At 60.7% G+C, this 57,671-nt stretch carries 45 protein-coding genes (2 of these 45 cut by a window edge); 10 read left to right on the forward strand and 35 right to left on the reverse strand.

Features of this window, described 5'->3' with window-relative positions; all coding sequences use genetic code 11:
• The 8 genes from N8H71_RS06010 to N8H71_RS06045 all read right to left on the reverse strand — a co-directional run.
• Positions 1–271 carry the start of a DUF799 domain-containing protein gene (locus N8H71_RS06010; protein WP_262193279.1) on the reverse strand. The gene continues 389 nt to the left of window position 1, outside the view, so the window shows 271 of its 660 coding nt (coding positions 1–271); it begins with the start codon at positions 269–271; its stop codon lies beyond the left edge, outside the window.
• On the reverse strand, positions 268–636 hold the full coding sequence (locus tag N8H71_RS06015; protein ID WP_085683919.1) for a DUF4810 domain-containing protein: 369 nt from the start codon (positions 634–636) through the stop codon (positions 268–270). The genes N8H71_RS06010 and N8H71_RS06015 overlap by 4 nt, the downstream gene beginning before the upstream one ends.
• A 29-nt stretch (positions 637–665) precedes the next feature.
• On the reverse strand, positions 666–1,352 hold the full coding sequence (locus N8H71_RS06020; RefSeq protein ID WP_162803870.1) for a CsgG/HfaB family protein: 687 nt from the start codon (positions 1,350–1,352) through the stop codon (positions 666–668).
• A gap of 255 nt (positions 1,353–1,607) precedes the next feature.
• Positions 1,608–4,706, reverse strand: a complete 3,099-nt coding sequence (locus N8H71_RS06025; protein WP_262193280.1) for an error-prone DNA polymerase — start codon at positions 4,704–4,706, stop codon at positions 1,608–1,610.
• Positions 4,682–6,097, reverse strand: a complete 1,416-nt coding sequence (locus N8H71_RS06030; protein ID WP_039768872.1) for a Y-family DNA polymerase — start codon at positions 6,095–6,097, stop codon at positions 4,682–4,684. The genes N8H71_RS06025 and N8H71_RS06030 overlap by 25 nt, the downstream gene beginning before the upstream one ends.
• A 7-nt stretch (positions 6,098–6,104) precedes the next feature.
• The gene (imuA, locus tag N8H71_RS06035; protein ID WP_262193281.1) at positions 6,105–6,722 is read right to left on the reverse strand and encodes a translesion DNA synthesis-associated protein ImuA; all 618 of its coding nucleotides are present in this window, start codon (positions 6,720–6,722) and stop codon (positions 6,105–6,107) included.
• Positions 6,722–7,339, reverse strand: a complete 618-nt coding sequence (gene lexA / locus N8H71_RS06040; protein ID WP_039768874.1) for a transcriptional repressor LexA — start codon at positions 7,337–7,339, stop codon at positions 6,722–6,724. Before lexA ends, imuA begins: the two co-directional genes overlap by 1 nt.
• 38 nt (positions 7,340–7,377) lie before the next feature.
• Positions 7,378–8,295: a LysR family transcriptional regulator gene (locus tag N8H71_RS06045; protein ID WP_085745456.1), complete on the reverse strand. Its 918-nt coding sequence runs from the start codon at positions 8,293–8,295 to the stop codon at positions 7,378–7,380.
• Between the two features lie 103 nt (positions 8,296–8,398).
• Here N8H71_RS06045 and N8H71_RS06050 point away from each other — a divergent pair, with 103 nt between their 5' ends.
• The 3 genes from N8H71_RS06050 to N8H71_RS06060 all read left to right on the forward strand — a co-directional run bounded on the left by N8H71_RS06050 (position 8,399) and on the right by N8H71_RS06060 (position 12,929).
• Complete coding sequence (locus tag N8H71_RS06050; protein WP_262193282.1) at positions 8,399–10,153, forward strand: amidohydrolase; 1,755 nt, start codon at positions 8,399–8,401, stop codon at positions 10,151–10,153.
• A gap of 151 nt (positions 10,154–10,304) precedes the next feature.
• The gene (locus tag N8H71_RS06055; RefSeq protein WP_262193283.1) at positions 10,305–11,042 is read left to right on the forward strand and encodes a TorF family putative porin; all 738 of its coding nucleotides are present in this window, start codon (positions 10,305–10,307) and stop codon (positions 11,040–11,042) included.
• A 228-nt stretch (positions 11,043–11,270) separates the two neighbouring features.
• The gene (locus N8H71_RS06060; RefSeq protein ID WP_262193284.1) at positions 11,271–12,929 is read left to right on the forward strand and encodes a phosphoethanolamine transferase; all 1,659 of its coding nucleotides are present in this window, start codon (positions 11,271–11,273) and stop codon (positions 12,927–12,929) included.
• A gap of 68 nt (positions 12,930–12,997) precedes the next feature.
• On the opposite strand, the gene N8H71_RS06065 is transcribed toward N8H71_RS06060, so the two are convergent.
• From N8H71_RS06065 to N8H71_RS06115, 11 genes are all read right to left on the reverse strand, one after another.
• A complete protein-coding gene (locus tag N8H71_RS06065) occupies positions 12,998–13,276 on the reverse strand; it encodes a DUF971 domain-containing protein (protein ID WP_085683929.1) in 279 nt (92 codons plus the stop codon).
• Positions 13,273–14,235 carry a HEAT repeat domain-containing protein gene (locus N8H71_RS06070; protein WP_262193285.1) on the reverse strand — a complete coding sequence of 321 codons (963 nt, stop codon included), beginning with the start codon at positions 14,233–14,235 and terminating at the stop codon, positions 13,273–13,275. The genes N8H71_RS06065 and N8H71_RS06070 overlap by 4 nt, the downstream gene beginning before the upstream one ends.
• Positions 14,232–15,080: an ABC transporter ATP-binding protein gene (locus N8H71_RS06075; RefSeq protein WP_262193286.1), complete on the reverse strand. Its 849-nt coding sequence runs from the start codon at positions 15,078–15,080 to the stop codon at positions 14,232–14,234. The genes N8H71_RS06070 and N8H71_RS06075 overlap by 4 nt, the downstream gene beginning before the upstream one ends.
• A complete protein-coding gene (locus N8H71_RS06080; protein WP_431768303.1) occupies positions 15,080–15,862 on the reverse strand; it encodes an ABC transporter permease in 783 nt (260 codons plus the stop codon). The genes N8H71_RS06075 and N8H71_RS06080 overlap by 1 nt, the downstream gene beginning before the upstream one ends.
• Positions 15,863–15,997: 135 nt before the next feature.
• Positions 15,998–17,401, reverse strand: coding sequence for an ABC transporter substrate-binding protein (locus N8H71_RS06085; RefSeq protein ID WP_262193288.1), 1,404 nt, complete (start codon positions 17,399–17,401; stop codon positions 15,998–16,000).
• 237 nt (positions 17,402–17,638) lie between these two features.
• Positions 17,639–17,884, reverse strand: coding sequence for a 4Fe-4S dicluster domain-containing protein (locus N8H71_RS06090; RefSeq protein WP_007959413.1), 246 nt, complete (start codon positions 17,882–17,884; stop codon positions 17,639–17,641).
• A gap of 25 nt (positions 17,885–17,909) precedes the next feature.
• Positions 17,910–19,640, reverse strand: a complete 1,731-nt coding sequence (locus N8H71_RS06095) for a fumarate reductase/succinate dehydrogenase flavoprotein subunit (RefSeq protein ID WP_262193289.1) — start codon at positions 19,638–19,640, stop codon at positions 17,910–17,912.
• Positions 19,637–20,404, reverse strand: a complete 768-nt coding sequence (locus N8H71_RS06100; RefSeq protein ID WP_262193290.1) for a GntR family transcriptional regulator — start codon at positions 20,402–20,404, stop codon at positions 19,637–19,639. The genes N8H71_RS06095 and N8H71_RS06100 overlap by 4 nt, the downstream gene beginning before the upstream one ends.
• 218 nt (positions 20,405–20,622) lie before the next feature.
• On the reverse strand, positions 20,623–21,591 hold the full coding sequence (locus tag N8H71_RS06105) for a Gfo/Idh/MocA family protein (RefSeq protein ID WP_262193291.1): 969 nt from the start codon (positions 21,589–21,591) through the stop codon (positions 20,623–20,625).
• Positions 21,592–21,600: 9 nt separating this feature from the next.
• Positions 21,601–22,488, reverse strand: coding sequence for a Dyp-type peroxidase (locus N8H71_RS06110; RefSeq protein ID WP_262193292.1), 888 nt, complete (start codon positions 22,486–22,488; stop codon positions 21,601–21,603).
• A gap of 56 nt (positions 22,489–22,544) precedes the next feature.
• Complete coding sequence (locus N8H71_RS06115; RefSeq protein WP_262193293.1) at positions 22,545–23,579, reverse strand: AraC family transcriptional regulator; 1,035 nt, start codon at positions 23,577–23,579, stop codon at positions 22,545–22,547.
• Between the two features lie 211 nt (positions 23,580–23,790).
• On the opposite strand from N8H71_RS06115, the gene N8H71_RS06120 reads away from it, so the two are divergent.
• The 3 genes from N8H71_RS06120 (at position 23,791) to N8H71_RS06130 (ending at position 25,460) form a co-directional block, all read left to right on the forward strand.
• Entirely contained in the window at positions 23,791–24,738 is a 948-nt protein-coding gene (locus N8H71_RS06120; protein ID WP_262193294.1) for a SphA family protein, read from the forward strand.
• A 253-nt stretch (positions 24,739–24,991) separates the two neighbouring features.
• Positions 24,992–25,186 carry a type II toxin-antitoxin system RelB family antitoxin gene (gene relB / locus N8H71_RS06125; protein WP_262193295.1) on the forward strand — a complete coding sequence of 65 codons (195 nt, stop codon included), beginning with the start codon at positions 24,992–24,994 and terminating at the stop codon, positions 25,184–25,186.
• A 46-nt stretch (positions 25,187–25,232) separates the two neighbouring features.
• Positions 25,233–25,460 (forward strand): type II toxin-antitoxin system RelE/ParE family toxin, encoded by a 228-nt coding sequence (locus N8H71_RS06130; protein WP_262193487.1) that lies wholly within the window; start codon positions 25,233–25,235, stop codon positions 25,458–25,460.
• Positions 25,461–25,508: 48 nt separating this feature from the next.
• Here the strand turns inward: N8H71_RS06130 and N8H71_RS06135 are convergent, their stop codons facing one another.
• The 9 genes from N8H71_RS06135 to gspG all read right to left on the reverse strand — a co-directional run bounded on the left by N8H71_RS06135 (position 25,509) and on the right by gspG (position 48,054).
• Complete coding sequence (locus N8H71_RS06135; RefSeq protein ID WP_262193296.1) at positions 25,509–38,009, reverse strand: filamentous hemagglutinin family protein; 12,501 nt, start codon at positions 38,007–38,009, stop codon at positions 25,509–25,511.
• Between the two features lie 198 nt (positions 38,010–38,207).
• Positions 38,208–39,317: a substrate-binding domain-containing protein gene (locus tag N8H71_RS06140; protein WP_085683943.1), complete on the reverse strand. Its 1,110-nt coding sequence runs from the start codon at positions 39,315–39,317 to the stop codon at positions 38,208–38,210.
• Between the two features lie 498 nt (positions 39,318–39,815).
• Positions 39,816–41,027 carry a type II secretion system inner membrane protein GspF gene (gspF, locus tag N8H71_RS06145; RefSeq protein WP_262193297.1) on the reverse strand — a complete coding sequence of 404 codons (1,212 nt, stop codon included), beginning with the start codon at positions 41,025–41,027 and terminating at the stop codon, positions 39,816–39,818.
• Positions 41,027–42,433 carry a type II secretion system ATPase GspE gene (gene gspE, locus N8H71_RS06150; protein ID WP_262193298.1) on the reverse strand — a complete coding sequence of 469 codons (1,407 nt, stop codon included), beginning with the start codon at positions 42,431–42,433 and terminating at the stop codon, positions 41,027–41,029. Before gspE ends, gspF begins: the two co-directional genes overlap by 1 nt.
• Before the next feature lie 166 nt (positions 42,434–42,599).
• Positions 42,600–44,957: a type II secretion system secretin GspD gene (gene gspD, locus N8H71_RS06155; RefSeq protein WP_262193299.1), complete on the reverse strand. Its 2,358-nt coding sequence runs from the start codon at positions 44,955–44,957 to the stop codon at positions 42,600–42,602.
• Positions 44,954–45,499: a type II secretion system protein M gene (locus tag N8H71_RS06160; RefSeq protein WP_262193300.1), complete on the reverse strand. Its 546-nt coding sequence runs from the start codon at positions 45,497–45,499 to the stop codon at positions 44,954–44,956. The genes gspD and N8H71_RS06160 overlap by 4 nt, the downstream gene beginning before the upstream one ends.
• Positions 45,492–46,637, reverse strand: coding sequence for a type II secretion system protein GspL (gene gspL, locus N8H71_RS06165; RefSeq protein ID WP_262193301.1), 1,146 nt, complete (start codon positions 46,635–46,637; stop codon positions 45,492–45,494). Before gspL ends, N8H71_RS06160 begins: the two co-directional genes overlap by 8 nt.
• Positions 46,634–47,587 (reverse strand): type II secretion system minor pseudopilin GspK, encoded by a 954-nt coding sequence (gspK, locus tag N8H71_RS06170; protein ID WP_262193302.1) that lies wholly within the window; start codon positions 47,585–47,587, stop codon positions 46,634–46,636. Before gspK ends, gspL begins: the two co-directional genes overlap by 4 nt.
• Before the next feature lie 8 nt (positions 47,588–47,595).
• Positions 47,596–48,054, reverse strand: coding sequence for a type II secretion system major pseudopilin GspG (gene gspG / locus N8H71_RS06175; protein WP_007959380.1), 459 nt, complete (start codon positions 48,052–48,054; stop codon positions 47,596–47,598).
• 146 nt (positions 48,055–48,200) lie between these two features.
• Here gspG and gspI point away from each other — a divergent pair, with 146 nt between their 5' ends.
• Both gspI and N8H71_RS06185 read left to right on the forward strand, forming a co-directional pair.
• The gene (gene gspI, locus N8H71_RS06180) at positions 48,201–48,581 is read left to right on the forward strand and encodes a type II secretion system minor pseudopilin GspI (protein ID WP_262193303.1); all 381 of its coding nucleotides are present in this window, start codon (positions 48,201–48,203) and stop codon (positions 48,579–48,581) included.
• A 605-nt stretch (positions 48,582–49,186) separates the two neighbouring features.
• A complete protein-coding gene (locus N8H71_RS06185) occupies positions 49,187–49,549 on the forward strand; it encodes a DUF6124 family protein (protein WP_262193304.1) in 363 nt (120 codons plus the stop codon).
• Between the two features lie 82 nt (positions 49,550–49,631).
• Here N8H71_RS06185 and N8H71_RS06190 read toward each other — a convergent pair whose 3' ends face one another.
• The 6 genes from N8H71_RS06190 to N8H71_RS06215 all read right to left on the reverse strand — a co-directional run bounded on the left by N8H71_RS06190 (position 49,632) and on the right by N8H71_RS06215 (position 56,269).
• Positions 49,632–49,919, reverse strand: a complete 288-nt coding sequence (locus tag N8H71_RS06190) for a hypothetical protein (protein WP_262193305.1) — start codon at positions 49,917–49,919, stop codon at positions 49,632–49,634.
• Between the two features lie 91 nt (positions 49,920–50,010).
• Positions 50,011–50,874: a response regulator gene (locus tag N8H71_RS06195; protein ID WP_262193306.1), complete on the reverse strand. Its 864-nt coding sequence runs from the start codon at positions 50,872–50,874 to the stop codon at positions 50,011–50,013.
• Positions 50,874–51,122 (reverse strand): ATP-binding protein, encoded by a 249-nt coding sequence (locus N8H71_RS06200; protein WP_262193307.1) that lies wholly within the window; start codon positions 51,120–51,122, stop codon positions 50,874–50,876. The genes N8H71_RS06195 and N8H71_RS06200 overlap by 1 nt, the downstream gene beginning before the upstream one ends.
• A gap of 17 nt (positions 51,123–51,139) precedes the next feature.
• Positions 51,140–53,935, reverse strand: a complete 2,796-nt coding sequence (locus N8H71_RS06205) for a putative dsRNA-binding protein (protein ID WP_262193308.1) — start codon at positions 53,933–53,935, stop codon at positions 51,140–51,142.
• 166 nt (positions 53,936–54,101) lie between these two features.
• Complete coding sequence (locus N8H71_RS06210) at positions 54,102–55,517, reverse strand: hypothetical protein (protein WP_262193309.1); 1,416 nt, start codon at positions 55,515–55,517, stop codon at positions 54,102–54,104.
• A gap of 320 nt (positions 55,518–55,837) precedes the next feature.
• The gene (locus N8H71_RS06215) at positions 55,838–56,269 is read right to left on the reverse strand and encodes a type II secretion system protein N (protein ID WP_262193310.1); all 432 of its coding nucleotides are present in this window, start codon (positions 56,267–56,269) and stop codon (positions 55,838–55,840) included.
• Between the two features lie 133 nt (positions 56,270–56,402).
• On the opposite strand from N8H71_RS06215, the gene gspH reads away from it, so the two are divergent.
• Both gspH and N8H71_RS06225 read left to right on the forward strand, forming a co-directional pair.
• The gene (gene gspH, locus N8H71_RS06220; protein ID WP_011334577.1) at positions 56,403–56,855 is read left to right on the forward strand and encodes a type II secretion system minor pseudopilin GspH; all 453 of its coding nucleotides are present in this window, start codon (positions 56,403–56,405) and stop codon (positions 56,853–56,855) included.
• Positions 56,852–57,460 (forward strand): prepilin-type N-terminal cleavage/methylation domain-containing protein, encoded by a 609-nt coding sequence (locus tag N8H71_RS06225; RefSeq protein ID WP_085746260.1) that lies wholly within the window; start codon positions 56,852–56,854, stop codon positions 57,458–57,460. Before gspH ends, N8H71_RS06225 begins: the two co-directional genes overlap by 4 nt.
• Before the next feature lie 141 nt (positions 57,461–57,601).
• Here N8H71_RS06225 and N8H71_RS06230 read toward each other — a convergent pair whose 3' ends face one another.
• Positions 57,602–57,671: the 3' portion of a FecR family protein gene (locus N8H71_RS06230; RefSeq protein WP_262193311.1), read on the reverse strand. 869 nt of this gene lie beyond the right edge of the window; 70 of the gene's 939 nt are visible here — the last part of the coding sequence; the start codon falls outside the window, past its right edge; it ends in the stop codon at positions 57,602–57,604.

Here is a 57,671-nt window from a genome sequence, read left to right on the forward strand (position 1 = left end):
GCGTGGTCAGGCCGTTCTGGCGGAACGTCTCGTCGACCAACGTGATCGGCAGCACGTAATAACCGGCTTCGGCCAGCGGGAACGTCACTTGCGACAACAGGCTGTAGGACGCCTTGACGTCCGGCGAGGTGTTCAGCGGCGGCAGCACCAGAATGGATTTCGGCCGTGCTTGCTTGTACGCCGAATAGTCCACGGTCTTCGGTGCAACACAGCCACCGAGAACGGTCAGCGCCAGGCCTGCGGCCAGCAGTTTCAAGGCACGCGAGATCATTTGGCGTCTCCGGTCTTGGCGTTCTTGAGCAGAAAATCCATATAGGTGCCGGACTCGGGGAACAGAGTCTTCTCGGTGCGCAATTGCTGCACCATCTGATCATCCTTGCCCATGCTCAGGTACAGCAAACCGAGGTGGGCGTGGTAACCCGGCGGAACGGGCTTGCCACTGGCGCGGATCTTTTGCAGATCGGCTTCCAGCGCTTCGGCCTGGGCTTCTTTCGGCGTTTCGCTTTTGAAGTATTCGTAGACTTGTGGCTGGTAGCCTTCCCACTGATACAGGGTTTGCGGGCTGCTGCAACCGGCCAGCGAGGCGCAGGCAGCCAGCATCAGGGCCATCAATGGCCGAGACAGTGTCAGATTCATGGTGTGTTGCTCCTTGCGATGGGCGTCTATCAGTTGCCCGGTTTCCAGGCGCCGGCGTTCATGCCATCGACCAGACGATTGATCGCCTCGCGCATGGCCAGATCGAGGACTTTGCCGTTGAGGGTGGAGTCGTAGGCAGCAGTGCCACCGAAGCCGATGATTTCGCGGTTGGACAAGGCGTATTCGCCGGCGCCCTGGGTCGAATACACCACTTCGGACGTGCTGATGTTGACGATGTTCAGGTTGACCTTGGCGTAGGCGACCTGGGTCTTGCCACGGCCGAGAATGCCGAACAGTTGATGATCGCCGGTTTCTTTGCGGCCGAACTCGGTGACGTCACCGGTGACCACGTAATCGGCGCCTTTCAGGCGCTGGGCCTGGCCCTTGATCGCCGCTTCCTGCTGGATTTCACCCATGTTGTCGCGGTCGAGCACGGAGAAACGGTTGGTCTGCTGCAGGTGAGTGATCAGGATGGTCTTGGCCTGGCCACCGAGACGGTCGACGCCGTCGGAGAAGATCCCGCGCATGTAGCTCGAACGGTTGTCGAACTTGCCCACGGCCATCGGAATGCGGACACCGGACCAGGCCTGGGAGGCGCTCTCCACCTTGGCCACCGGCAGTGCGCGGGAGCTTTCCGTGGCGCAACCGGAAAGCGAGCCGGCCAGGGTGCCGAGGACGGCAATCGCAATGCCCGAGACCAACATCCGGGAGATCATTCTCACTGTGCATTCCTTCTGAAAAATGATGTGTCCCGGCACGGCAAAAATCGTGGGGGATCGGGAAAGGGCCGGCATTATGCCAAAGTGCCATCAGTGAGAACAGGTTTTTTTGACGCCAGTGAATTGGCTAAATGTCAGACTCAAAATCCTGTGGGAGCGAGCTTGCTCGCGATAGCGATGCATCAGACGAAATAATTATCGGCTGACTGGACGCCATCGCGAGCAGGCTCGCTCCCACAGGTTCAGAGGTTGTCAGTGGAAATCGCGGCTTTGCACCCGAATTCCGTTGAGCAACGGACTGAGGTCACTCAAGCGTCCGGCGATCAAATGCCGCACCTCGCCCTCCCGCTCCCAACGGCCATCGACCTTGAGCAATTGCGAGCCGACCAACACCTGACGCTGACGCTCGGCCAGATCGCGCCAGACCACCACGTTGACGTTGCCGAACTCGTCTTCCAGGGTCACGAAGGTCACGCCACTGGCGGTGCCCGGCCGCTGGCGCCCGGTTACCAGCCCCGCCACGCTGACCGGCCGGCCATGCTCGACCTCCAGCAACTCCCGGGAACTGCGACAGCGCCGCGCCCGCAACTCGTCGCGCAACAACGTCAGCGGGTGCGGCCCCAGCGTGGTGCCCAGCGTTGCGTAGTCGGTGAACAGGTCTTCGCTGACACTCGGCGTCGGCAGCAACACATCCGGCTCTTCCTGACTCGGCAACCCGGCAAACAACCCGAGCTGTTTCTGCACCCCGGCCACTTCCCAGCGTGCCCGATGGCGATGGCCCGCCAAGCCGCGCAGCGCGCCGGCATCCGCCAACAGCGCCTGGGCCCGACTGTCGAGCCCGGCCCGTTCGCCCAGATCGGCGACATCGGCAAACGCGCCCCTCGCCCGAGCGTTTTCAATGCTCCGCGCATCCTCTTCGCGAAAACCCTTGATCATCCGCAGGCCCATGCGGATCGCCGGTTGCTCGCCGGCAATCGGCTCCAGGCTGCAATCCCAGTCACTGGCCCGTACGTCCACCGGGCGGATCTGCAAATGATGCCGACGCGCGTCCTGAAGAATCTGATCCGGGCTGTAGAACCCCATCGGCCAACTGTTGATCAGCGCACAGGCGAACGCCGCCGGTTCGTGGCACTTGAGCCAGCAACTGGCATAGGTCAGCAAGGCAAAACTGGCAGCGTGGGACTCGGGGAAACCGTAACTGCCGAAGCCCTTGATCTGCTCGAAGATCTGCGCGGCGAATTCCGGGCTGTAGCCGTTTTTCTTCATGCCGGCGGCCAGCCGTTCCTTGTGCGGTTCCAGGCCTCCGTGGCGTTTCCACGCGGCCATGGAGCGACGCAACTGATCGGCTTCGCCGGGGCTGTAGTCGGCGGCGACAATCGCGATCTGCATCACCTGTTCCTGAAACAGCGGCACGCCGAGGGTGCGCTTGAGCACCACTTCCAGCTCCGGCGACGGATAGGTTTCCTCTTCTTCCTTGTTCCGCCGGCGCAAATACGGATGGACCATCCCGCCCTGAATCGGCCCGGGCCGGACGATGGCCACCTCGATCACCAGATCGTAGAAGGTTTGCGGGCGCAGGCGCGGCAGCATCGACATCTGCGCCCGGGATTCGATCTGGAACACGCCGATGGTGTCGGCGCGGCTGATCATGTCGTAGGTCGGGCGATCGTCAGGCGGGATCGTGGCCAGGCTCAGTTTTTGATTGCGATGACGGCGCAGCAGGTCGAAACAGCGGCGGATCGCGCTGAGCATGCCGAGGGCGAGGATATCCACCTTGAGCAGCCCGACCGCGTCGAGATCGTCCTTGTCCCACTGGATGATCGTGCGGTCGGCCATGGCGGCGTTCTCCACCGGCACCAGCGTGTCCAGCGGCTGCTCGGAAATCACGAAACCACCGGGGTGCTGCGACAGGTGTCGGGGGAAGCCGATCAGTTGCCCGGTCAGGCTCAGCACCCGGTGCAGCAACGGACTTTCGGGGTCGAAACCGCCTTCGCGCAGGCGTTCCACGGGCGGGGTTTCATCGCTCCAGTGGCCGCAGCAGTCGGCCAGCGCATTGATCTGGTCCGGCGGCAAGCCCAGCGCCTTGGCCACATCGCGGATCGCGCCGGAGGCGTGGTAAGTGCTGACCACCGCCGTCAGCGCCGCACGACGGCGGCCATAACGACGAAACACGTATTGCAGGACTTCTTCCCGGCGTTCGTGCTCGAAATCCACGTCGATGTCCGGTGGTTCGTTGCGCTCCCTCGACATGAAACGCTCGAACAGCAGCGTGGTGCGGTCCGGGTCGATCTCGGTGATGCCCAAGGCAAAACACACCGCCGAGTTGGCCGCTGAACCCCGGCCCTGGCAGAGGATCTTCTGCTCACGGGCGAAGCGCACCACGTCGTGCACGGTGAGGAAGTAGCTTTCGTAGCCGAGTTCGGCGATCAGCTCCAGCTCATCGTCGATCTGCTTGAGCACCTTGGGTTGTGCGCCTTTCGGCCAGCGCCAGGCGATGCCTTGTTCGGTCAGGTGGCGCAGCCAGGAACTGGCGTCGTGTTCCTCGGGCACCAGCTCTTTGGGGTATTGATATCGCAATTGGTCAAGGTCGAACGTACAGCGCCGGGCCAGCGTCACCGACTCGTCCAGCAAGGTTTGCGGATATAGCTCGTTCAACACATCGAGGCTGCGCAAATGCCGCTCGCCATTGGGGTGCAGACGCAACCCGGCCTCGGCCACCGGGACGTGATGGCGGATCGCGGTCATGGTGTCCTGCAAGGCCCGGCGGCCACGGGCGTGCATGTGCACATCGCCACTGGCCACGGCTGGAATCTGCAGTTCATCCGCCAGACTCAGCAGTGCGGCCAGCCGTTGCTGATCGTTCTGCCCGCGATGCAACTGCACCGCCAGCCACAGGCGCTCGCCGAAGATCTGTTTCAGCCAGCGGCCCTCTTCCACACCATCGACCGCATCCGACACCCACAGCACCAGCAATCCCGGCAACGGCTCGCTGAAATCCTCGCGCAGTATTTGATACTGGCCTTTCTGGGTGCGCCGCCGAGCCTGGGTAATCAAGCCGCACAGCGCCTGATAACCCTCGATGTTCTCGACCAGCAACACCAGTTTCGGGCCGTTCTCAATGCGGATTTCGCTGCCGATGATCAGCGGCAGCTCCACGGATTTGGCTGCCTGCCAGGCACGGACGATCCCGGCCAGGGTGCATTCATCGGTGATCGCCAGCGCCTGATAACCGTGTTTTTTCGCCCGCTGGAACAGCTCCAGCGCACTCGAAGCACCACGCTGGAAACTGAAATTCGACAGGCAGTGCAGCTCGGCATAACCCTGGTTCACGCGAACCAGCCCTGCAGCCACAACGGACCGCCCTCGCCCACTGCCCGGTACGCCCAGCCTTGCTGGCCGGCGCGGTTCTGGATCAGGTAATAGTCGCGGCGCACGTCGTCACCGTCCCACCAACCGGACTCGATGCGTTCCGGGCCCATGAGGATGCGCGCCGAACCTTCGGGCACGGACTGCGGTTCACCCAACAACCAGCCCGGACGCTGCACGCCCGGCAATGCAGGGCAACGCTGTTTGTCATCGGCGTTCTGCCACGCGCACTCCGGGCGGTGATCGGCCTGAAAGCGCAGGCCCTGCACCGCCTCATCGCCCAGCCGCGCGCGCAGGCGTTCGCGCAGTTGCTCCCAGGGCAAGGTCTGTTGCGGACGATCGTCGAACAGTTCCTGAAACTGCGGCACGAAACTCGGCAGATCCTCGGCGCGCAGACGAAAACCGCGCACCGGGGCTTCGACCTGCACCTGCTCCAGTCGGCCACGGGCCAGCTCGAACAGCATCGCCGGATCGCGCTCGGCGCTGAGCAGGCCGACCTTGATCAGTGTGTCCGGCAGCCCCGCATGTTCCAGATGCAGATCGAAGCGCTGTACGCCGCTGTCGCGGCCGCACAAAAACGCCGCCAGATCGGACGTCAGGCGGCGCAAAGGGAACAGCAGCGCCTGATGGGACTGCACGTCGAAATTGAGTTCGATCCGCACATCAAAACGATCCGGCGGCAGGTAGAACGCCAGCGCCAGCGGCCGTGCGCCGAACAGCGTGTCCAGGTGCTTGAGCATCGGTGCCTCGAAACGCCGGGCCAGGGCCTGACGCGGCAGGTTCTGCACCTGATGAAGGTTGCGCAGGCCCATGCGCGACAACGCCGTGGCCACGCTCGGCTCAAGGCCGATGCGGTCGACCGGCAATTGCCCGAGGTGATGGCGCAGGGCTTCACCGTCGGGCACCACCAATCCGTCGTAGGCGTTGGCCAACACCCGCGCCGCCACCGGGTTCGGCGCGGCGACGATGCGGTGACGAAAGCCAAGCTCGGTCAGCTCCGTGCGCAAGCGTGCCTCGAACTGCGCCCAGGAACCGAACAGCCCAAGGCTCGATTCGATCTCGAACACCACGGTGCGCGGATAATGCACGCTGACCTGGGCGCTGAAACGATAGGCCCAGGCGGCGAGAAACTGCTGCCAGTGCTCGACCTCGGCCGAATCGTAATCGACGGTGGCAAAACCTTTGCTCATGGCCTGCGCGGCGGTCATCGACTGCCCCGGTCGCAAGCCCAGTGCCCGCGCCGCCGGGTTGACCGCTTGCAGCACCCGGCGCTGGGCCGGGCCGCTGAGCAGCGCCAAGGGTTGCTCGGGATCGGGGCGCTGACGCAGCACGGCGTCGAGGGCCAATTGCGGGAACAGAATGCAAACCCAGCGCATGGCGGCCTCAATGCCCCACGGTGAAGGCAATCGGTGCGCTGCGCACCAGTCCGCCCCGGCACTTGAGCACGCGCAATTGCGCCGGACGGGCATCGATGGCAATGCGCAGCGCGGCCGGCGACGGGTTGACCGCTTCGCTCAACGGGCGCCACGCAAACGCCAGGGTCTGGCCGGTTTCCGCCGCCACCTGCAAACGGCGCAAGGCGCGGTCATCGGCCTTCTGCGGCCAGCACAGCACTGCGCCGCAACTACCCGAACGCAGGCATTGTTCCGCCGCCCACAAGGCATCGCGCTCGCTGGCCTGGATCACCGACAACTGGCGCAGATCGACCCCGGCATTGGCCCACGCCTGCGGGTACGGCACAAACGGCGGCGCCACCAGCACGATGCGTTCGCCCGCCGCCGACAGCCGCGCCAGGGTCGGCCACACCAGTTGCAGTTCTCCGACACCGGGCCCGGCCAGCAGGATTTCGCTCAGCGCCGCTTCCGGCCAGCCACCACTGGGCAACGCCGCATCCAGCGCCGCGTGCCCGGTGGGTTGCGGGCTGGCTGCCGGTGGCGCAGGCCGGCCCTTCCAGACCTGGCCGCCATTGAACAGCGTATCCAGCGCAACGACGGCCCCCATTAGCCCTGCCTCACCAGACCGCAGAACACCCCTTCGATGGCCAGGTCCTGATCGGCCCGCACCACAATCGGCTGATACGCCGGGTTGCGCGGCAACAGGCGAACCTCATCGCCGATCCGTTCGAAGCGTTTGATGGTGACCTCGCCGTCGAGTCGCGCCACCACGATCTGGCCGTTGAGCGCTTCGGGGTTGCGGCGTACGCCGACCAGATCGCCGTCGAGAATCCCGTCCTCGATCATCGAATCGCCCTGCACCCGCAACATGTAGTCGGGCGTGCGGGAGAACAGCGCAGGATCGAGCATCAACCGATTGTGCAGGTCGGCATCGGCGCCGATGGGCGCACCGGCAGCCACCCGGCCGAGTACGGGCACTTCGAGCAGTTCGGGCCGCGCCGGCTGCCCGAGCAGGCGAATGCCCCGGGCCTGATGCGGATTGACCTCGATAAACCCGGCTTCGGTGAGCGCCAGCACATGCTTGCGCGCCACGCTGCGGGAGGCAAAACCAAAAGCCTCGCTGATTTCAGCGAGGCTTGGGGGCTGACCGTGTTCGGCGATGCGTTCGCGGATAAAGGTCAGGATGGCGGTACGGCGGGGAGTCAGAGTCGTCATGGAGTACATTTGTACTCCTGTGGGAATTTCCTGACAAGCACCGCCAGTCAGCTCAAACCACGCTCCGCCAGAAACCCTGCGATGTAGTCGATAAACGCCACAACCTTGGCCGTCGCCCGCCGATGACTCGGGTACACCGCCAGAATATGTGGCCCGAAGCTGTCCGGGTCGATCTCGTAATCAGCCATGACCCGCACCAGTCGCCCGTCGGCGATGTACGGGGCGGCGCTCCACAGCGGTGTGTGCAGCAAGCCCCGCCCGGCCAGGGCGCTGGCCAGCAGCAAATCGTAATTGTCACTGCGCAACAGCGGCGCCGCCGGTTGCGCCAGGCTCAAACGCTGACCGTCGCGCTCGGCCCACCAGAATTCGCGGCTGAGCAACGGATGCCGGTACAGCAGCCATTCATGCTGATCGAGGGTTTGCGGCGTCACCGGCAAGCCCTTGCGCGCCAGGTATTCGGGACTGCCGCACAGTGCCAGGCGATTGCTGCCGACCACTCGCGCGATCAGCCCCGGTAAATCATCGTGCCCTTCGCGCAACGCCAGGTCGTAGCCGCTTTCCAGCAGATTGACGAATTCGTCGCACAAATCCACCTGCAGGCTGATCTGCGGGTATTGCTGCAAAAAGCCGTCACACACCTGATCGAGAAACGCCCGCCCGTAGGCCAGCGGTGCGGTGATTTTCAGGCTGCCGCGCAGGCCGTGCTGCAACTGCTCGATTTCCTCGCTGGCTTCGTCCAGCCGTTGCAACACCTGGCGTGCGGTTTCCAGATACAGCCGGCCGATTTCGGTCAGCAGAATCCGCCGCGTGCTGCGTTCAAACAATCGCGCGCCGAGCTCGGATTCCAGATGATTGACCGCCTTGGTCAGCGCCGACGGGGTCTTGCCCAGTTGCTCGGCAGCGCGGCTGAAGCTGCCGAGTTGCGCGGTGACCACGAACATTTTCAGTGCACCCAGCTTGTCCATGCTTTTTCCATTCAGGCAAAAACGTTTTTCGTGAGGGAGGCGTTCTATCGGGCATTAGCAGCCACTAATCTGGCCATCAGACGCAATAACAAGGAAATGTTCAATGAAAAGATTCATCCCGCATTTCACAAAAAATCTGCTGATCGCCGCTATGAGTTTTGCCTCGATGGAAGCCATGGCCGCCACCGATCTGGTGCTGCTCAACGGCAAGATTTTCACCGCCGACCGCGCTCAACCGAAGGTTCAGGCGCTGGCCGTGGAGAACGGCAAGGTGCTGAAAGTCGGCACGGATGCGCAGATCAAGGCCTTGATCGAGCCCGGCACCCAGGTGATCGACCTCAAAGGCCAAGCGCTGATGCCCGGCCTGATCGACAGCCATTCCCACGCGATTTTCGGCGGGCTGGAAATGGTCTCGGCCAACATGGAAGACGAGGTGGTCGAACTCGACGAACTGGAAAAACGCCTGCGCGGCTGGCGCGACGACGGCAAGGCCCGGCATGGCGACGTATTGAGCGTGGCCGGCATGAGTTCGGCGTACTGGGCCAAGGCTGAAGCGCTGGGCAAAATCTTCAATAACGGCGAATGGGCCGACGTGCCGGTGGTGTTCACCGGCAGCGATCACCACACGGCGTGGGCCAACAACGTGATGCTCAAGCGTGCGGGCATCGACGCCGCGCTGCTGAAAACCCTGCCGGATGCGGAAAAAGACACCATCGGCAAACTGGCCAGCGGTGAACCGAACGGCTTTGTGGTCGACGCCGGCTGGGATCGGGTCGCCTCGAAAATGCCGGTGCCGAGCCCCGCCGACATGCTCAAGGCTGCGCAATCGGCGGTGCGTTTCAACAACAGCCTCGGCATCACCGCGTGGATGGACCCCGCCGCCAACGCCGCACCGGGCGAGCCGGTGTTCGCCCTCAAGCCCACCGAGAAAACCGTCGGCGTATTGCCGGCCTATAAAGCTCTGTCGGACAGCGGCGGCATGACCGCCCACGTCGCCGCGCTGCTGGTGGCCAACCCGAAAAGCGTCCCGGCCGATCTCGACACCCTCGACAAGGTTCGCCAGCAGTTCCAGGGCATCCCCAATCTGACGCTGCCGGGCATAAAAATCTTCGCCGACGGCGTAATCGAATACCCGGCCCAGAGCGCGGCGATGATCGATCCCTACAGCAACTCGCACAAACAGGGCGAGTTGCTGATCGATCCGCAGTACTTCGGCGAACTGGTCAGCGCCATCGACCAGCGCGGCTGGCTGGTGCACATCCACGCCATCGGCGACCGCGCGGTGCGCGAATCGCTGAACGGCATCGCCCAGGCGCGCAAGGACCGGCAGAGCGGCGTAACGCACTCGATCACCCACCTGCAAATGGTCAACCCGAAGGAGTTCGCCCGCTTCAAGCCACTGAACGTGATTGCCTCGATGCAACTGCTGTGGGCCAGTGCCGACGATTACACCACCGACATGATCAAGCCTTACGTCAGCGCCCTAGCCTTCCGCTATCAATACCCGGCGCATTCGCTGCTCAAGCAAGGCGCGACGATTGCCGGCGCCAGCGACTGGCCGGTGTCCTCGCCGAACCCGTGGAACGCCATGGCCCAGGCCATCACCCGCACCGGGCCGCTGGGCGTGCTCAACGCCGACGAACGCCTGGACCGCGAAACCATGTTCTACGCCTACACCGCCAACGCCGCGCGGACCATCGGCCTGGAACAACAGATCGGCTCGCTGAGCCCCGGCAAGCAGGCCGATTTCATCGTGCTCGATCGCGACGTGTTCAGCGTCGATGACAAAGCCCTGCATGACACCCGGGTGCTGCAAACCTGGTTCGCCGGCCGTCAGGTCTATACCGCCGCCCAATGACAACAACTGTTCCCCTGTGGGAGCGAGCTTGCTCGCGATAGCGGTATGACCATTAAAAATGATGTCGACTGATACACCGCTATCGCGAGCAAGCTCGCTCCCACAAGTTTTCTCTTTCTGCCCCATAACAACCACAACAACGGGACTTCACATGAAAGCCTTGCCCCTGTTCGCCCTCACTTCCTTGAGCCTGCTGCCTTTGAGCAGCCACGCAATCCCCCTGAACGACGATTTTGCGGTGCTGGTCGACCTGACCCTGGCCAGCGACTACCGCACTCGCGGCATCTCCCAGACCCAGAACGACCCGGCGGTGCAGGCCGGTCTGACCCTGGCCCACAGCAGCGGCCTGTACCTCGGCGCGTGGAGCTCGAACGTCGATTTCGGCGGTGGCCTGAAAACCCGTCAGGAAGTCGATTACTACGCTGGCTGGCTGTGGCAAGCCACCGAGGCCGTAAGCCTGGATCTGGGCTACATCAAATACGCGTATCCCAAGGAGAGCCAGTTCAACCAGAGCGAGGTGTACTCGATTCTCAGCGCTTACGGCGTGAAACTCGCGGCCTACTACTCCAGCGACGCGCCGGGCATCGACAGTAAACAGAGTTCGCTCTACAGCTACATCGGCTATGAAACCGGATTGCCGTTCGATTCCGGGTTGAAGCTGCGCTACGGCAACATGGACTTCAAGGACCCGCATATGTATTCGGCGTCCGGTCACAGCGAGGAGTCCTACCGGGAGTGGGAAGTCAAACTGACCCACAACCTGGCCGGCGTGGTGCTGGGCCTGAGCTATATCGACACCGACCTCTCGCAGAGCCAGTGCCTGAGCAGTTGGGGCTTCAAGGACGTGTGCACGGCGACGGTCGTCGCCAGCGTCAGCAAATCGTTCTGACCCAACGTGAGCCCGCCCTGTGGGAGCCAGCCTGCTGGCGATTGCGATCTGACATTCAATTCATATATCGCCTGACTCACTGCTATCGCCAGCAGGCTGGCTCCCTCAGTTTTATTTCTCTCGGCTGGAAATTTGTTACCGGATGTTTACGGAATTTTTACCAATGCTCTTCTACAGTTACGCGCGTAACCGAATGTGTTTTCGACTGACGTAGAGGAAAGTATCGAAATGGCTTTGGGCAAAGGACTGCGTTTACCGTCCATCACTCCGACCCGCCTGGTGCTGCTGTTTTCGCTGGCACTGGTGGCGCTGTACAACCTGGCGACCTGGAAAGCGCTGGGAACGCTGATTACCTTGCAAGGCGCGCACAAACTGGCGTTTTTCGCGTCCTTCGGGCTGTTTCTCTGGGCGGCGATCACGCTGCTGCTGACCCTGATCTCGTTTCGCTGGACGCTGAAACCGGCGCTGACGCTGGTGGCCCTGCTCTCGGCCTGCGCGGCGTATTTCATGAACGAGTACGGAATCACCATCGACACGGTGATGATCCAGAACGTGTTCGAAACCAATCCCGGGGAAGCCACGGCACTGTTCAGCGGCAAATTGCTGGCTTACATGCTGTTGCTCGGCGTGTTGCCGGCCGTGCTGATCTGGCGCTGGCCGGTGGTTTATCGGCCATTCTTTCGGGGCTTGCTGAACAAGGTGCTGGTGATCGCGGCTTGTGTGCTGGTGATCGGCGCTTCGGTGGGCGCGTTCTATTCGACCTACGCGCCGATCTTTCGCGAGGAAGACAAACTCACCCACTTCATCAACCCGACCAACTACATCTACGCGATCAGCAAATACACCAAGCAGCGGCTGGGGATCAAAAAGCATTTCGTGGTGCAGGCCATCGGCGAAGACGCCGTGATGAGCGCCAAGGCAGCCGGTCGCGAGAAGAAATCGCTGATGGTGTTCGTGGTCGGCGAAACCGCCCGGGCCGACCATTTCTCGCTCAACGGTTATGAGCGCGAGACCAACCCCGAGCTGAGCAAACTCGACATCCTCAACTTCACCCAGGTGCATTCCTGCGGCACTTCGACGGCAGTGTCGGTGCCGTGCATGTTCTCGATGTTCCCGCGCGAGGACTACAGCGACAAGAAAGGCAAAACCTACGAAGGCCTGCTGGACATCCTGCAACGGGCCGGCGTGCAAGTGTTGTGGCTGGACAACAACAGCGACTGCAAGGGCACCTGCCTGCGCGTACCGAACCGCGACATCGAAAAGACCCAGCCGGGCCCGTTCTGCGACGGCAACAACTGCCTCGACGAAGCGCTTTTGGCCGACTTGCAAGGCTACATCGACAGCCTCAAGGGCAACGCGATCATCGTCCTGCACGCCGACGGCAGCCACGGCCCGGAATACTACGAGCGCTATCCGAAGGACATGGAGCGCTTCAAACCGATCTGCCACACCAATCAACTGGGCAGTTGCAGCCGTGACGAACTGGTCAACGTCTACGACAACACGATCCTCTACACCGACCATTTCCTGGCCAAGGTGATCGAGCTGCTCAAGCGCAATCAGGATCACCTCGATACGTCGATGCTGTACGTGTCCGACCATGGCGAATCGCTGGGCGAGAACGGCCTGTACCTGCACGCCGCGCCCTATGCGCTGGCGCCGGAAGCGCAGACCCATGTGCCGATGGTGATGTGGTTCGGCAACAATACCCTGGCGCAACTCGGCATCGACCGTGGCTGCCTGCAAGGCAAAACCAGCCAGCCGGATATGAGCCACGACAACTTGTTCCACTCGGTGCTCGGGTTGTTCGAGGTCAGGACGTCGCTGTATCAGCCGGGGCTGGATATATTCCATGGCTGTCGGCCTTCCATGACGGCCTCGCAGTAGCCCACCAGATACCACAAGCCACTGTGGGAGCCAGCAGGCTGGCTCCCACTTTTGGTTTTGTGGCGAATTCAGGAGGTGAGCTGCGCCAGGTATTGCCACGGGTAAATCCCGCGCTGGTGACCATCGCTGAACACCAGTTGCAGGCCGTATCCCTGAGCGTTCAATTCGATGACCCGCACTCGCGGGTCAACCATTGGCGGCGAGCCCCGCAGGCGAAACGCCCGGCATTGCGAACACGGGCATTGGCGGCGCAGTTCGGCATGGTCGAGCAGTTGCTCGCGGCCATCCGGCCAGCTCAGCCGCAACCGGTGTTCAGTTTGGGAATTGCCGACCGACAGCGGATTCATTGCAACTGACTCAAGGCAATCCGCACCGCTTTGCGTACTTCCGGGTCGCCGTCATCCTGCGCGGCCTGCAACGCCGCCACCGCCCCGCGATCGTTCAGTTCGCCGAGAGCCAACGCAGCTTCCTTGCGCAGGTTGCTGATGCGATGGCCGAGGGTGTCGATCAGGGCGTCGAGGGCTGCGACGTACTTGAGGCGCCCAAGGCTGCGGGTGGCGCGTAGGCGAACCTGCCAGTAGTCGTCGGCCAAGGCTTCGATCAGCGCCGGACCCGCGTCGGTGTGGCCGACCTTGCCGAGGGTGGTCGCGGCTTCTTCGCGCACTTGCCAGGCGTGGTCCTGCAAGGCCTGACGCAAGGCGGGCAGCACCTCGGCGTCACTTGCCAGGCCCAGGGCGCCGGTGGCGGCGCGGCGTACTTCGGTGTCCGGGTCATCACTCGCCAAGCGGGCCAGGGCTGGCAACGCGTCGAGTTGCTTGAGCCAGCCAAGCACGCCGACGGCTTCGCGACGGACACTGGCGTCGGCATCGTTCAGCGCCTGAATCGCGGCCGGCGCAGCGCCGGGGAAGCGCAACTCGCGCAAGGCCCGGAACGCGGCAATCCGCACGCCGGTTTCGGCATGGCTGGTCCACGGCAGAATCACCCTGCCCGCCGCTTCGGTCTTGAGCAGGCTCAGGCTCTGCGCCGCTGCGGCTTGCACCGCCGGCGACGGATCGGTCAGCGCTTGGCACAGCGCTTCTACCACCGGTTCGTCTTCCCAGGCTTCCAACAGGCGCGCCGCTTCGGCACGCACTTCTTCGGCGGGGTCTTCGGCCAGCCGCTCAACCAGCCAGAGCAAGCCGTCCGGCTCTTCGAGGTCGGCCAGATCGATCAGGGCAATCCGTCGGACACCAGCGTCATCGGCGGTCAGGCGGGGTTGCAGGGCGAGAATGTCTTCGTTATCGGTCACAGCAAAAAATGAAGTCATAGGGCAAATCTCGGCAAGGCGTTTTCAGGAGGCAGGCCGAGCGGGTTGAGGCGCGGCAGCGGTCGGTCGTTGTCGTGGCGCAGCAGGTCGAGACAGTGGCGCTTGAGGCGCGAGAATTCGTGGCTGGTCACCAGTTCGGTGGTGCGTGGCCGGGGGAAATCCAGACGCAGGTCTTCGATGATTCGCCCCGGCCGTGCGCTCATCACCAGCAAGCGGTCGGCGAGGAATAGCGCTTCATCGATGTCATGGGTGACGAACACCACGGTGGTGCGAATCCGCGTCCAGATGTCCAGCAGCAGTTCCTGCATGTTCAGGCGGGTCAGCGCATCCAGTGCGCCGAAGGGTTCGTCCATCAGCAACAGCCGTGGCCGGTTGACCAGCACCCGGGCGATCTCCACCCGTTGCTGCATGCCGCCGGAAAGTTGATCAGGCCAGCGTTCGGCGAAACCTTCGAGGCCGACCAGTTTGAGGATGTCGTCGGCGGCGCGATGGCGCTCGGCCTTGCCGATGCCGCGCATTTTCAGGCCGAAGGCAACGTTGTCGCGCACCGTGCGCCACGGGAACAGCGTGTGATGCTGGAACACCATGCCGCGTTGCGGTGACGGGCCGGACACTTCGGCACCATCGACTTTCAACTGCCCGCCATGGGGTTGCAGATGCCCGGCCAATGCGCCGAGCAAGGTCGATTTGCCGCAACCGGACGGGCCGAGAATGCACACGAACTGGCCGGGTTCGATCTGGCAATCCAGCCCCTGCACCGCTTCGAACGCTTGCCGGCCCTCGCCGAGGACGATGGATAACTGGCAGATGTCGATCCGCCCTTCCGGGGTTTGCATCACGCTCATCAGGCTTTTCCTCGTGGTCGGTGCCAGGGCGTGAACAGCCCGCCCAGGCGTTTGATCAGCAGGCTGCTGCCCATGCCCAACACGCCGATCAGCAACATGCCGACCACGATGTCGGCGTAGTTCTGGATCGTGTAGGACTCCCAGGTGTAGTAACCGATGCCGAACTGGCCGGAGATCATTTCGGCGGTCACCAGGCAGAACCACGAGGTGCCCATACCGATGGCGAGGCCGGTGATGATGCTCGGTGCGGCCCCTGGCAGGATCACTTCCAGCAGGATCGCCCGGCGCCCTGCCCCGAGGCTTTTGGCTGAGGCAATCAGGCGCGGGTCGACGCCTTCGACGCCGTGCACGGTGTTGAGCAGGATCGGGAACAGCGCGCCGGTGAAGGTGATGAACACCATCGACAGTTCGGAGGATGGGAACATCAGGATGGCCAGCGGAATCCAGGCGACGGCGGGGATTGGGCGCAGGACCTCCAGCGGTGGCAGCAGCAGGTCTTCGGCCCACTTTGAGCGGCCGATGGCAAGGCCCAGGGCGATGCCGATCACCAGTGCGGCAAGATAGCCGGCGAAGACCCGGCCGAGGCTGGCGGTCAGGTGCTGGAGGAGCTTGCCGGAGTCACCGAGGCCGAGGGCGGCTTCGATCACGGCCAGCGGCGTCGGGACGTTGGCGAAGGTAACGAGGCCGAGGTTCCAGTGGTGGCTGGCGGCGAGTTGCCAGAAGAGCAGGCAGAGCAGCAGTGAGACGGCTCGGGGGATCCAGCGTCGATAGGGTCTGAACACAATAATTCCTCTCACCCCGACTCTATGTGGGAGCGAGCTTGCTCGCGATTCGGATAGGTCATGCACAGTTGCACCGGCTGACCGGACGCCTTCGCGAGCAAGCTCGCTCCCACAGTTGACCGAGTTGTTATCGGGTTAACGACTGGCCACGGCCTGCGCGGTTGCATCGGTGAAATCGAAGACTTTGCCGCCTTGGGCCGAAGCGTATTGCTGCGCCTGCCCCTTCAACAAAAACGCACTGAGGCGTCCCTTCGCATCACTGGCAAACCACGCCTGCTCCGCCAGCAACTTGATCCCGCTGTCACTCGCCTGCGCATACACCGCCCGGATGTTCTTGCCTTCCGATTTCAGGCCGGCCAGCGCCGTGAACGCCTCTTCAGCCGAGGCATAGCGCCGGACCTTGTCCTCACCGCGCACCCAGATTTCTGCGACATGGCTGAAATCCGAGATAGCCTTTCCGGTCGCCGCATCGACCGACTTCAACGGCGTCTGCGCGTAATTGGCCAGTTGCGCCGTGTAATCCAGATTCGAAGCCTTGAACGCCGCACGAATGTACTGATCGTCAATAAAGGAATTCAGATCGAGCCCGCGATCGGCCTTCTTCAGCAGCTTCAGCGTGTCGATGGCCGTGCCGACAGCCTGGCGGTATTCAGGTTTCCAGCTCAGGTCACGGGTCTGTACACCGAGCGGGCCGTGGAACAGGTAATTGACCTCGGCATCGACACCGGTGACCTTGGCGATCAGCTCGCTGTATTTCTCCGGTTCGGCGGCCAGCAGTTGATTGGCTTCGATGCTCGCGCGCAGGTAAGCGACGACGATTTCCGGGTACTTTTTCGCATAGGCCTGATCCACCAGCGCACCGTGGAAAGTCGGCGCATTGGCCTGGGCGCCGTCGTAGATCTTGCGGGCGAAGCCACGGCTCGGGAACAGTTCGGCGAACGGTACAAAGTCGGCGTGAGCGTCGATCTTGCCGGCCTGCAACGCCGAGCCTGCAACCTCCGGCGGCTGGGCGATGATGTTCACGTCTTTGAGCGGATCCCAGCCCTGCTCCGCCACGGCGCGCAGCAACATGCCGTGGGCAGTGGACGCGAACGGTACGGAAATGGTCTTGCCCTTGAGCTCGCTCAGCGACTGCACGCCGGACGCGCTCGGCACCACGATGCCGTTGCCGCTGCCCTTGATGCTGCCCGACAACACGCTGATGAACAGGCTGTGTTTGCCGGCGGTTTCGAACGCCACGCCGTTGAACGCGCCGGGGAAATCGGCCATGGCGCCGAAGTCGAGTTTGCCGGCGACCATCTCGTTGGTCAGCGGTGCGCCGCTGGTGAAGTTCTTCCACTGCACATCGTACTTGGCGTCCTTGTAGGCGCCGTCGTGAGGCAGGTATTTGTCGAGCAGGCCCAGTTCGCGAATCAACAGGCCGCCGGCGGCGCAGTTGATGGTGGTGTCCTGGGTGCCGATGGCAATGCGGATGGTTTCGGCCGAAGCCGACAAGGTGAACGAGGCCAGTACCAGACCGGCGATTGCTGCACGCAACATGGTTGAATCCCCTCGAATCATTTATAGGATGTTCGTCTCCGCCGCGATCAGGGCGCGGTGGGAAACGAGGGGTGTTTGGTAAATCCAGCGTCCGGGGTTTACGGATGGCTTTTGTGTTGTCTGTGCGGGCCTCTTCGCGAGCAAGCTCGCTCCCACATGATCTTCGGTGTACTCATTATTTGCGGCTGGCCTCTATCCACTGTGGGAGCGAGCTTGCTCGCGAAAGCGGACTACCGGTCAACGCAGTAAATATGGAATTTCGACTTTCACGGCACCGGTCGGGCAGTCCTTTTCGCAAGGCATGCAGTACCAGCATTCGTCGAACGCCATATAAGCCTTTTGCGTGGCCGGGTTGATCGCCAGCAGGTCCATCGGGCAGACGTCGACGCACACGGTGCAGCCCTTTTCGGCGATGCATTTGTCCTCGTCCACGGTGACGGGGGCATTGGAGCGGAAGAAAATTTCCTGGGCTTGATAGGCCATGGTTCGGACTCTCTCTAGTGATGCCTCAAGCGGCGAAAGCTTTGAGCCGCAAACGGTCGTAGGCCTGCATTTCCTCGGCATCAAGGGGGATGATGTAAGGCTCGACGGCTTTCTTGAAACTGGTCATGCGCCCGTCCTCGCCTTTCTTCAGGTGGCAGTGGCAGAACCATTCGCGGTCGTCCCGTTGCGGGTGATCGACGCGATAGTGGTACAGGCCCCAGCGGCTTTCGGCGCGGAACAACGAGGCGCGGGCAGCCATCTCGGCGCAGTCGCGAATCACGCTGGTTTCCATGGCGCGCATCAGTTCGTGGGCGTTGTTGGCCTTCATCTCGTCGAGATCGCGCTCGATGTCGCTGAAGCGTTGCAAGCCGATTTCCATTTTTTTGGTCACTTTCGGCGGTTGCAGGTAATCGTTGACGAAGCGTCGCAGCTTGTACTCGACCTGAGCTGGTGGCAGACCGTGCTCGCGATCCAGCGGTGCGTAGACCCGGGCCTTTTCCTTTTCGATCTGTTCGACATCCAGCGCGGAGAACTCGCGCCCGGCGACAAATTCCGCCGCGTTATTACCCGCGAACCAGCCGTAGGTGAACGCGCCGAGCATGTAGTTATGCGGCACGGCCGCCATGTCACCGGCCGAGTACAAACCTTTCACCGACGTTTCGGCGCGCTCGTTGACCCACACCCCGGACGCCGAGTGGCCGCTGCAAAAACCGATTTCCGAGATGTGCATCTCGACCATTTGCGTGCGGTAATCGGTGCCGCGATTGGCGTGGAACTGGCCGCGACTCGGGCGCTCGTTGCTGTGCAGGATTTCCTCGATGTTCTGGATGGTTTCCTCGGCCAGGTGATCGAGTTTGAGGAACACCGGGCCGTTGCCGCTTTCGAGTTCCTGGTGGAACTCCCACATCATCTGCCCGCTCCAGTAGTCGCACTCGATAAAGCGTTCGCCCTTGTTGTTGGCGGTGTAGCCACCGAGCGGGCCGGTAACGTAAGCGCAGGCCGGGCCGTTGTAATCCTTGATCAGCGGGTTGATCTGGAAGCACTCGAGGTTCGCCAGCTCCGCACCGGCGTGATACGCCATTGCGTAACCGTCGCCGGCATTGGTCGGGTTTTCGTAGGTGCCCATCAGGTAACCCGAGGACGGCAGACCGAGTCGCCCCGCAGCGCCGCAGGCAAGAATCACTGCCTTGGCCTTGATCACATGGAAGTCGGCAGTGCGGCAGTCAAACCCCATCACACCGTTGACGGCGCCCTCCTCGTCTGTCAGCAAACGGGTGCAGACCAGTCGGTTGGTGATGCTCACTCGCGCGCGCTTCAATTGGCGATACAGGACTTTCTTGATGTCGTGCCCTTCCGGCATCGGCAACACGTAAGCGCCCATGTGGTGGACTTTCTTCACCGCGTAATCGCCGGTTTCGTCCTTCTCGAACTTCACGCCCCAGCGATCGAGTTGTTCGATGGTTTCGAAACTGTGCGTCGCATAGGCGTATACCGCCGCCTGATTAACGATGCCGTCGTTGGCGATGGTGATTTCCTTGGTGTACTGCTCGGGTGTCGAGTGGCCGGGAATGATCGCGTTGTTCAGGCCGTCCATGCCCATGCTGATCGCGCCGCTGCGCTTGACGTTGGCCTTGTCGACCAGCAGCACGCGCAGTTCCTTGTTCTTTTCCTTGGCCTTGATCGCGGCCATCGGGCCGGCGGTGCCGCCGCCGATCACGACGATGTCGTATTCCTGTTCGAGTGTCGTTCGACTCATGCTTGTTCCCCTTTTTGCCGGTCGATCCGCAGGCGGTACTGGAACGCATCGCCACGGTAGTAAAGGTGTTCGAAGTCCAGCGGCTGGCCGTGAGCGTCGTGGGTCAGACGCTCGATGCGCATGATCGGCGAGCCGGCCTCGACGTTCAGCGCCTGGGTCAAGTCGCTGTCGGCCAGCACCGCGTCGATGGCCAGATCGGCGTGGCCGAGGGCGATGCCGCAGTCGTTTTCGAGGATCAGGAAGATGTCGCGGGTCACCAGATCAGCCTTCTCCAATCGTTCGCCGACGGCTTTGGGCAGGTAGGTGATTTCCAGCGAAATCGGCTCGCGGTTGATCAGGCGTACACGCTTGATCTGCGCGACGATTTCGCCTTCGGCGACCTGCAAACGCTCGGCGACCAGTTTGTCGGCGGCGATGAATTTGAAGCTGCGCAGGCGGTTGATCACCTCGTAGCCACGGCCGGTCATCGACTCAGCGAGGCCTTGCAGGGTGCTGACGTTTTGAAAGGTTTTGGGTTTGGCGACGAAGGTGCCTTTGCCGTGGATCTTGAAGATCAGCCCTTCTTTCTGCAGATCGCCCAAGGCCTGGCGCACGGTGATGCGGCTGACCTTGAACAGCGTGCCGAGCTCGCTTTCGGACGGCATCTGGCTGTCTTGCGGGTATTCGCCGTCGAGAATGCGGGCGCGCAGCACGTCGCGCAGTTGGGTGTGCAGCGGGACACTTGATAAGGAGAGCGGGCCAAGAGAGAGAACGTTATCGGTCATCACGGGATCACTTGTTATAACGAGTTATGACGTGATCTTAGAGACGTTATGACAAGCTTGAGAAATACCGAATGAGCATAAGGTTAGATGCGCAACACCATCCCTTGTGGGAGCGAGCTTGCTCGCGATAGAGGTGTATCAGTCACAAAAGTTATTGACTGACAGGACGCTATCGCGAGCAAGCTCGCTCCCACAGGGGGACGGTGTGGTCTGGGGAATTATTGGCGTTTGAGGATCTGATCCATGACCCAGTCGGTCTTCAGGGCTTCGGCGGCGATTGCAGGGTGCCGGGACTGACCGCGAATCTGCGCGTTCATGCCCAGAACGTGGTGCCACTGGATGTGTTCGTGATGGGGGATTTCCAGGCTGATGTGCTCATCGGCATGCAGCTCGACCGGATGCTCATCGAACACCGAAAAACCGATCCGCCCTTTACTGCCGATGATCTCGACCCGATCCTCGCGCCGGTCCGCGACAAAGCTCCAGCAGCCCATGCCCAACGCGCCCGAATCGAATCGCCAACTGGCGCTGACCGCATCCTCCGCCGCGTACAACCTGGCCTGACGCGCCGTGAAGCCGGCGACTTCAACGATGTCGCCGAGCAAGTACTGGAACAGGTCAAAACCATGGCTGGCCAGATCCGCGAAGTACCCGCCCCCGGCCACCGACGGATCGGTGCGCCAGTTTGCGCTGCCGTCCAGATCCTTGGGGGAAGGCGCCTTGGTCAGCGTCCAGCTCAGGTGCCGCACCTCACCGATGCGGCCCTGCTCCAGCCATTGTCGAACCTGCTGGAAGCGCGGCAGCGAACGCCGGTAATAGGAGACGAACAAGTGCAGACCGGCATCGGCAAACACTTGCTGCATCTCGCGGCTTTGCCCGGCGTTGAGGGCCATGGGTTTTTCCACGCAGCAATGCTTGCCGGCGGCGGCGACTTTCAGGCTGTAGGCGTGATGGCTGTCAGGTGGCGTGGCGATGTACACCGCGTCCACCTCGGGGTCGTTGATCAGGGCATCGACGTCGGTGTACGTCCGGGCGATGCCGTGGCGCGCGGCGTAATCGGTCACGGCTTCGAGGCGGCGCCCCATCACTGCGACCAACGCCGAGCCGGGCGCCTTGTAGAAGGCCGGCCCGCTCTTGCGTTCAGCGACACTGCCGCAACCGATCATGCCCCAACGCACCACGTTCATTCGTGTGCCTCAGCCGATGCGCAGTGCGCGCAGGTCGAGGTGACCGTTTTGCAGCGGCGGGCACCAGTAGTAGCCGCCAGTGATCGGCCGGCTGATGCGGTACAGACCGTCGGTGATGCCGTCTTCCAGACCGCTCATGCGGCGCAGTTGCGCTTCGAAGGCGTCGAGGGAGAAACCGAACGCGAGGAACATCAGGCCGGCGCGGTCGCCTTCAATCCACGGCATCGAACGGCGCACGACGAAGGCTTCCGGGGCGAAGCTCTCCTGGGCGGTACGTTTGACGTGGGCGGACACCGGGGCGTCGTCGATCTCTTCGTTGTCGCTCAGGCGACGGCCCATGATGTTGTCCTTGTCCTCGGCAGACAGCGCATGGAAACCCTTGAGGTCGTGCTGCCATTGCTGGATCGCGGCAAAGCTGCCACCGACCAGACCTTCGGCGCCTTCACTTTGCAGTGCGGCGGCGACGGCGGCTTTGTCATGCGGGTTTTCGGTGCCGTCTTCATAACCGGTGAGGTCATGTACGTTCTTGTGGCGGAAGGCTTCCTGCATCTGCACCAGACGCAATGCCGGGGCCAGTGCAGACTCAAGCGCAGTGCTGCGGTTGAGCAGATCGCCACGGTCGACGCCGTGCAGCCAGACCCACAGGGCGTGCTGGGTCGACGGGTTTTCCACGCCAACACCGGTCAGCGCCGGAAAGCTGCGCAGGCCGTCGATGTTCACATTCAGAGCCTTGACCAAGGATTCACCGAAACCGACTACCGCCGACTTGCCGTCCACCAGGTTCAGCAGGTTGTCGATCGCCTGCGGCAGCGCTTCAACCGACTCAAGGGCGAAAAACAGGTGACGTGCTTGCGGCGGAACTGGGGTGGCGAGGATGCCCGGCTGGTAGTAACTCATGTCGACTCCTTGGAAAGAGCGCGGAGTTTAACTGTAGCCGGAGGATTTGTGTGGGATCAGATGACGCACTCGCTGCGCCACGCACTCGGGCTCTTGCCCGTCCAACGCTTGAACGCGCGGCGAAAGCTGCGCACGTCGCTGTAACCAACCTCCTCGGTGATGCGTTCGATCGGCATGTCCGGGTTTGCCAGCAGACTCATCGTGCGGGCCTGGCGCACTTGCTCAAGCAGCGCTTCAAAAGTCAGTGAATGTTCGGTCAGGCGCCGACGCAAAGTACGGCTGCTCATGTTCAAGTCGCCAGCAATTTTTTCAATATGACTACCCCGGCTCAGGTCCCGGGCAATCGCCCGCTCCACGGCCTGAATCAGATCGAGTTTCTGGTGAACCTGAGCCGCTTCCAGCTCCAGCAACTTGACCGCCTGACGCAGCGCCAGCGAATGATGATTGGGCAGATTCACATCCAGCCACTGCACGTCGATCAGCATGCGATTGTGCAGGCACCCGAAGCGCACATCCGGCCCCAGCAGCCGCCGGTATTCATCCACGTAATCCGGCGCGGCGTGCATGAACTCCACGGCAATCGGCTTGAACGTCTCGCCCACCAGCGCCCGGCCGTAGACCAGCAGGCTGGCGAAAAACTCTTCCACCGCAAACACCTGCACCTCGGCGAATGGCAGCCGGCATTCAACGTCGACGTACACCTGATCGCCCACCACATCGACGCTGGACACCACGATCCCGCCGGAAGTGTGCTGATGCCGAACCCCGATTTCGAACGCGTCGCGCAAGGTCTTGCACAGCGACAGCACATGCCCGAGCAGCCCCAGCGTACCGAGCACGTTCTGCGCCCCGACCCACAGGCCCAGCCCCTGATTAGGCAACGCTTTAAGCGCACGCTGGATCATGGCCACGGCCTGGCGGTAGGAAATCCGCTGCGCCGGATCCTGCAAGTCTTCGAAATCAAACCCCAGACCACGGCACAGGCTTTGCGGCTCGATGCCCTTGTTGGCGGCGACTTCCGCCAGGGTTTGCAGGAGAAATGGCGACACCAGCGCCAGTTCGAAGGTGGGGTCTTGGACTTTTACGTTCATGGAGGCTGACATTCCGGATCACGCTGAATTGTTATTTTTGTAACCGGTTATGTCGAAGGAAGTTAGCACAGGGTTGGAGGGCTGTCCGCAGAAGTCCCCTTCCGTGTCCGCCAATACCCTGCCCTGTCGTGCGCCAAGGGCTTATTTCTATAGTGGCCGGGCGCCCTGCGTGCCGGCGTTGCGCCCAAACACAATAATAATGAGGACGGACATGACCCCGAACCGCGCGACATTCCCTGTGCGACTGGCGCTGAGCCTGCTCGGCTGCGCCGCGACCCTGCCGGCGCTGGCCACCGAAGCCGGCGTCGACAACATCGGCCCCGGCACCGACGGGTTCTTCATGCTGCCGCTGGAAGTCGACAGCCTTCCCGAGAACATGGTCGCCTTCAATCTTTACTACAACCACTACAAATCGACGAAGCTCAACATCAGTTCGCTGGGCGGCAAGGTGCCAAACGTCGAGATCGAATCCACGGCCGTGATCCCGCGTCTCGACTACCTGAGCCCGGTGCGAATTTTCGGCGGACGTCTGGCCGGTTACATCGCCCAGCCGTGGCTCAAGCAGGAAGTCTCGGTGTTCGGCCTGAGCGACACCCGCGAAGGCATGGGCGATACCACCATCGCGCCGATCATCCTGTGGGACATGGGCAAGAACCTGACCCTCGGCGCCGCCGTGGAAATCACCGTGCCCACCGGCGAATACAGCGTCGACCGGCTGGCCAACACCAGCAACAATTTCTACACCTACAAACCGCTGTTTTCCTTCACCTGGCTGCCGACCGAGCGCACCGAGGTGTCGATGAAGACCACCTACAGCTTCAACGAGAAGAACAAGGACACCGACTACAAGTCCGGGCAGATCTTCCACTTCGATTACTCGGCCAGCTACAAGATCACCGACGACCTGATGCTCGGCATCAACGGCTACTACCTGAAGCAGACCACCGACGACAAACAGTTCGGCCACACCGTGCAGTTCGCCGGCGAAGACGTGAACGACGGCGTGCGCGGCAAGGTCTTCGCCATCGGCCCGGCGCTGCACTTCACCTTCCTCAAGTACGCCAGCGCAGAGATTCGCTGGGCCAAAGAGTTCGATGTAGAGAACCGGCCCGAGGGAGAAATGCTGTGGGCGAAGGTGAGTATTCCGTATGCGTTCTGAGTGCATTTTGTAGGAAGACGCGCGCGGATTTGTAGGCTGGAAACCTGAAAAACTGAGAGCGGGAATAGGCCTACAGCGGCGGTCGAAATTGCCGGACAACGGTGGGAAACGTCCGGCAGATTTCAAAGGGGCGCTTGCAGATACTGGGCTTCGTTATCCCATGGTTCCTCAGGGTTCATGGGGTACATCGTCTGCCAGTGACGACAATGGGCCATTCCCCCTTAAACTGCTGAGATTGATCACGGAGATCACTATGAGCATATTGCATTCCCCGTTTTACGCTGACTTCGAATCCGAAGAAGAGGCAGAGAGCTACGATCGCTGGTTTCGCGCCAAGGTGCAGGCTGTACTGGATGACCCTCGCCCGGGCATTCCCCATAAGGAAGCCATGGTGCGGCTCGACCAACTATTAGCAGAGAGACGCAAGAATCGACGCGCTGCCGCTTGAATGGAGCGATCAAGCTCTGGACGATCTGGCTGACATTATCGATTACATTGAACAATACAACTCAAACGCTTCAACGGCTCTGCAGCACAAGGTTGGTGCAGCAACGCAAAGGCTTTCATCAATTCCCTATGGTTACCGGTCCGGTCGAGCGCCAGGCACTCGGGAAATGGTGGTCAATCCAAACTATCTGCTGGTCTACCGAGTGAACGGGCGCATCAAAATACTGACGTTAGTCCACACCCGACGACAATACCCACGAACCTCATCAACATAAAAAAAGGGCGGCCAAATGGCCGCCCGAAGCGTACTACACGAGAGTCCTTTACAACGTCAGCTGTCCCCGCTCCTCTTCGGTCAGCTGTTGTTTCGCCTGCTCATCCAGCGCCCCGGCGCCCAGCACCTGCACCGGGCTGTTGGGGTTGTAGCCCGGTGTCGGTGCGCGGCTGGCGCCGTCGCGGGTCGGGGCCAGTTGTTCGTTGCCGAAGCTCAGTACCTGCACGGTGAACACCGAAGCCTGGTTCTGGCGCGACGCAGCTTGCTGCTGACGGGCGACGTCTTCCGCCGCCTGGGTCGCCGACGACGCAGCGGAACTGGCGGAGGTGATCGCCCCGGTGTTGACCGCCGAGACCACCGGCACGCCGGTCGCCTTGCCCTGCACCGAGATGTTGGCGGCGTTGACCACCGTGAGCGCGGCGATGTTGACGTTGCCCGAGACGCGAATCCCCGCCTCGCCCGCATCGATGGTGCCCAGCGGCGCGATCAGGTCGATGTCGCCCGGTGCCACTTCGGCAATCGGGTTGAGCGTGGCGATACCGGCACCGGTACTCGGCACCGATGGCGACAGGGTCACGTTGCCCCAGGTGTCGTACACGCGTTTTGGCGGCGTATAGACCACGGTGGTTTTCGAACCGCGACCGGCGTTGATGTCGCCCTCGGCCGACCAGCCAAGGATTGAGCCACCAAACGTCGTCATGATCCGGCTCTGCCCCAGCAAAATGCTGCCCTCGGAGTAGAGCTGAATGTTGCCCGAACCCTGGGTGATGATCCCCGCCGTGGAGGGCGGCGCCGCGCCTTCGATGCCGAACACCTGGCCACCGCCGGGTGTGAGCATCTGGATATCGCCGCCGTACAGGGTTTTCACCCCTGCTCCGCCGTACAGGGTGATGTCGCCGTCATAACGGATCGGGTTGCCGGCCACATCGGTGGTCGGGAACAGCGCAGCAATGGCGTTGCGACCGCGCAAGTAGCTGCCTTTGCGTGGGCCATCGACATCGTTGTACTCAAGGCCGCCAGCACGCAGTTCGGCGAAATACACCTGACGGGCGAAGATCGCTTGCTCGGTACCCGGCAATGCGGCGAAGAACGCTTGCGCCTGCTCTTCGCTACCACTGAAACCATATCCCAGGGTCAGCCAGCGTTGCAGTTCGCCGAGGTAGTTTTTCACCACTTTGCCCGGTTGTGCGGCAAGGGACAGATTCGCGTCAGCGAGATTGTCCCGGTTCAGATAGCGGGCGATGAATCGTCCGTAATCCGCACCTTGTGCACCGATGCCGGCCTGCAACACCACGCTGGCACCGGGCCGACCATCGCCCTGCACAATCGGCCCGAGGCTGGTGATGCTCGCGCGATCTTCCATAAGGATATTGCGCCCGGCATTGACGTCGAGCAGGCCGGGGCCGGCAATGTCGAAGCTGCTGTAGAGAATGTCACGCCCCGCCGAGACCCGCGAAACATCACGCGCATCGTTATGGACAAACAGGTTGCCCGAAGAGGCAATGGTATCGGAGCTCCAGCCCAGATCCGACGGCGCAGCAGTCGGTTTGCCGAGGTCGGTGCCGGCCGCGACGATATCGCGCCCGGCCAGCATCCACACTGGCGCAGCCGCGACATACCAGGTGCGCAGTGAGTTGCTGAAGCGCAAGGTTTCACCACTGCGCACGCCGACCAGATCACCGGCCAATGCGTAGAAACGTGCCGGAGCCTGCACACCGCTGGTGCCCGAATACGTGTCGGCGCCGAACGCAAACAACGGATAACGCAGGTTCTGACTCGGTGCCACGCCATCAACGCTGTAATTGCTCAGCAGCGGCTTGCTGCTGCCGTATTGTGCATAACCGCTGAACGCCGGCGCGAACGGCGTGGCGATGGCGGCCCGGCTTGCGCCGGACTGATCGATGGCATAGCCGCCGGCGTAAATCGAGTCGCCGGCGAGCATTTCCAGTTGGCCAGCGGCTGAAGGTGCCAGCACCAGCGAATAATCCGGTGCAGCAGGAAACGCGCTGGAGACGGACACCGCTGACGTGCCGGCATAGATCGAACCCTGAGCGGCCACGGCGCGCAAGATCGACGGATAGACAAACCGCAGGTCGCTCGGCGAGCTGTTGCGATTCGTCAACGGCCCTGCCGTGCTGGTCTCGGCCAACTGGGTGCTTGGGGTCAGATTGCCCCCGGCTGAAAACAGATCGATAGCAGTGTGATCGGTCCACAGCGTGAAGCCCGCCAGCCCGCCACCGCCATGCACGACGCCAGCGGCATCGGTGAACGGCGTGCTGTTTTGCAGACGCACGCGCCCCGGGTCCGCCGCGCCACCGAGCACCAGATCGCCACGCGTGCTCAGACGCATGCCCGAGTCACCGGGGATCAAGACCAGACCACCGGAGGCAATGCCCAGGGTCGAGGTGAACGGGTCGAAGGCCCGGGTTTCGCGCGCATCCTGCAACGCCGGTGCCGCACCGTATTGCAGATTGATTGCGCCGAGCGCCCCGCCCGACAACTGCGCCGCGCCGCGCAGGTTGATCAAGGCGCCCTGCAAGTCATGGTTCGGTGAGGCGTTGCCACTGCGCCCGACGCTCGCTTGCAGCGACGGATTGAGCGAGCCACCGATGCGGATGTCCATGTCGCCACCGCCGGTCAATTGCAGGCTGCCGTCGCTGCCGACCCGTCCGGTGCTGCCGACCGCGACGATCAAGCCCTGGCTTCGCGGGTTCAACCCGCTGTCGCCCAATGGCCGAAGCATGCCGCCGTCGCCGCCGGCGCGCAGGCTGACGTTGCCGCCGCCCAGCGCACCAAAACCGGTGAAGCCGACCAGATAAGGGCCACTATCGGTGCCTTGATCCGGCAGGGGTTGGGTTGCATAGCTGCCAAAGTTGATCCACCAGGCGGTCGGCACATCGCTGTTGCCGGTGCCCTGGCGCCAGAGCCAGTTGCCCACCGAGACGCTGGCAACTTGCTCGCGAAGCTCGGCCAGGGGGTTGAGGCCTCGACGACCCACGGCGTCGCCGGACACCGAGCCGCCGGCATTGATCGTCAGGTTGCCGCCTCCCTGCGGATACCAGGCCTGATACAGGCTGTCGCTACCGCCATTGACCCATTTTTCGTAATCGGCGCCCTGGCTCCCCAGCACCGAACCGTTGTCGGTCAAGGTGCCACGGCGCAGGTTGTAGCGCGGATCGACGTCGCTCGATTGGGTGCCGGCGGTGTATACCCCGAACGGCGAATCCATGCTCAGGTTGCCGGCTGCCAACAGGTCGAGATCGCCGGTGCCGGTGCGCAACACGCTGAACATCTGCGAGTGGGTCGTGGTGCTGATCCCGCCCTTGTTCGGCGCACAGGAAAACGGGTCCGCATCACACCACCACAGGTCGGCCTCAAGCACCGGGGTGCCCGCCGGCATCCCGGCAATGTTGCCCTCAACCCAGAGGAATTTGGCCGGCGCCAGGCAGGCGCCGGGGAACACGTCACACAGATACAGCTCATCATCGCTGACCACCGTGCCTTCCGGATAACCCATCGGGTTGCCGTCGACCCAGGTCGTGTCGAGTTTTTTCTCGGTCACTTTCAAGCCGTAGTGGGTATCGGCCAGGCGCAGGTTGCCGTCGCTGGTCAGCGGTTTCAGCGCACGGCTGTCAGCGGCATCCAGATCGGAGCCGGCCACCAGACGCATCGACCACGACGTACTGCCCGCCGGCAACATGCTCGCCACGGCCCAGTTACGACCTTGTTGCGTGGTGTTGATATAACCGCGCAGCTCAATGAATGGCGTACCGTCGGCCAGCACCACGTCCGTCATCGAGGGGATCAGCGAACCGCGCAGCAGCGCCAGCGCACTGCTCAACTTGACCCCGACAATCACGTTATCCGCACCGAGCGTGCCCGGCAGCGGCACGCCTTTGGGCCAGCTCATGGCCCGCAGCGCGGTGGCAGTTTCCAGACGGGTACCGGCGCCCAGGCGACTGCCGATCGGCAAGGTCACGTTCTGTGTGAGCAGCGTGCCGGCGGCGTACAGCAAGTTGCCCGCCGAATCGTGGATGGCGGCAGGCAACACGCTGCCGGCATTCAAGGTGTACTCACCGGCCAGCACCGCCTGGGTTGGCAACAACGTGCCGCTGGCGAAGGTGGCCGCCTGGATCGGCAAGTCGTAGTTCAAGGTCGCGCCGCTCGGGAACAGCGTACCCTCGGCCAGCGTCACGCCAGTGCCCGGCACGATCAGATCGCCACCGAACGGCTGCACGCCCGGCAGCAGTTTCCAGCCGGCGTCATCCACGGTTTCCGGTGGCGGCGCGAAACCGTCGTTGATACTGCCGTAGATATCGAGGTTGCCACCGGCACGCATCACCAGACTCGCCGACTCACCGGAGCCATACGACGCAGTTTTCTGCGTGTGCGGGTTGAGGCTCGCGTAGCGATAGCGCGACAGGTCGATATCGCCTTCCACCAGCAGATCGCCGTCGGCGGTCTTGCTGGCGATTTCCACGCCCGGGCGCAGATGGAAGGCATCGCGGTAGGTCGCGTTGTTCAATCCCGCCAGTTTGCGTTGCAGCAGGTCACTGTTGCCCAGTGCCGCGTTGATGAAGGCGTCGCTGTCGCCATGAATCCGATCGAACAGCGCCTGATCGATCACCTGATACGGCCGGCCGCTCGCTGCGGGATCAACGCCGTCGCGAGCGTCCGTGTAACGGCGCACGGCGTTGAGGCCAATGGAGCGCGCGCCTTGAATGTTCAGTGCGCCATTGGCATCGATCGCAATATCACCGGCGCCCAGACGCGGCGCGTTCAGCTCCAGGGTGCCCCGTGCGCGACCATCGTTTTGTCCGGGCAGACTGCCCAACGCGGCATCGGTGCCGTGGCGCAGATCAATCCTCGCGCCGGAGGCCAGCGTCAGCACCCCGGCCCCGGAATCGAGCTCGACCATCGCCCGGTTCGGCGCATCGATGATCTTGCCGTAGCTGTCGACCCGCAGCACTCGACCGTGAGCGTCGAGCACCGAACTGCCGCCCAGGGTCAAACCGTTTTTGCCGGACAGACGAATGCTGCCGACCCGCTCGCCACTGGCGTCGATGGTGCCGGCCACGCTCAGGTGACCATTGTCCAGCGAGACATTGACCTCGCCGGCGCGCAAACCATCGCCGATCAGCAGATCGCCCTGCTTGAACTGGAAGCTGCGGCTGCCGAACACCTGGCCGTCGTTCAGGCGCTGGTTGAGTGCGGCGAATTGTTGATTCAGATCACCCCCCAGTTGCTGCGCACGAATCTCCACGCCCCCGGCCTTGTACGGCACCCAAGTGCCGCCTGCATCGTAATGACCGCTGCTGGCGCCGAGGATCCGGCCTTGCAGATCGACCACCCCGGCGCCCGCCGCCAGCGCCACTGCGCTGAGATTGCCGGCCTGATTGTTCTGCGCCGACAGGTCGATGCGCGAGCCGGCCGCCTGACGGATATTGCCGCTGTTGCTGAACAGCAACACGTCGCCGCCCCAGCTGTATTTGTTGACGTCGTTGAACGGCAAGGTGCGTCCGGCCAGATCCAGCTGCGCATTGCCGGTCAGGGACAAGTCATTCTCAGCCTTGACCACCAGTTTGCCGCTGGCCAGCGCGATCCGGCTGTCGAGGACGACATTGCGGGCATCCAGGGTCAGTTCCGCGCCCAGCGCATCGGCTGCCGCGCCGGTAGCGCTGCCGGTCAGGGTCAGGTTATTACCCGCCTTGAACGTATTGATCGACGCGGCTTCACCCGTCAGCAACGGCGTGCGCAGCGTGAGGTTGCCGCCGCTGTAGGCGTAACCCTTCACCGGGTCGTACACGCCCTGCTCCTGATACACCGCAAGACTGCCCTTGTGGTTGGCGGTGATGCGCTCGCTGGCGCTGAGGTTGACGTTGGCAAAACCTAGCGCCAAACGGTCATTCTGATCCAGACCGCTAGGCTGCGGATTCGGCCCGTAGCCGAATTCGATGCGCTGCGCCTCGATCTGCAGGGTGCCGCGTCCGGAGCCCGCGCCACCGCTGACCAATGCTCCCGGCGCCTGGGTGGCACCGTTCCAGATCAGGTTGGCGGTACGCAAGGTGGCTACGTCGTCGCTGCCGCCCTGGCCGTAGATCGCCGGGGTCGTCAGGATCAGATTCTGCAGTTTGCTCTGGCCGGTTTGCGGATCCAGCGTGTCGAGTGTGGTGGTGCCAAAGAAGTTGAACGAGTCGCGAGCGGTCAGGTTCAGCGACTCCAGGGCCGGTGCCCCGAACCGGGTGTCGCCCTGCAGCAAACGGTTGAGCACGTTCTGGCTCAGGGTCAGACCGACCGGCACGCGATTCGCCGCATCGCTCAGTGCCTGTGTATTGCCGACATTGACCGCGCCGACCGCCAGGGTCAGATGGCGGGTGCCGAAACGCACCGCCTCATCGAGTTCGAAGTGGTTGTCGGTGGCGGCGGTGATACTGCCGTTGGAATACAGGATCGCCGGGTTGCTGCACGGCGCCAGCGTGCAAGTGCCGATATGGATACTGCCGGAACCGGTACGGTCGACGGCTTTCTCTGGTGCCAGCACATTGTTCCAGCCATTGGAAACCAGCAACAGACTGGCTTGTCCCGGCTGATAGACAAAGCCGTCGGTGGAGTCGAACGAGACCTCGCCGCGCCCCAGAGTGTTGATCCCTGCCCCCGCCTCGACGGTGATGCCGCCACCGATGTTATGGGTGTGCAGCAGCACTTCCGGCGCCGAGAGGATCGCCCCCTCACGCAAGAAGATGTCGTTGCCCGAGCCGCCGCTGGTGAAGGTCACGATATTACCGCCGGCGCCGTAGTCCACGGTCGGCGCAGCGCCGATGGCCAGACGTCCGGCATTCAGCCGGTTGAGACTGTCTGCAGACAGCGAGACACCGCGAAAATCCGGTGTCGGCTCATGGCCGGCGCCCAGCACTTCGAGAATGCCCGAAGACGGATCGCGCACAACGGCCGTGCCCGTCACGCCGCCCTCGGCGGGCTTGAACAACACCTGCCCGTTGAAATCCAGGGCAATGGCATGTTCTTCGCCATGCTGCAGGTTCAGCTCGAGGGTTTTGCCGTCCATCGGTGCCAGTGCGCGTGGTACTCCCCGCCGCACCGCGTCGCTGGTGATGAACTGGCTGTAGCTGGTTTCGTTGTATTGCGAATAGCGGCGCAGTACATCGGCTGACGTCAACGTCAGCGTGCTCGGCAGACTGTCACGCACACTGGTATTGGCAATCGACATCCGGCCGCTGCTGGTCCATGAACCATTGCGCATTTGCAGCGCGCCACCCATGGCCGCCGGCGCCGCCTGGCCGTTGACCTCGACCCGGAACGCCCCAGGCAGCAAGGCAAACGTCGAAGGCAGCAAGGTATAGGTGCCGGCTGGCAAACCCGGCACGCCCGCACCGATCGTGACCTGTTGACCGATGCGCGGATCGACCGCGCCAGCCTCGGCGACCAACGGGGCATAGACACTCTGATTGCCCGGCAAGATTGCGTAGACCGGATTGCTCGCCAGGCCCGGCAGGCTGAACGTGCCGTCAGCGGCATTGCGCACCAGCGGGTTGTAGCGGGCATCGGTGGAGCCGCCACGCCCGGAGATGAAACCGGCACCGCGCAGATCGCCCCCGCCCGACAGGTCAATCACCGCGCCTTGCGCGACATCCAGATACTGCGACTGCACGGCCACCCCCGTCGTGGTGCCGACGATGCCCCTCAACAGCACCGAACTGCCGTTATAGCGGTAGTCGATGCCGTCAGTCGTGCCGCCATAAGGCATGACCAGTCCGGCGGCGCTGACTGACGTGAGACTGCCGGGCGACAACACAACCTCGCGGGTCTGCACCGACTTGCTGCTCTCACCCAGAGTGATCAGGCCGAGCGGTGCCCGCACCACCCCGCCTTGCTCAATGTGGCTGGCGGCGAGGATCAACTCGCCGAACACCGAGTAAGGCAATGCCGTCGGCGTGCCGCCCTGAGCGAAAATGCGCAAGGTGCCGTCGCCAGGATCGGTCTGCTGCTGGAAGCCGGCGCGGACCCGGGCGTGGATCCCGCTCACTGGATAAATCTGCGCGGCGCCAAGGTTCAAGTCACCCGCCGTCCACAGGTCGGCATAGGTTTGCGTGGTAGAGCCGATGAACCGCAGGTCGCCCTGACTGGCCAGCGTGACGTCGGCAAAGCTGCGGCGACCGACCTCAAGGGCCGGCGCATTGAGTTGCAGGATATTGCCCTTGGTGCCGAACGACAGGCTGTTACCGATATCCAGCAGGTTGGCGCTGGCGGTGAACTGCGCCGCCGAGATATCGGGCGTCGGCGCGTGCATGACCCGAGGCCGGATAAAGGCGCTGGAGTCGTAATACGCGCCCGGACCCAGCAACCGCAGGTAAGGCGCAGACAGATTGATTCGCGCATTACCGCTCGAACCTTCGGCCAGGGAAATCGCGCCGGCATACAGGCTCAGGCTCTGATTCAGATGCAGGTTGACGTCGCCATCGAACGAAACCAGGCCATTGCTCAGCAGCCCCAGATGATCGAAGCCGCCGGCCATCAAGGCATCGGCGCTCAGCCGGGCACTGCCGTAAGTCAGCATGGGCGCGGCTTCGCCTGGCTCAAGACCGGTCGCCAGGGTGGTCTTGCCGACACCCTGGCCGATGATGATTTCCCGTGGCCGACGAACCTCGTTGCTGGCGGTGTTGAGGCGGTACAGCGGCGTTTCCAGGGCGATGTCCAGCCGCCCGCCGCCAGCGCCGGCACCACCGGCTGCGGCACGCAGGTCGCCGTCGATGAACAGGCCGTTGTAGGAACTCAGGGAAATACGCCCGCCGTCGGTGGCAACCGTGGTCGGGCCCTGCCCGGCAATGTCCAGCACCGCCTGGGTGCCCGAAGCGTCAAGCCGCGCGCCCTGGCGCACGATCACATAAGCGTCGGCCGAAGTTGCCGTGGCTTTCTTCGAATCGATTTCACCGCCAATGATGATGCTGCCACCCTTCCCGACCTGGCCATACACCCTTCCCAAGGCATCGGCCGCCGTGGCGGCGCGCCCCGCCACATCGAGCACCGCGTGTTCACCGATCCAGATTGATCGGTTGTGCGCCTGTATCGGCGCTTCCTGCTGGCTCTGAGCCGGGTCAATGTTGCCGAACTGCTGCTGGCGAATATCGATCGTGCCGCCCCAGGCCTGCAGCGTACCGTCAACAGTGATCTGCCCTGCCCCGCGCAGGTTGATACGTTGCCCGGGATCGACGCTCAGACGTGAACCTGTGCCGAGGCTCAATGTGGCGTTGCGCGGGTCGATCAGCCCCACAAGGGTGGGACCGGCCTGCAGCGACAGGCTTGCGCCGGCACGCTGGGTCAACAGCGCTTTGGTCGGGTTCTCTTGAAACAGCGCCGGTGTCCATAGCTCCAGCGCCGTGCGCGGATCGCCGCCACTGACCTGGTTCGCGGCATCGTCGGTAAAACGATAGACCGGCGTGGTCACATCGACCTGCGTGTCACGGGCCACTTCGAGGCCGTTCAGGCCTATCACGCTGTAGGCCGAAAAACCTTTACTGAACAGGCTCGGCGCCAGTTGCAGCGTCGATTTCGCCAGCGCTTCGTCAGCCGCGCCGATCATCACTTTGTTGGCCTGCACCAACAGCGTGCCGCCGCCCGTCACGCCGTAACCGCGCAGCTCGCCATCCAGTGTGAGTTGCGAAGTGCCGGCGGCACTGTTGGCTGCCGACTCCAGCGTGACGCTGCCGCCCTTGGCGCCGCGGGTCTTGCCGCTGGCCAGAATCGCCGCGCCGGAAGACACATCGAGCAGGCTGTCGCTCTGGACATCGATATCGCCGCTGCTGCGGATCGAAATCGACCCTCCGTCCAGCCACGCCAGACTGGCCCCGTCGTCGGGGTTGCTGCGTTGATTGCTCCACAGCCCACGAGTATCGAGTTGCACGCCATGGGCCACGGTGACCCGTTCCGGATGGCCAGCGGCCGGGGTGATTCGGGTGTCGGTGACACTGCTGGCCTGCAATTGATTGAGCACGTTACCCAGGCGAATACTGCCGCCACGGGCGCTCAGGTCGGCATTGACCTGGACATCCGGCCCGTACAGGGTGATCTCGCCGCCGGCATCGACCTGCAACGCGGCGTCCAGGCTAATGCGATCCTTGGTCGCGACCTTCAACGTGCCAAGCTTGAAGCCGTTGAGTTGCCCGGCATCGAGGAACAGCTTGCCCTTGCGCGTGTCGGAGACCGCCGTCAGCAGATCCCGGTCAGCGTCCGCGAGCATCGGTTCGCCACCGATCTGCACCTGATCGAGCAAAGGATTCAGCCCGTACAGCAAGCCGCCGGCCGCCGCCACATACGCCGGGTCATAGCTGCCGACGATCAGTTGGGCCCGACGCGCCAGCGCGGTCTGGCTCTGTGCATAGCCATCCAGCGGCGCGCGCGGGGCCTGGGTCTGGCGCTCACCCTGATACACCTCGCCGAGCAACTGCCCGTCGAGCACCGCATTGGTCGTGCCGATCACCAGTTGCCCGGCATCGCGGCCGACGGTGTAGCCGGATTCCTGGCGCGATCGCGGGGCAATCAACGAGCTGTAGTAATAGTTGGTCTGGCCCCAGCGTTCGCTGCTGTCCTCATAACCTTTGTACAGGCCGGTGTAGAGCATGTCCCCCGGTGCCCGCGAGACTTCGTACAGGCGCCCGTCGGCGCCACGCAGCCAGCTCTGGCGGATCTCGCCGCTCTGCACATCGAGCGTGCCGCCAGACAGATTGATCAACGAGCCCTTCTCGGTAACCACATCGTTGCCGGCAAAACTCACCGCGCCCCCCTGGGCCATCCATTCGCCGATGCTGTGGCCCTGAGTGCCGAGATAGCCGCCGACCTCAAGCAAGCCACCGGCGGTGTACCAGCGATCCGTCGCATAGCCGTTGGTGCCTGCCGGCACATACACCAGCTCACGCACATCGACCCACACGTCATTGCTGTTGAGCGCACCTTTTTCCCGGTTGACCGACGCGTCGCGCTGCTCATTGCCCTGGACGTTGATTTTGATGTTGTTGGCTTCCATCGCGACTTTCACGCCGATGGCCCCGGACACATCGATCAGCGCCCCGTCGCGTACCAGGCTGCGTCGCCCTGCCGCCACGGCCACCTGGCCGCCGGTGGCGAGGGTGATCGAGCCGTTCTGGAACTCGACACTGCCGCCGCTTTGAATCTCGATGCGCGACTGATCGCTGCGCACCTTGTTGTTGGGGCTGACGCCAGTCAGCGCGGCTTTCTGTTGGCTGTCGAGTGCGGTCAGATCACTGCTATCGAGCATGATCGCCGTGGCACTGCCCTGCCCCAGCGTGACACTGCCGCTGGTATCGGTCGCCGGGTTGAGCAGGTGAATGGTACCGCGCGTGGCCACCGAAGTACTGGCCAGCAGCACGCCGTTCTGAACGACTTCGTGGCCGGTCAGGGTGATGTCGCCGGTGGCGGCCTGGATCAAGCCGTTGTTACTGACCTTGCCGGCACTGCTGCCGCTGTTGAAGCCGGGAATCACTTCGCTGCCGAAGGTCGTGGAAAAGCCGTTGCCCTCGGTACCCGAGCCTTTGCGGATGTAGAAGCGGTCACCGGCGCCCAGCACGGTCTGGCCCTTGGCGGTGCTGATGCTGCCGTCGTTCTGCACTTCGCTGCCGAGCAACAGTGCGTAGCCGCCGGCATCGGTGGACGTCGCGGGGCCGGCGGTCTGGATCGATGCGCCGCGCTCGACCAGCACCTTGCCGGCAGCGTCGGTGAACGTCGGCTGGCTGCCACTGCTGTCGAAATACAGGCCGCGATCACGGAACTGAATGTCGGTGATGTTCGCCGCGGCGGCCACCAGGTTGCGCACGTTGACCTGGCTGCTGCCGCTGAACACGATACCGTTGCGGTTGATCAGCATCACCGTGCCGGCGCCCTTGATCTGGCCCTGGATCTGGCTCGGGCGAGCGGCCGGATCGTTGACCCGGTTGAGCACTGCCCAATTGGCCTGCTGGGCGAATTCCACAGTGGTGTTGCGCCCGACGTTGAAGGTTTCCCAATTGAGAATCGCCTTGTCGGCGGTCTGCTCGATGCGCACGTTGGTCTTGCCGTCGGCCTGGGTCTGCTGCGGGCCTTTGGCGTTCTGCCAGCCTTGCGCGAGGCTGTTATCGACTTGCAGACCGCCGGCGCCCAGACCGTCCGGCACCACCTGCACCGAACCCAGCGCCGCTGCGCGCCCGGCCGCCTGCGCAGCCTGTTGCGCGGCAATCGCCGCGACCGTGTTGTTCAAGGTCTGTATCGAACGCTGTAGCTGCTGGTTGGCCCGTTGCTGCTGCGCCAGCGGCGGGGTCATGCCCGGCAAACCGCCGCTGCTCGGGCGGGCTGCCGCCGCTTGCTGCGCAGCGCCCTTGGCGGCGAACCAGTTCGAACTGAACGCCGTCTGCGCCTGCGCGCCGCCCGCCACCAGACACAACGCCACGGCCTGGGCCAGCGGCTTGAGCAGCCACAGCGCCGGGTCTATGGCATCACGTTTTAACGACTGAGCGCGGGTATGGCGACGGGATGGGCGAGCGAGCATCACTACGAGTCCTTTTGATTGCCGCAGGTCGGCGACAACCTGCTGTTACGACATAGGCGGTTGGCGAGGGACGCGACCGAACCGATGTCACACAAACTTCATGAATGAGGTGTAACTGCCCGCCCCGGCCATCCGTGACGAGCAAAAAAAATGGCAGCCCCGAAGGGCTGCCATTCGTGTTGCGGACTAACGCGAAGCTTACAAAGGACGACCGATAGCGTTGCACACGCTGGCGTTGTTGATGTCCAGGTTGTTACCGCTGGTGTTGGTGATGAAGTTGGCGGTGACGGCGTTTTTCCAGTTGGTCGGAACAACGCTGAAGCCGTGGTTGATGGTCGCTGCAGCGTTGCCCGGCACGCTGTAGTGAGTGGTCAGGAAGGATTTGATGTCAGCGGCCACGGTTGCATCCTTGTAGCACTGGCCGAAGATCAGGTTGGTGTAGGCAGCGATCGGGTAACCGCTGGATGGGTTGGCGACAACCGGTGCCCACTGGGCAGGGTTCGACGGAGTGGTTGGCAGTGCAACCGAAGACAGCGCGGTAGTCACGTTGGCCGGGGTCGGCTGCACGCCGTTGACGCGGGACACCACGGCGTTGCTGCTGGCGTTCACGCCGTCCGGACCGACATAACCGATGGAACCGTCAACCGCGTTCACTGCAACAGCGACGTCAGCAGTGTTGGCAACGCCGACGAAGCTCGATGGCAATGTGGTGCCGGCTGGCAGCAGCGAGTTGGCGAAGGTCGAGTTGACCGAGAACTTGGTCGAGCAGACGTTGTTCAGGTGACGGGTGAGGATTTCCGAGGTGCCGCTGGACGTGGTGCGATAAACCACACGAACCGGGGTGGCATCCGAGTTGCCCAGCAGTTGACCCCAGGTCTTGGCAGTGCCGGAGAACACGTCGCACAGCTGAGCGCTGGTCAGGTTCAGAGCGGTCTGACCGGATTTCTTGTACGGAATGGCAACCGAAGTGGCCACCGAAGGCAGTTGGATCAGCGGGCCGTACGAAGCACCGAAGTTGGTGTTGTAGGTGCTGATTTCCGAAGCGCTGAGGATCGAGTCGCTACCGGCGAAGTGAACCGAACCGGTGGTGTTGAACAGTGCCGAGTTGTTGGTCAGGAAAGCGGTCTTGCCGGTGCCGCTACCGGTACCCAGGTAGCTGAAGTTGGCTGGCAGGATGCTGTTGCTAGAGCCTTTGTACAGAGCGGCAGGCAGAGTCGCGCCACCACCGGTTACGTTGGCGGCCATGGCCTGGGCGGAAGCCAGGGCAGCGACGGTCAGGGAAGCTGCGATCAGAGTGCGCTTGAACATGAAGAATCTCCTTTTCAACGTTGGTTGTGAACACAGGTTTTCAGGGGTCTTGCATGACACTGGGAAGACTCACCGCCGACCTTCGCAAGCGGGGTCCGTGGTTAAGTCGCACTGAGAAATTCGCAGTTTCCGGTGACAGATAAAGGAAAAAACCTCGGGAGGTGCGAGGTGATTTTCGAGGGATTTTCTCGGGTGTTCTGCTGGTTATCCGGAGTGTCTACGGCAAGCTTTTCGAGGGAATCGGCCACAGCCCTTGAAGGGCCGTTGCAGATGACAGAAAGGAGAACCCGAGGATGGGGGGAATGAGGGTCGGGTGATGCTGAGGCTGCTGAAAAAAAATGAATTATCTATTGCTCTGACCGGCCTCTTCGCGAGCAAGCTCGCTCCCACAGGGGTATGAGCTGATCACAGATTCTGTATGCACCACCGACCACTGTGGGAGCGAGCTTGCTCGCGAAGAGGCCAGCACAGACAACATCAAACCAACAGACACACCCCCTACTGCACCAACTGATTGATCTCGATGATCGGCAACAGCACCGCCATCACGATCACCAGCACCACCCCGCCCATCACCACAATCATCAGCGGCTCAAGCAGCGCGGTCATACCCATCGCCCGGCGCTCGATATCGCGTGACAGGGTTTGTGCGGCGCGCTCAAGCATCGGCGGCAGCGCGCCGGTTTTCTCGCCGCTGGCGATCAAGTGAATCAGCACCGGCGGAAACACGTTCTCCACTTTCAGCGCTGCCGCCAGGTTGACGCCCTCGCGCACCTTGGCGGTGGCCTCATTGACGCTCAGGCTCAGACGATCATTCGACAAGGTCTGGCGTGCCGCTTCCAATGCTCTTAACAAAGGCACCCCGGCGCCACCGAGAATCGCCAGCGTCGAGGCAAAACGTGCGGTGTTCAGCCCCAGCACAAAGCGACCAATCAGCGGCAGCTTCAGCACCCGATGATGCCAACTCAAGCGCGCTGCCGGGTTGCGCAGATACAGGCGCCAGCTCCAGAACGCGCCAGCCATGACGCCCGCGCACAACCAGCCCCAGGCGCGGATGAAATCACTGGCATTGAGCATCGCCAACGTCAGCCCCGGCAGATCCTGCCGTGCCTGGGAAAACGCGCTGACCACCTGCGGCACCACGTAGCTGAGCAGGAAAATCACGATGCCGATCGACACCAGCCCGACCACGCCCGGATAGATGAACGCGGTGAGAATCTTGCCGCGCAGGTTGTTGCGTTCTTCGATGTAATCCGCCAGCCGCTCCATCACCTGCGCCAGATCGCCGGACTCTTCGCCCGCCGCAATCAGCGCCCGGTAGATCTCCGGAAAGTCCCGTGGTCGCGCCGCCAGCGCTTCGGCCAGGCGCATGCCGCTGCGCACGTCGGCACGTACGGCGCTGAGGGTGTGAGCGATGTGTTTTTTCTCGGCTTGTTCGACCGTGGCGCTCAACGCGGCCTCCAGTGGAAGGCTGGCGCCAAGCAGGCTCGCCAGTTGCCGAGTGGCCCACGCCAGATCGTTGTCCGAGAGTTTGGCACTGAACAATCCACCGCCGCCGTGCTGGGAGACGTTGCTTTCCTTCTCCACCGACAACGCGGTCAAACCACGCCCGCGCAGCACGCCAAACGCGGCGCCCTGGCTGTCCGCTTCCAGATGCCCGGATTCGATCTTGCCGCTGGCATCGGCGGCTTCAAAACGATAGCGATTCATCAGGCGTCCCGTGTCACACGAAGGATTTCTTCCGGCGCCGTGGCACCGCTGCGGATCCAGCGCTCGCCGTCCTCGCGCAGGCTGAACATCCCGGCCTTGCTCGCCGCCGCACGCAACGCCTGCTCCCCTGCCCCTTGGTGAATCAACGTGCGGATGTCGTCATCGATGCAGAACAATTCGTGAATACCAGTTCGCCCGCTGTAACCCGTGTTATTGCACGCCGCACAACCCACCGGGCGCCAAGTGCCGGGCGTGGCCGGGTCTTCCTGTTTGCATTGACTGCACAGCCGTCGCACCAAGCGCTGGGCCAAAACGCCCAACATCGACGACGCCAGCAGAAACGGCTCGACGCCCATGTCGATCAAGCGGTTCACCGCCGACACCGCGTCGTTGGTGTGCAACGTCGCCAGCACCAGGTGACCGGTCAACGAAGCCTGCACCGCGATCTGCGCGGTTTCGAGGTCGCGGATCTCGCCGATCATGATGATGTCCGGGTCTTGCCGCAAAATCGCGCGCAAGGCCAAAGCAAACGTCATGTCGATCTTGGCGTTGACCTGAATCTGGCTGATGCCCGGCAAGTCGTATTCCACCGGGTCTTCCACGGTAAGAATGTTGCTGGTGCTCGCATCGAGTCGCGCCAGCGCCGCATACAGACTGGTGGTCTTGCCGCTACCGGTGGGACCGGTGACCAGCACAATGCCGTGGGGCTGGCGGATCAGGTGATCGAGCTTGGCCAGCACCTGCGCGTCCATGCCCAGGGTTTCGAGATGCAGGCGCCCGGCCTGCTTGTCCAACAGACGCATCACCACCCGCTCGCCGTGGCCGGTGGGCACGGTGGAAACGCGAATGTCGATCGGTCGCCCCGCTACGCGCAACGCAATGCGGCCGTCCTGCGGCAGGCGTTTTTCGGCGATGTCGAGCTGGGCCATGATCTTGATCCGCGACACCAGCGCACCGTGCAACGCCTTGCGCGGCGAGACCACGTCGCGCAGGGTGCCGTCGACCCGGTAGCGCACCACCGAATGGGTTTCGAACGGTTCGATATGAATGTCGCTGGCCTCATCCCTCGCCGCTTGCGTGAGCAAGGCGTTGATCATGCGGATCACCGGCGCGCCGTCCTGGGTGTCGAGCAGGTCGGTGATTTCCGGCATGTCCTGCATCAAGCGGTCGAGGTCGACTTCGTTCTCCGCCGCACCGACCACCGCCGCCGCGCTGCCGGTGTCGGCATAAGCCGTGGCGAGCAGGCCGTCGAGTTCGTCATCGCGCACCCGCTCAAGCCTCGCCGCGCCGAACTGCCGCCGTACTTCGCTGATCGACCAGCCCGGCGTCGACGGGCACACCGTCAGCACGCCGTCGCGCAGCAAAATCCGCTGCGCCTTGGCCCAGGCGTAAGGCAATGCGCTCATCTCATGCCCTCCCGAGTGTCGCTCCTGACCTCTGTGGCGAGGGAGCTTGCTCCCGCTCGGGTGCGAAGCGCCCGCACACCCGGCATGCAAGGTGTGTCTGGAATAATGAGGCGGCAGTTTTTGGGTCTGCTGCGCAACCCAGCGGGAGCAAGCTCCCTCGCCACGTTCATTGGATCGGCACCGCTTTGATGGTCGCGCGCGGGCCCGTCCCCGGCAGCGACGCCGGCACGCCCTGCGCAGCGGTCGGCAATTGCGGCGCCTGCATGTCCGGCATCGCCCAACTGCGCTCCGGCTGCAGACCGCCCTGAGCGCGGCGCATGAAGTCGTAACGGTTGAGGGTGATGCTGCGGCCCGCCGCGCTGTCGCGGATGATGTACGGGCGCAGGAACACCATCAGGTTGGTCTTGGTGATCGAGCGGCGTTCGTTGCGAAACAGCGCGCCCAGCCCCGGAATGCTCGACAACCAAGGCACCGCGTCATTGCTCTGGCTGTAGCCGTCCTGCAGCAGACCGCCGAGCACCATGATCTGCCCGTCGTCGAGCAGGATGCTGGTGTCGAGCGCGCGTTTGCTGGTGACAATCCCCGCCGAATTGGCCGCTGCCGAGGCGCGTTCGTCGATGCTGCTGACTTCCTGATAGATGTCGAGCTTCACCGTGCCACCCTCGGAAATCTGCGGCCGCACGTTGAGCTTCAAACCGACCTCTTCGCGGGTCACGGTCTGGAACGGGTTGTTACTGGTGCCCCCGCCGCCGGTGACGTAGCTGCCACTGACGAACGGGATGGTCTGGCCGACGAAAATGCTCGCGGCTTCGTTGTCCAGGGTCAGCAGGTTCGGCGTCGACAGCACGTTGGTGCCGCCCTTGCTCTTCAACGCCCGGGCCAGCACTTTCAGGTCGAGAATCTTGCCGATGCCGGGGATGTCGACGGTGCCGTTGACGTAGCCGAGGTTCAGCCCTTGTGGCAATACGTCGATGCTGGTCTTGCCGTTGACGTTGATCCCCGAACCACCAAGGTTGGCGCCGCCGATCACGCCTTTGCCGCCGAGGTTGCCGGTCTGCCATTGCACGCCGAATTCGCTGGCGTCGTCCTCGCCGACTTCGACGATCAGGCTCTCGATCACCACTTGGGCGCGGCGCTGATCGAGCAGATCGATGACTTCGCGCAGGTTGCGGTACAGCGGCTCCGGCGCGGAAATCAGCAAGGTGTTGGTGGTCGCGTCCGCCTGAATGGTCACGCCGCCGGCGCTGAAGGCAACGTTCTGATCGCTGCTTTGCGCATTGCCGCTGCCACTGGTGCCGCTGCTGCCCTGAGCGTAACTGCCTCCGGTGCTGCCGCTGTTGGTTGTCGACGTGCTGCCGTTGGTTTGCGTGCCGCCCTGGCCGTTCTGCCCACCGCCCGAGTTGGTGGAACTGCCCATGTTGCTGAGCACCGAACGCGCATTGTCGCTGGTGCCGCTGTCGCTTTCGCCGGTCAACAATCCGCGCAGTGCCTGAGCCAGTTTGCCGGCCTGGGCGTTACGCAGATACACCACGTGCAGGTTGCTCGGATTGCTCTGGGCGTTATCGAGTTTGTAGATCAGGTTGCGCGCCAGCTCCGTGCGCTCGGGGCTGCCGGCGCGGATGATGATGGTGTTGGAGCGCGGGTCGCCGATCACCGCGATTTTCTGGGTTGGATCATTGCCCGGCGCGTCGAGCAGGTCGGCGACCATCGGCGCGATGTCGGCGGCGATGCCGTTCTGGATCTGCACCACGTCGGTGTCGATGGCGCTCGGGGTGTCGATGCCCTGAATCAGCTGCGCGACCCGCGTCAGGTTCTCGGCGTAGTCGGTGACGACGATGGTGTTGTTGCCCGGATAGGCGTTGATCGGGTTGTTCGGCGACACGATCGGGCGCAGCACCGGGATCAGGTTCACCGCGTTCTCGTATTGCAGGCGGAACGTGCGGGTGAGCATGCCGTTGCCGGCCGGTTTGTCGGCGCTGTAGATCGGCCCGCCGAGCAACTTGGCGTCGGCCTCCGGCACCACCTGCGCCACACCGCCGACATCCACCACGCTGAAACCCTGCATGCGCAGCGCCGCCAGCAACATGTCGTACGCCTGATACGCCGGCACCTGGCCTTCGGAGACCAGCGTCAGGTTGCCCTTGACCCGAGGATCGACCAGAAACTGCTGACCGGTGGAGCGCGACAACGCCCGCACCACCGCTTGAATATCCGCATCGACAAAATTCAGCGTCACCGGTTGATCGCCCAACGGATTGGCCGGCAACGTCGTGCCCCGCGCCGAACCGCCACTGCGGGCGCGTTCGGTGATGTTGTGCAATTGCTTTGGCGCGGGTTTGACCTGAGCCTGCGCCCGCTCGCGGTCGAGCACCGCGTCGCCACTGCGCTGGGTGTTGGCCAGCGGCCGGCCGAGTTCGCTGTCCACCAGCAGCGGCGGTTGATTCGGTGGCGTGGTGTTGCTGCACGCGCTCAATGCCATCAACAGCATCGGCAACGCCATGCGTTTGGACCCTGACCCCTTCATGAAGCTTCCTTAGCGCCCAGCGCCTGATCCATGCGTACGGTGCCCGACAGAGTGCCGGCGGTGTCATCGGTCGCGGCGTCGTCTGCACGTTGCAGACGGGCCTCGACCACTTGCAGTGAAAAATTCCGGGGTTGGCTCAGCAGCCAGTCGAGCACGGCGTCGGCCGGTGCCGCGTCAAAGGTCAACTGCCAGCCGGCGGACGCGGCCGCCAATTGGAAATGGCCGCCCAGTCCGCTGGCCTGCAAGGTTTGTTGCAGCGACTGCTCCAGGTTCTGCCCGTCGGGGCGCACGCTGACGTCGCGCAACAGCACTTCCAGCGCTTCGGCCTGGGCGCGCAATTTCGGGGTTTCGACTTGCGAGGCGGCGATCTTCTTCAGCGGCGGCTGAACCAGCGCCACCCACACAAACAGCCCCAGCAACAGCGCCGCCATGCCACCCACCATGCGTTTTTCCCGCAACGCCAATGGCTGCCAACGGTCCTGCAACTGAGCATTGAAGCGCTGCCAACCGGCGCGGTATTTCGCAAGCGATGGGCTATTCATCTTCGGCTCCGCTGCTGTCGTCGTTGTCGGTGGCAGCGGTCGCCTCGCCGGCCGGGCGCAGGACCCAGCCGTCATCATTCGGGCTGATGCTGATGCCGGCCTGGGCCAGCGTGCCTTGCCAGTCCTTGTCGTTGCCCGAACGCCGGGCCTCGGGCAGCAGACTCAATTGCAAGGCGCCGTCGACGAACTCCAGCCGCTGCACCGTCCCGGCCATGGACGGCATGCCACTGCCGGCCTGCGACACCAGCCGCGTGAAATCCTGACCCGGCGCATCCACCGCGCCCTGCTGACGAGCTGCGATTTGCTGACGCGCCTGTTGCAGCGGATTGAGGATCACCGGCAACTCGGGAAACGCCTGTTTCACCCGCTGCGCCATCTGGGCCTTGAGCTGCTGGCCCTGCCCGGCCTCGCGGGCGGCGTACAGGTTCAAACCGATCACCCACACCGCCAATGCCAGCGCACAGCAACCGAGCGCCCTGCCCCAACCGCGATGTTCGGTGCCCGGTTGCTGAAGGCCGCCGTGCAAACCCCAATTCGGCAACGGGCCGGAGCAGCGCTGCGAGTCGGCCAATATCGATTGCACCGCTTCCGGCGCGCCGTCACCGATCCAGTGCGCCGGCAGACCGGTTTCCAGCAGCCACGCTTCATCGATCATCGGCTGCACCTGCGCCGCATTCGGGCCGTGGCGCAGCAACAGATGATCGTCGTGCAGGCAGCCGACCCCGCCCGCCATCACCGGCAAACTGTAGGGCGCCGGGTACAGGCCTTTGAGGTTCAAACCGAATTGCCCGAGGTGCTGCAAATCCTTGCGTGCTACCCAGGCAATCTGCACCTGGCCGCTTTCATTGCGAGCACTGTGGGCGATGTGCATCTCGGCGCTGTCGCCGAGCATCAAGGCCTGCGCCGCACATTGCACGGCGGCAGCAGTTTTGTTCGCGGGCAGCGGCGGCAGATCGATACTCGCCAGCAGGCTGTCCGACGGGTGCAGAAAACACACCAGCGGTTGTTTCGGCAGTGCGCCGAGCCGCACGCGCTCCTGGCGAGTGACCTGCCCCTGACGATCCAGCCACGCACACTCCACTTCACTGTCGAGACTCAGCTCCGCCAGCGGCGGCAAACTCACGCGCAACTGGCTCATACGCCCACCCGCGACCAGATCACTTGTGGCAAACGATCCTGACTGCGATGCAACAACGCATCGAGGCTGACCCGCCGCTGATCCCGCCGCGACTGCCCGCGCAGCCGGAACCAGTCGCTGGTGATGCCGACCTTGACGCTGGTGATCTCCAGTTGCGGCAGTCGCAGGCGATTGACGAAATCCCCGCGATTGATAAACCAGCGCCCGGCGTCACGTTCATTGATCAACGCCTGCGCCCGCTCCAGCGACAGCCCCGGCACATAAGCCGCCAGCACTGGCGCCGTGGCCGTGTTGCCGTTGAGCCAGGTGGTCGCCGGAATCACCGTCAGGTACGGCGCGAGTTTCGCCAACACCGCATCGTTGACCCCGTCGACACTGCGCAAATCATCAAGCGTACGCAGCATCGGCAAGGTCGGCGGTTGCGGTTTGCGCGACGCGGACGGCGACGTGGCGCGCCCGCTGTCGAAGGTGTTTTTCGCCACAGGCTTGTCCACCACTTGCGCATTCAACAGGTGCGGATAAGAGCCGATCACCCGCTGACTGATGCGCCGGCTCAAGCCGCTGCTCACGCCAATCAACTCGCACAAACGCTCGAACGCCTGCACCTGCGCGTCATCGATCCGTTCGTTGGCCACCAGATTGCGCAGGTTGAACTTGCCCTGCTCGTCCTCCAGCCGCCCTTCGAAACCCTGGGTGTTCAAGCGCTGCGCCCACGGCTGATCGAGGCGGGTCAACGGATCGCGCTGCCGCGCGTCCCACAACAATTGCCGGCTGATCTCCAACCCGCCGTGCAACACCCAGCGGCCCTGCACACGCAGTTGTTCGGCTTCCAGCGCCCGGGTCGAAACGCTCTGGCGGGTCAGCATGCCGGCGGCGATCACCGCGACCACCGCCGCAATCAGCAGCGCACTGATGATCGCCATCCCCTGCTGGTTCGATTGGCTGTTCATGACCGGCCTTACAACTGCCAGGAACCGATGTCGGCATTCACGCCGTCGCCGTCAGGCTGGCCGTCGGCGCCGAGGGAAAAGATGTCGATCTCGCCGTTGGCACCGGGATTGAGGTACTGATAAGGACGACCCCACGGGTCATTCGGCAAGCGCTCCAGGTACGAGCGCCAGTTGGTATTCTTCGCATCGGCCGGCCGCTCCACCAGCACCTTCAGACCCTGACTCTGGCTCGGGTAAGTGCCGTGATCCAGGCGATACAGCTTCAGCGCCTGCATCAACCCGCCAATGTCCTGCTTCGCCGCCGTGGCCCGCGCCTGATCCGGCCGGTCGAGCACCTTGGGCACCACCATCGCCGCCAGAATCCCGAGAATCACCACCACCACCATGATCTCGATCAGCGTGAAACCCTGCTGCCCACGGGGCATCCGGCTCGGTCGATTGGGCTGTTTGAACTGCGCGATATCCATCTCGTCATTCCCTGGCTTGATTCGATTCGACGCGCAGTGTTGCAAGAAGATATGTCAGGGATGTTGAAAATCCTCGGGTGTTTTCGTCGTCAAGCCGTCAAGCACGGGCGTTAGCGTCAAGGGCTGCCTGACTGCCCGAGCCCCCGATGCGCACCCCCTCCCCGCAAGCCGGATTCACCCTGATTGAAGTGCTCGTCGCGCTGGCGATCATCGCCGTCGCCATGTCCGCCGCTGTTCGTGTGGCGGGGTTGATGACGCAGAGCAGCGGGGTTTTGCGGGATCGTTCGATTGCGATGATTGCGGCGCAGAGTCGGATGGCGGAATTGCGGTTGGAGGGAAGGTTGCCGATGGGGGTTAAGGCGATGGAGTGTGATCAGGGGCGGTTGTTGTTGCGGTGTGAGCAGGTGATTGGGGGGGCGGAGAATGGGCGGTTGTTGAAGGTGGGGGTGCAGGTGTTTGATCGTAGCCAGGAAGCGCCGCCGCTGGCTCGGCTGGAGACGTTACTCAGCCGCCCCGAAAATCCCTAGCCCTCCCGAAACGTCAGACCGCTGGTATGCAGCAGAATCGACCGAGAGATATTTCCGACAACCACCTGAAAATCTTCACCACCACGCACACACCGCGTTGAACCCATAATCAACTCAAACGCCCGCCTCCAAACCCATAATCAACTCGGTCGCCCAGGTCGATGTACAACGCCAGACACCTCGGTCGGCCCCCTCTCCCTCCGGGAGAGGGCTGGGGTGAGGGCCGCTTGTTGAACCACCCGTTTACCCCCCCCAAAAATCCCCGTTTAAAAGACACCCACCGTTACTTCCCCAAGGCTACACAACCTTGCGTCATTACCTACGACTACGCCAGAATCCGCCGGCTTGTGCGTCTAATGCGCGGGCCTTATCGTTTCCGGGTCACTGAAAAACAGTGATCGGGTTTGGTAGCCCGCACATGAGAGTTGCACAGCATCACCATTCGCGGCGTCGTTTCGTCTCGGCTTTATGGTGGTCATGCACAGGGCACCTTCGGGTGCGCCGGGTTCCTCATGTGCCGGTCTACCAACCTGAGCATGGCCGCCACCTTCGTTTGGTAGCGAAATTGGATGGCCTCCCTTTTTGAAGCATGAGGAGTTACATCTATGATCAAGCCAACACCCAACCCACCAGAAACCGACCCAGTTTCCCCCTACCAATTCCCCGATTCCCGAACCCTGAACGAAGCCGCCGAACGCGCCCTCGACCACTACCTCACCCCACAACAACGCATCATGGGCAGTCACACCAAGCACGATCCCATGTTCCTGGCCAACCCCGCCTACAACAGCGAATCCCTCCTGGCCAACGCCAGCGAATCACTGGGATCGGCCAGCGAAATGCTCAACAACTTTGCCGCCACGCTGGAGCCTGCCCATCGCAAGACTGCGATAGGGATTGCGCAGTTGGTGATGTTGAGCGAGTTGGCGGTGAATCAGGCGCTGGATCATGTTGAGGTGAAGACGTAAGCGGCTGAGCGCTGTAGATCCATAGCCGGAAAATGGCCGAGGTTGTCAGGTGTAACTGACGACCTCGGCCAAGTGAACATTTCTATTTTTTGCGGCACATCTCGACGTCATCCTGAGTCTTCAGGTCAGTGTCGATTCCCAAGCGATACCTGCAGTAATCAATAATCCACCCCCGCTCCTCTGCTGTCAGGCGCTCTACCTTCCTAATCTCTCCATCGTTGGCGTGGATGTTGTAGAACTTCATCTGAAACGTCGGGTGCTTTTTGATGAAGACAATGGTCTCGATATCCCCGTCCTCAAGCGCTTCGTAGTAGCCGACGTAGAGCACGGTTACTACGGTGAGGATTGCTGCGATTAAAAGCTTTTTCATTCCATTGGTGCCGGTGGTAGAGGCTGAAGGGTTCTAGCATGAAAGGAGACTAATTGAATGCCAGAAAGTAAATCAGCCCCTTTTTACTTATTCAAAAATGGTCTTCAATATAAGCAATTGCCTGCCGTATGCCGAGCAAATCTGTTTGCGGGCCCACCCTCACATAAAATAGTTCCTCAGCCTTATTTTGCCCAGCAGTTTTCCACTTCAGGAACACGGGCCGATTGCTGGGGAGGCATCGCACGGAAAACACAAACTTATTATCAACCTCTACTAAATCCGACTTCACAAACTCAGAATACTCTACGCCAACCGTCTCTCTAAAAATATTCCAAAAATGAAGTTGAAATTTATCATTATTAGGAAACAAATCACTACCAACACCCAATAACTCTCCTTCATCATTAACGCCAATTAGCAAAGTCCCTCCTGAAGAATTGAAAAATCCGACAATAGTTTTAAGCACCGATAGTTCCATTTCACGATCCTTTGCACCAGATCGCAGATTCATTCTCAGGGTGGATTTAAACTCGACAATATCTGTCTCACCACCATTAATTATAGACAACAAACCTTCTTGTACTTTAGAATCTTTATCCATGGCGCGCTTAAGTTGCTGTGGAAGCTCAGCTATCAAATTCTCTTTTGTGACATAATCTACAGCACCCAATCGAAGTGCTTTTATTGTCTCTGCCTGACTGCCTTCCCCAGATACAACTATTGAAGGGAGGTCAAATTTCAATTCGTTTATTTTCTCCAGAAGCCATAGCCCTCCCCAACGACCTGGAGGCATGGCTAAGTCGATTAGCACGAGATCATAATCTTTTTCTTGCATTTTGATCAGTGCATCCTCGCCGTTATTTGTAAACTCAAAATTTACATCATCCAATCCCAAAATGCGCACTATGCTAGCAATTACTTCTTGTTGATCGTCCGCCCAAAGAATACTTTTCATCAAAGTTCACCACCACTTAGCTCTTCATTATTTTGAATTGACGGAATCCACAATTTAACAGCCGCCCCAAAATTTTTATCATTTGAAAAAACTATGTTCCCGCCTAGCTCCTTAGCAGTTAACATTACTGCCATCAGACCAATACCATGGCCTGTACTTTTAGATGTTTTCAGAGGAATACCATTTCTCAGCGCGACGAGCTGTTCCTCTTCGAATCCGGGCCCCACATCTTTTATAACAAACTCCACGCCTTCGAGCGCCTCCTCTACACCATACGATATATATATATATTTCCACTACCAGCCATTGCCTCTACAGAATTTTTAACCAAGTTACTTATTAGCGACCGCAAACGAAGCTCATCGGTGCATATTTCAACTTCGGAATCACAAGGTGAAAAAATCAAATTAACCGAGCTCGGCACCCACGACCACAGTTCGCTTATCAACGTTTTGATGAATACACTTATTTTCACTGGGCAAATTGTTGCCGAACCAGTTTCCCTAGATAGACTTTTTGCGACTCTTAGCGCAACATTAGCTTTATCTAAATGACCACTAGCATCAGCAGCAAGCAAATAACGCTCTCTTCCTGTGCTTTTATTTCTTGCATGTTCCGACGTAAAACAATAACCCAATATGCTATTTTTAACATCGTGCAGTATGGACGCTATTTGATCATTTGCCGCCGCTTCATAAGGATCCTTAAAATGATACTGCCACCAAAACTCTAAGGCAATTTTCCTAACTTCATTTTGTACAAGAGAACCTATAGAAATTTTGAAACACTCTTCAGATACAACAACTTTAGTTACAGCAAGAACCACCTTCAAATCAGACCACAATGTCGACGAGAGCACGTCGCCCTGCTCTACATCTGTAAGACCTTTGATCTTAATGCATAGCTCGCCATCTTCGACATCGACTTCAATATGGATCGCGTTGCCTTGGGCGCATATGGTTCTAAAAACATCGAACAAACACAGATGGGCCCCATCGATTTCAAAGACTTCAGCAAGCGGATCTGCATAACGAATAATGTTTGCTTCACCCCTCCGAAGCAGCTTGAACTCCTCTACAATTTCTCCTATCGTAGTGACGGTTACATCTCCACTTTTCAACCGATAAATAGTAGCCTCGGAAATCAATTTTTTGAAAGCGCTCCGATTACGTATATCATTCGATTCCTCAAGTGGGTCGGCAGCAGATAATTCCACTTCAAGATCCGCAATAGCATTTAGCAAACTATTATTTTTGTTTGACTCCAAGTTCCTTCCAGCATGACCGTAATACTTCACAAGTCCAGACTTATTCGAACCGACTCCAAGATCAACAAAACCACTTACCGATCTAATAAACTGCTCAAAACCTAAAAAGCTCATATCTCTAACTAGATGAACACCTAGAAAATTTTTGTTTATAAGCCTCGAAACTCTAAGTGTTTCGCCTTTCTCCCCTGCGTTCCCCGCCAAACTAATAGAGTGTGCAACAACCCACTTCAAATAAGGTTCTTGGTAGATTTCAAAAACAGGAGAAGCCTCACCAAGTAGAGCCACATCAAATATAGCTTTGTTTTTTCTAGCGAGTTCAGACTCTAGTATACCGTTAGACTTTGCCTCATTAATTCTGGAGACCTTCGCATCCCCTTGAATACTTAGCGCAGCATCGAGATACTCTGACACTAAGGTTATATATGGCGTTGCGCATCGCTGTTGATCGTGAGATACAGCATCCGTTGTAAACTTAACTTTCAACCCAAGAGCTTGACATTTCTCTTGAAATACCGATTTTACTGGAGCAATCTCATCTCGGGACAAATCCATGCTTTTAGTCTTATTTACAAAATGATCTAAAAATACTGGAATATCTTTAATTAAATCACCCGCACCACTCACCCCTTCTTCTTTAATTAAGAAGAGCACACCGAATAGAGCCTGAACAAACTCACCCTTAATTGCCTGTGTTAAATTTTTTTCTCCGTTTCCTATAAGAATCACATCAGACGTCAGCAGTTTTTCATAAATATCACTAATACTGTATTCATTGACCAATGCCCTGACCACTTCTCGGATTCCACCGGCTTTTGAGAGATCATCCATGCTTAGGCTTCTGACGACCGTTTCGAATGCTATCCACTCAATAACACTTGCTCCCAAAAAAGCCAGGACAGTATTATTACTACCTAGAGTGGGATTTCTTTTTGCATAAGTATAGCTTCGATGAGTTAGCGCCAATCCAACTAAGGAAACAGACCAAATTGGCAGCCCCAACTTTTCTACGACCCCCCTAACTTTATAAGAATTATTTGGTAGCGGCATTGACTTGGCTGCTAAAATATAATCAATTTTCTTGTTTGCGCTAATTGACTTATTTTTACACTGCACGCGAATGGAGTACTTTTCTATAAAATTCTCTGCCGCGTTAAGCGCGGCTATTCGCTTAGAGGTCCCATCACCTTCACATTGAACGCCTAGAGCTTCCACCTTGACTCTAAAAACCCGTAGGTGTGCGGGACCTGTCTCCTCAAGTAAAATATAAATTGGCAACTTTTTTCCAACACTTTGACAATACTCTTGCAGCTTAGTCTTGCTGTCTTTTTCAGGAGCCACGTCTATTGACTGCAAGGACAAAAACTTATCTAGAAACTCACCTTTCAATTTTTTATAGCCAAAATTATGGTGAATTGCTCCGACCAACTGATTGGTTAGCGAGTTATTAACCTCAGCTGATTCCTTTTCATGCACTGCAACTCCGCGACCAAATTTTCCTTTATTTGTAAGTCTAATTTTTTCGCTTAGCTGCTCATACATATAGAATTTTATTTTTCTTTGTATTAAAGAGCATGCGCCAGAGGTTTTATCAGCGACATCCATTGCTCGGCAAGCTGAATACATGCTTATAATTGATTTACCAAGCGACTCCCACGCATCAATTATTCGATCATCTAAATTGTATTCCTTTAATTTTTCCGAAGCACATTTCCTAGCCGATTTATGATGAAGCGCGGCCAACATAAAATTATTTTTTTCAATTTCAGCAGCCAGATCCGTGATATCTTCCATGCCTAACCTAACCTTTGCAATAAATACTATCGGCAATACTTCTTTGTAATTCCAAGAGCGTCCTTAATCACAACCCAGCATTTAACAAAAAAGGAAACTGATTTATTTTCTGCAAACAAACTAGTCCCCCATTTCAGGAGCCACGCCCTTTGACTTCTGCCTTTTACTAATAGGAGTTTACAACTCTCAAATAATTGCTATCTTTGCCTAGATTGGGCAGTTGCAAGTCCGTGCTTGCACAGATGATATTGAAAGCGGCTAGCGTCACTTGATTGGTGGTCATTGGAATAAAACTTTGGGCTAATTGCCTGAATGCCGGGCCGCAGCCTCGCAGTGCAAGGCGCGCTGAAAATTCGCGCTCAAGTAATAGACGCGCGAATTCTTTGAACTCCTCCTCTGAGAAGCTAGAAGTCATACGCTTATAATGCGGGACAGCGATTTCGGAAACTCCATAACCATTCCCCACAGTAGTCATTACAATGGTCTTTACATATTTCTGGCGAATACTTTCAGGAATTTTTCCATTATTAGGAAGATAAGAAACAAGGATTTTTGCATGCGCTGGTTCGTTATGAAAGTTATTATAGCCATTATGTGCATTAAAAAGTGAATTGATAGCTTCCGACATTTCAACTGCAAGATTATCTGAGGGAAGATATCCAAGTCCGCCGACACCTGATAAAAACTCGTGAGCTAAAGACCGTCTGGCTGCTTCCCCGTTAGCTGCGAATGTTGCAAAACGTACCCCGCATTCAAAGCGAGAGTCATCAGACGCTAGAGCCCAGCACTTTGAGGCGATTAGTTTTATATTTGACTTTATCTGCACAGAGGTCGCCTCCGAAGTATACATACCAAAAATTGTGCGCAGCAAAGACTTTATAATATCATTTGGTAGATGCTCCATTCCCGCTCTAATATGTTGCGCATCTTGCTCACTAAGAGACGCATTGCGTATACTATGCAGAAACCGCTTAACTTCTATTGCGGCTCCTTCAGGCTCCCTAGCAATAACTTCTCTTATACATGTCTCAAGCCAAGAAATTAGCTGCAGACCTGAAAGGTCATTTTGATTAGGATGTGCGGCACTAGCCCAATTGCGCATATCTCTAATGTAATCAAGGTGACGATATCCAATATCCGATAAAATCCCGGTCAAATGACATCCACGGACAAGTTCCCACTCATCAATCTTAACCAGGTCCTCCTCACCCTTTAGTTTAGATCTGCGAGCCGTATCAGTAACAACACTATCGTAAAAATACTCCAGGTCGAATCTTGCTACTTTTCTTCGAAGGTTTACTACCGTTTCATCCCAAATAAAATTCAAAGCAGCGTCAAAAAGTCCTGCTCCGCAAGCGGCTATAAATTTTGATATATAGAGGGATTCACCTCTCTGGGCCAACTCGATACTATTTACAACCTCTGGCAAGTTAGCAATAACGCGCTGACGCTCTTGGGTCGAAACCAACACGTTGTTCGTTGGTAATCCCAAGTGATCTAAATACGCCACTAGAGCATTAGTGAATTGGTCAACCCCATTCGAGACTTGACCTTGAGCGATGATAATAGGTAACTGAGACATGATGCTTCCTTGCTGGTGACGTCGGCGGGTTCATTTGCATGGTTTAGCAGACATAATGGCGTTAGGCTATGGAGCACGACTGGGACTGATTCGAGAAAATTCCAGCACGACCAATCTAGAAAGCCCTTTTTTCGGCTTCTTTGTCTGAGAAATCAATAACTTCCCTTCAAACGACTACTTTTGGCAGATATATGCCCACAACAAACAGCAGTTGTTGACTATGGGTTCAACCGACCAAAAATTAACTCAAGCGCATTCCCGGCATTCAGGAACCCGTTACCCCACTAAAACGCTGAAATGACCGCCTCACTACCTATAATTCACGGCCTAACCAACCTAGGCATCTCCACCCCTTCCCCCAACCTCTCCACCCCCAACCGCACCCGCTCCCCACCCTGCTCAATTACCACCCCATCCCCCTCCACCGCCACCAACCTCACCCCAGGACTCACCCGCTCCCCCTGCAAAAAACTCCTCGGCGGTCCGTCGTTGAGGCTGAGTATCGCCACCTCCCCGCGACTCCCCGCGATCACGCCGCTGACCTTGATCTCCACCGGCGCCGTGCGGTTGGAAAACCATTGCAACGCCGGGTTATCGCTGCGCGCAGCGAGCAGTTGCGGGGTGGCCGCCGGGGTGTGGGATTCGGCGGTGGTCAGGAGCAGGGATGACCAGGTGGCGATGCCGACCAGGGCGGCCAGCAGTGCGGCGGCCTGGGTGATTTGGGGGGGTGAAAAGCGTGCGGTGAATCTCATGGGCTGAATCTCCTTTTAGTCCCGGTGACCAGACTACGCGGCAATTCTCACGGTTTTATTTCACACGCTTTACATGTTGGCCGTGCAGGATGGTTTTTTGGGACGGGGCTGGACGCAAGGGAGTGCGCATTCGATGAACCGGTGCAGGCAGCAGGGTTTTACGCTGATCGAGTTGATGGTGGTGCTGGTGATCATCGGCATCGCCAGTGCGGCGATCAGTCTGAGTATCAAGCCCGATCCGTTGCAGTTGCTGCGCAAGGACGCCGAGCGCGTGGCGCAGTTGCTGCAGATTGCCCAGGCTGAGGCCCGCGCCGATGGCCGGCCGATTGCGTGGTTGAGCGATGGCAAGGGGTTTCGGTTCAGTCGGCGCAGTGACAGTGGCAAGGGCTTTGATCATTTCGATCGGGACCCGCAGTTGCGGCCGCGTCCCTGGCAGAGTCCGAAGCTGGAGGTGCGGGTGGAGCCGAAGCAGAAAGTGGTGCTGAACGCAGAGTGGATCAATCCGCCGCTGCAGTTGACGCTGTCTGACGGGCTCAATCGGTTGAGTGTGCTGCGCGATGCTTCGGGCCGGATTAGCGTGCAATGAACAGACAACAAGGTTTTACGCTGATCGAGGTGATGGTCGCGATTCTGTTGATGGCGGTGGTCAGTCTGATTGCCTGGAAGGGGCTGGACAGTGTCACGCGCGCCGACAGCCATTTGCAGGCCAGTGGTGAGCAGAGCGACAGCCTGTTGCGGGCGCTGAATCAGATGCAGCGGGATGTGGAGATGCGCGCCGGGATCGAGCTGACGGAGCCGAAGAAGGTCGGCACCGAGGATGAACCGGCGACGGCTCCGCCTGCCGTTACGGTGCGCAGCAGTGACAGCAAGGGGTTTCGGCTGGACATCATTCGGAGTGCGGCGGATCAGCCGGGGGCGTTGCAGCGGGTGCGCTGGTGGCTCAAGGGGGACACGTTGTATCGCGCGGTGGCGCCGGCGCGCAGTCGGTATCCGTTGCCGGCGCCTACGGCGGGGGTTGCGGTTTTGGGTGAGGTGAGTGATTTGCAGGTGCGGGTTTGGGAGATGGATAAGGGGTGGCGGCAGTTGAGCGGGAATCGGCGGGAGGATCCGTTGGGGTTGGAGGTGCGGTTGACTCGGGAGACGGCGCAGGGGGTGGAGAAGTATCGGCAGGTGATGGGGCCGTTGCAGTAATTGAAGTCACTGAGATCCCTGTGGGAGCGAGCTTGCTCGCGAAGGGGCCTTCACATCCGACATCTCATTGCCTGACTTACCGCCATCGCGAGCAAGCTCGCTCCCACAGGGTTCTGAGGTGGTTTTGAATAGTGTGTTGGGTTAGCTGAGGACGACTACGCCGCCCGGCAACTCGGTGCATTTGACGCCGTAGGCATCGCGGATCAGGGCG

Origin of the sequence: Pseudomonas koreensis, assembly GCF_025447595.1 — a bacterium.
GTDB classification, from domain to species: Bacteria; Pseudomonadota; Gammaproteobacteria; order Pseudomonadales; family Pseudomonadaceae; genus Aquipseudomonas; species Aquipseudomonas koreensis_H.

Excerpts from the sequence above, each read along its gene's own strand:
- gspF (WP_262193297.1), bottom strand. The coding sequence starts at position 41,027 with ATGAATCGCTATCGTTTTGAAGCCGCCGATGCCAGCGGCAAGATCGAA.
- gspH (WP_011334577.1), top strand. The coding sequence starts at position 56,403 with ATGAACCGGTGCAGGCAGCAGGGTTTTACGCTGATCGAGTTGATGGTG.
- imuA (WP_262193281.1), bottom strand. The coding sequence starts at position 6,722 with ATGGGGGCCGTCGTTGCGCTGGATACGCTGTTCAATGGCGGCCAGGTC.
- gspG (WP_007959380.1), bottom strand. The coding sequence starts at position 48,054 with ATGGATATCGCGCAGTTCAAACAGCCCAATCGACCGAGCCGGATGCCC.
- gspD (WP_262193299.1), bottom strand. The coding sequence starts at position 44,957 with ATGAAGGGGTCAGGGTCCAAACGCATGGCGTTGCCGATGCTGTTGATG.
- N8H71_RS06030 (WP_039768872.1), bottom strand. The coding sequence starts at position 6,097 with ATGCGCTGGGTTTGCATTCTGTTCCCGCAATTGGCCCTCGACGCCGTG.
- N8H71_RS06190 (WP_262193305.1), bottom strand. The coding sequence starts at position 49,919 with ATGAAAAAGCTTTTAATCGCAGCAATCCTCACCGTAGTAACCGTGCTC.
- N8H71_RS06095 (WP_262193289.1), bottom strand. The coding sequence starts at position 19,640 with ATGAGTCGAACGACACTCGAACAGGAATACGACATCGTCGTGATCGGC.
- N8H71_RS06195 (WP_262193306.1), bottom strand. The coding sequence starts at position 50,874 with ATGAAAAGTATTCTTTGGGCGGACGATCAACAAGAAGTAATTGCTAGC.
- gspL (WP_262193301.1), bottom strand. The coding sequence starts at position 46,637 with ATGAGCCAGTTGCGCGTGAGTTTGCCGCCGCTGGCGGAGCTGAGTCTC.
- N8H71_RS06185 (WP_262193304.1), top strand. The coding sequence starts at position 49,187 with ATGATCAAGCCAACACCCAACCCACCAGAAACCGACCCAGTTTCCCCC.
- relB (WP_262193295.1), top strand. The coding sequence starts at position 24,992 with ATGAGCATATTGCATTCCCCGTTTTACGCTGACTTCGAATCCGAAGAA.
- N8H71_RS06135 (WP_262193296.1), bottom strand. The coding sequence starts at position 38,009 with ATGCTCGCTCGCCCATCCCGTCGCCATACCCGCGCTCAGTCGTTAAAA.
- N8H71_RS06075 (WP_262193286.1), bottom strand. The coding sequence starts at position 15,080 with ATGAGCGTGATGCAAACCCCGGAAGGGCGGATCGACATCTGCCAGTTA.
- N8H71_RS06055 (WP_262193283.1), top strand. The coding sequence starts at position 10,305 with ATGAAAGCCTTGCCCCTGTTCGCCCTCACTTCCTTGAGCCTGCTGCCT.
- N8H71_RS06140 (WP_085683943.1), bottom strand. The coding sequence starts at position 39,317 with ATGTTCAAGCGCACTCTGATCGCAGCTTCCCTGACCGTCGCTGCCCTG.
- N8H71_RS06160 (WP_262193300.1), bottom strand. The coding sequence starts at position 45,499 with ATGAATAGCCCATCGCTTGCGAAATACCGCGCCGGTTGGCAGCGCTTC.
- lexA (WP_039768874.1), bottom strand. The coding sequence starts at position 7,339 with ATGTACTCCATGACGACTCTGACTCCCCGCCGTACCGCCATCCTGACC.
- N8H71_RS06225 (WP_085746260.1), top strand. The coding sequence starts at position 56,852 with ATGAACAGACAACAAGGTTTTACGCTGATCGAGGTGATGGTCGCGATT.
- gspI (WP_262193303.1), top strand. The coding sequence starts at position 48,201 with ATGCGCACCCCCTCCCCGCAAGCCGGATTCACCCTGATTGAAGTGCTC.
- N8H71_RS06045 (WP_085745456.1), bottom strand. The coding sequence starts at position 8,295 with ATGGACAAGCTGGGTGCACTGAAAATGTTCGTGGTCACCGCGCAACTC.
- N8H71_RS06210 (WP_262193309.1), bottom strand. The coding sequence starts at position 55,517 with ATGTCTCAGTTACCTATTATCATCGCTCAAGGTCAAGTCTCGAATGGG.
- N8H71_RS06105 (WP_262193291.1), bottom strand. The coding sequence starts at position 21,591 with ATGAACGTGGTGCGTTGGGGCATGATCGGTTGCGGCAGTGTCGCTGAA.
- N8H71_RS06120 (WP_262193294.1), top strand. The coding sequence starts at position 23,791 with ATGACCCCGAACCGCGCGACATTCCCTGTGCGACTGGCGCTGAGCCTG.
- N8H71_RS06060 (WP_262193284.1), top strand. The coding sequence starts at position 11,271 with ATGGCTTTGGGCAAAGGACTGCGTTTACCGTCCATCACTCCGACCCGC.
- gspE (WP_262193298.1), bottom strand. The coding sequence starts at position 42,433 with ATGAGCGCATTGCCTTACGCCTGGGCCAAGGCGCAGCGGATTTTGCTG.
- N8H71_RS06070 (WP_262193285.1), bottom strand. The coding sequence starts at position 14,235 with ATGACTTCATTTTTTGCTGTGACCGATAACGAAGACATTCTCGCCCTG.
- N8H71_RS06015 (WP_085683919.1), bottom strand. The coding sequence starts at position 636 with ATGAATCTGACACTGTCTCGGCCATTGATGGCCCTGATGCTGGCTGCC.
- N8H71_RS06100 (WP_262193290.1), bottom strand. The coding sequence starts at position 20,404 with ATGACCGATAACGTTCTCTCTCTTGGCCCGCTCTCCTTATCAAGTGTC.
- N8H71_RS06065 (WP_085683929.1), bottom strand. The coding sequence starts at position 13,276 with ATGAATCCGCTGTCGGTCGGCAATTCCCAAACTGAACACCGGTTGCGG.
- gspK (WP_262193302.1), bottom strand. The coding sequence starts at position 47,587 with ATGAACAGCCAATCGAACCAGCAGGGGATGGCGATCATCAGTGCGCTG.
- N8H71_RS06115 (WP_262193293.1), bottom strand. The coding sequence starts at position 23,579 with ATGAACGTAAAAGTCCAAGACCCCACCTTCGAACTGGCGCTGGTGTCG.
- N8H71_RS06110 (WP_262193292.1), bottom strand. The coding sequence starts at position 22,488 with ATGAGTTACTACCAGCCGGGCATCCTCGCCACCCCAGTTCCGCCGCAA.
- N8H71_RS06020 (WP_162803870.1), bottom strand. The coding sequence starts at position 1,352 with ATGATCTCCCGGATGTTGGTCTCGGGCATTGCGATTGCCGTCCTCGGC.
- N8H71_RS06050 (WP_262193282.1), top strand. The coding sequence starts at position 8,399 with ATGAAAAGATTCATCCCGCATTTCACAAAAAATCTGCTGATCGCCGCT.
- N8H71_RS06085 (WP_262193288.1), bottom strand. The coding sequence starts at position 17,401 with ATGTTGCGTGCAGCAATCGCCGGTCTGGTACTGGCCTCGTTCACCTTG.
- N8H71_RS06090 (WP_007959413.1), bottom strand. The coding sequence starts at position 17,884 with ATGGCCTATCAAGCCCAGGAAATTTTCTTCCGCTCCAATGCCCCCGTC.
- N8H71_RS06215 (WP_262193310.1), bottom strand. The coding sequence starts at position 56,269 with ATGAGATTCACCGCACGCTTTTCACCCCCCCAAATCACCCAGGCCGCC.
- N8H71_RS06205 (WP_262193308.1), bottom strand. The coding sequence starts at position 53,935 with ATGGAAGATATCACGGATCTGGCTGCTGAAATTGAAAAAAATAATTTT.